Source organism: Aquimarina acroporae (genome assembly GCF_023195925.1).
Taxonomy (GTDB): Bacteria; Bacteroidota; Bacteroidia; order Flavobacteriales; family Flavobacteriaceae; genus Aquimarina; species Aquimarina acroporae.
Genome location: NZ_JALPRE010000007.1, coordinates 288,356 through 346,026, shown reverse-complemented (window position 1 = coordinate 346,026; position 57,671 = coordinate 288,356). Strand labels below are relative to the sequence as shown.

Annotated in this window: 50 protein-coding genes (2 of these 50 running past the window's edge); 30 read left to right on the top strand and 20 right to left on the bottom strand. The window is 34.7% G+C overall.

The genetic code is table 11. The features are described from left to right. The 10 genes from queG to M0D21_RS12700 form a co-directional block, all read left to right on the top strand. Positions 1–435, top strand: the 3' portion of a protein-coding gene (gene queG, locus M0D21_RS12745; protein ID WP_248330064.1) for a tRNA epoxyqueuosine(34) reductase QueG. It extends 492 nt beyond the left edge of the window; the window shows 435 of its 927 coding nt (coding positions 493–927); the start codon falls outside the window, past its left edge; the stop codon is at positions 433–435. A gap of 207 nt (positions 436–642) precedes the next feature. Beyond that, positions 643–2,361: a sodium:solute symporter gene (locus M0D21_RS12740; protein WP_248330062.1), complete on the top strand. Its 1,719-nt coding sequence runs from the start codon at positions 643–645 to the stop codon at positions 2,359–2,361. A 24-nt stretch (positions 2,362–2,385) separates the two neighbouring features. Then, positions 2,386–4,314, top strand: coding sequence for an alpha,alpha-trehalase (locus M0D21_RS12735; RefSeq protein ID WP_248330060.1), 1,929 nt, complete (start codon positions 2,386–2,388; stop codon positions 4,312–4,314). A 156-nt stretch (positions 4,315–4,470) separates the two neighbouring features. Continuing rightward, positions 4,471–6,798, top strand: a complete 2,328-nt coding sequence (locus M0D21_RS12730; protein WP_248330058.1) for an NADP-dependent malic enzyme — start codon at positions 4,471–4,473, stop codon at positions 6,796–6,798. A 123-nt stretch (positions 6,799–6,921) separates the two neighbouring features. After that, positions 6,922–7,503 carry a Holliday junction branch migration protein RuvA gene (ruvA, locus tag M0D21_RS12725; protein WP_248330056.1) on the top strand — a complete coding sequence of 194 codons (582 nt, stop codon included), beginning with the start codon at positions 6,922–6,924 and terminating at the stop codon, positions 7,501–7,503. 56 nt (positions 7,504–7,559) lie between these two features. Further along, complete coding sequence (gene sov, locus M0D21_RS12720) at positions 7,560–14,696, top strand: T9SS outer membrane translocon Sov/SprA (protein ID WP_248330054.1); 7,137 nt, start codon at positions 7,560–7,562, stop codon at positions 14,694–14,696. A 134-nt stretch (positions 14,697–14,830) separates the two neighbouring features. Beyond that, entirely contained in the window at positions 14,831–15,211 is a 381-nt protein-coding gene (gene gcvH, locus M0D21_RS12715) for a glycine cleavage system protein GcvH (protein WP_248330052.1), read from the top strand. Continuing rightward, a complete protein-coding gene (locus M0D21_RS12710) occupies positions 15,183–15,605 on the top strand; it encodes a VanZ family protein (protein ID WP_248330050.1) in 423 nt (140 codons plus the stop codon). Before gcvH ends, M0D21_RS12710 begins: the two co-directional genes overlap by 29 nt. A 145-nt stretch (positions 15,606–15,750) precedes the next feature. Further along, a complete protein-coding gene (locus tag M0D21_RS12705) occupies positions 15,751–16,476 on the top strand; it encodes an energy transducer TonB (protein ID WP_248330048.1) in 726 nt (241 codons plus the stop codon). Positions 16,477–16,585: 109 nt separating this feature from the next. Continuing rightward, on the top strand, positions 16,586–17,329 hold the full coding sequence (locus M0D21_RS12700; RefSeq protein WP_248330046.1) for an energy transducer TonB: 744 nt from the start codon (positions 16,586–16,588) through the stop codon (positions 17,327–17,329). Positions 17,330–17,377: 48 nt separating this feature from the next. Here M0D21_RS12700 and M0D21_RS12695 read toward each other — a convergent pair whose 3' ends face one another. After that, on the bottom strand, positions 17,378–18,247 hold the full coding sequence (locus tag M0D21_RS12695; protein WP_248330044.1) for an MBL fold metallo-hydrolase: 870 nt from the start codon (positions 18,245–18,247) through the stop codon (positions 17,378–17,380). Positions 18,248–18,454: 207 nt separating this feature from the next. On the opposite strand from M0D21_RS12695, the gene cyoE reads away from it, so the two are divergent. From cyoE to tsaB, 15 genes are all read left to right on the top strand, one after another. After that, on the top strand, positions 18,455–19,357 hold the full coding sequence (gene cyoE / locus M0D21_RS12690) for a heme o synthase (RefSeq protein WP_248330042.1): 903 nt from the start codon (positions 18,455–18,457) through the stop codon (positions 19,355–19,357). Beyond that, a complete protein-coding gene (locus M0D21_RS12685) occupies positions 19,348–19,929 on the top strand; it encodes a cytochrome c oxidase subunit 3 (RefSeq protein WP_248330040.1) in 582 nt (193 codons plus the stop codon). Before cyoE ends, M0D21_RS12685 begins: the two co-directional genes overlap by 10 nt. A gap of 140 nt (positions 19,930–20,069) precedes the next feature. Beyond that, entirely contained in the window at positions 20,070–21,053 is a 984-nt protein-coding gene (locus M0D21_RS12680) for a cytochrome c oxidase subunit 3 (protein WP_248330038.1), read from the top strand. Positions 21,054–21,076: 23 nt separating this feature from the next. Beyond that, positions 21,077–21,436: a cytochrome C oxidase subunit IV family protein gene (locus M0D21_RS12675; RefSeq protein ID WP_248330036.1), complete on the top strand. Its 360-nt coding sequence runs from the start codon at positions 21,077–21,079 to the stop codon at positions 21,434–21,436. 100 nt (positions 21,437–21,536) lie between these two features. Further along, positions 21,537–22,193 carry a hypothetical protein gene (locus M0D21_RS12670; protein ID WP_248330033.1) on the top strand — a complete coding sequence of 219 codons (657 nt, stop codon included), beginning with the start codon at positions 21,537–21,539 and terminating at the stop codon, positions 22,191–22,193. A 6-nt stretch (positions 22,194–22,199) separates the two neighbouring features. Next, complete coding sequence (locus M0D21_RS12665; RefSeq protein WP_248330031.1) at positions 22,200–22,934, top strand: SCO family protein; 735 nt, start codon at positions 22,200–22,202, stop codon at positions 22,932–22,934. Then, positions 22,927–23,472: a DUF420 domain-containing protein gene (locus M0D21_RS12660; protein ID WP_248330029.1), complete on the top strand. Its 546-nt coding sequence runs from the start codon at positions 22,927–22,929 to the stop codon at positions 23,470–23,472. Before M0D21_RS12665 ends, M0D21_RS12660 begins: the two co-directional genes overlap by 8 nt. A 24-nt stretch (positions 23,473–23,496) precedes the next feature. Further along, the gene (locus M0D21_RS12655; protein WP_248330027.1) at positions 23,497–23,727 is read left to right on the top strand and encodes a hypothetical protein; all 231 of its coding nucleotides are present in this window, start codon (positions 23,497–23,499) and stop codon (positions 23,725–23,727) included. 220 nt (positions 23,728–23,947) lie between these two features. Next, the gene (locus M0D21_RS12650) at positions 23,948–24,649 is read left to right on the top strand and encodes an ABC transporter ATP-binding protein (RefSeq protein ID WP_248330025.1); all 702 of its coding nucleotides are present in this window, start codon (positions 23,948–23,950) and stop codon (positions 24,647–24,649) included. Further along, positions 24,642–25,871, top strand: coding sequence for an ABC transporter permease (locus tag M0D21_RS12645; RefSeq protein WP_248330023.1), 1,230 nt, complete (start codon positions 24,642–24,644; stop codon positions 25,869–25,871). The genes M0D21_RS12650 and M0D21_RS12645 overlap by 8 nt, the downstream gene beginning before the upstream one ends. 15 nt (positions 25,872–25,886) lie before the next feature. Continuing rightward, entirely contained in the window at positions 25,887–27,149 is a 1,263-nt protein-coding gene (locus M0D21_RS12640) for an ABC transporter permease (protein WP_248330021.1), read from the top strand. A 46-nt stretch (positions 27,150–27,195) separates the two neighbouring features. After that, positions 27,196–28,317: an efflux RND transporter periplasmic adaptor subunit gene (locus M0D21_RS12635; protein WP_248330019.1), complete on the top strand. Its 1,122-nt coding sequence runs from the start codon at positions 27,196–27,198 to the stop codon at positions 28,315–28,317. A 114-nt stretch (positions 28,318–28,431) separates the two neighbouring features. Next, on the top strand, positions 28,432–29,766 hold the full coding sequence (locus M0D21_RS12630; protein ID WP_248330017.1) for a TolC family protein: 1,335 nt from the start codon (positions 28,432–28,434) through the stop codon (positions 29,764–29,766). 75 nt (positions 29,767–29,841) lie between these two features. Continuing rightward, entirely contained in the window at positions 29,842–31,131 is a 1,290-nt protein-coding gene (locus M0D21_RS12625) for an efflux RND transporter periplasmic adaptor subunit (protein WP_248330015.1), read from the top strand. A gap of 96 nt (positions 31,132–31,227) precedes the next feature. Further along, on the top strand, positions 31,228–31,890 hold the full coding sequence (gene tsaB, locus M0D21_RS12620) for a tRNA (adenosine(37)-N6)-threonylcarbamoyltransferase complex dimerization subunit type 1 TsaB (protein ID WP_248330013.1): 663 nt from the start codon (positions 31,228–31,230) through the stop codon (positions 31,888–31,890). Here the strand turns inward: tsaB and M0D21_RS12615 are convergent. The 5 genes from M0D21_RS12615 to M0D21_RS12595 all read right to left on the bottom strand — a co-directional run bounded on the left by M0D21_RS12615 (position 31,844) and on the right by M0D21_RS12595 (position 37,315). Continuing rightward, the gene (locus M0D21_RS12615; RefSeq protein ID WP_248330011.1) at positions 31,844–32,548 is read right to left on the bottom strand and encodes a hypothetical protein; all 705 of its coding nucleotides are present in this window, start codon (positions 32,546–32,548) and stop codon (positions 31,844–31,846) included. The genes tsaB and M0D21_RS12615 overlap by 47 nt on opposite strands. A 259-nt stretch (positions 32,549–32,807) precedes the next feature. Beyond that, positions 32,808–33,512, bottom strand: coding sequence for a hypothetical protein (locus M0D21_RS12610; RefSeq protein ID WP_248330009.1), 705 nt, complete (start codon positions 33,510–33,512; stop codon positions 32,808–32,810). Positions 33,513–33,824: 312 nt separating this feature from the next. Then, a complete protein-coding gene (locus tag M0D21_RS12605; RefSeq protein WP_248330008.1) occupies positions 33,825–35,927 on the bottom strand; it encodes a thioredoxin domain-containing protein in 2,103 nt (700 codons plus the stop codon). Between the two features lie 154 nt (positions 35,928–36,081). Next, positions 36,082–36,282 carry a dodecin family protein gene (locus tag M0D21_RS12600; RefSeq protein ID WP_248330006.1) on the bottom strand — a complete coding sequence of 67 codons (201 nt, stop codon included), beginning with the start codon at positions 36,280–36,282 and terminating at the stop codon, positions 36,082–36,084. Positions 36,283–36,409: 127 nt separating this feature from the next. Then, positions 36,410–37,315 (bottom strand): NifU family protein, encoded by a 906-nt coding sequence (locus M0D21_RS12595; protein WP_248330004.1) that lies wholly within the window; start codon positions 37,313–37,315, stop codon positions 36,410–36,412. Positions 37,316–37,566: 251 nt separating this feature from the next. Between M0D21_RS12595 and M0D21_RS12590 the strand changes: the two genes are divergently transcribed. Then, entirely contained in the window at positions 37,567–38,592 is a 1,026-nt protein-coding gene (locus M0D21_RS12590) for a PorP/SprF family type IX secretion system membrane protein (RefSeq protein WP_248330002.1), read from the top strand. A 27-nt stretch (positions 38,593–38,619) separates the two neighbouring features. Here M0D21_RS12590 and M0D21_RS12585 read toward each other — a convergent pair whose 3' ends face one another. Further along, the gene (locus tag M0D21_RS12585) at positions 38,620–39,705 is read right to left on the bottom strand and encodes a serine hydrolase domain-containing protein (RefSeq protein ID WP_248330000.1); all 1,086 of its coding nucleotides are present in this window, start codon (positions 39,703–39,705) and stop codon (positions 38,620–38,622) included. A 311-nt stretch (positions 39,706–40,016) separates the two neighbouring features. On the opposite strand from M0D21_RS12585, the gene katG reads away from it, so the two are divergent. After that, positions 40,017–42,266 carry a catalase/peroxidase HPI gene (katG, locus tag M0D21_RS12580; RefSeq protein WP_248329998.1) on the top strand — a complete coding sequence of 750 codons (2,250 nt, stop codon included), beginning with the start codon at positions 40,017–40,019 and terminating at the stop codon, positions 42,264–42,266. Positions 42,267–42,327: 61 nt separating this feature from the next. Here the strand turns inward: katG and M0D21_RS12575 are convergent, their stop codons facing one another. The 5 genes from M0D21_RS12575 to M0D21_RS12555 form a co-directional block, all read right to left on the bottom strand. After that, positions 42,328–42,969 carry an NAD(P)-dependent oxidoreductase gene (locus tag M0D21_RS12575; RefSeq protein WP_248329996.1) on the bottom strand — a complete coding sequence of 214 codons (642 nt, stop codon included), beginning with the start codon at positions 42,967–42,969 and terminating at the stop codon, positions 42,328–42,330. Positions 42,970–42,997: 28 nt separating this feature from the next. Beyond that, the gene (locus M0D21_RS12570; RefSeq protein WP_248329994.1) at positions 42,998–43,849 is read right to left on the bottom strand and encodes an alpha/beta fold hydrolase; all 852 of its coding nucleotides are present in this window, start codon (positions 43,847–43,849) and stop codon (positions 42,998–43,000) included. A 39-nt stretch (positions 43,850–43,888) separates the two neighbouring features. Beyond that, a complete protein-coding gene (locus M0D21_RS12565) occupies positions 43,889–44,299 on the bottom strand; it encodes an Rrf2 family transcriptional regulator (protein ID WP_248329992.1) in 411 nt (136 codons plus the stop codon). A 101-nt stretch (positions 44,300–44,400) separates the two neighbouring features. Then, on the bottom strand, positions 44,401–44,913 hold the full coding sequence (locus tag M0D21_RS12560; RefSeq protein ID WP_248329990.1) for a rhodanese-like domain-containing protein: 513 nt from the start codon (positions 44,911–44,913) through the stop codon (positions 44,401–44,403). Between the two features lie 71 nt (positions 44,914–44,984). Continuing rightward, positions 44,985–46,154: a vWA domain-containing protein gene (locus M0D21_RS12555; RefSeq protein WP_248329988.1), complete on the bottom strand. Its 1,170-nt coding sequence runs from the start codon at positions 46,152–46,154 to the stop codon at positions 44,985–44,987. Between the two features lie 219 nt (positions 46,155–46,373). On the opposite strand from M0D21_RS12555, the gene M0D21_RS12550 reads away from it, so the two are divergent. Both M0D21_RS12550 and M0D21_RS12545 read left to right on the top strand, forming a co-directional pair. Continuing rightward, positions 46,374–48,581, top strand: coding sequence for a histidine kinase (locus tag M0D21_RS12550; protein ID WP_248329986.1), 2,208 nt, complete (start codon positions 46,374–46,376; stop codon positions 48,579–48,581). Next, positions 48,578–49,309 (top strand): LytR/AlgR family response regulator transcription factor, encoded by a 732-nt coding sequence (locus M0D21_RS12545; protein WP_248329984.1) that lies wholly within the window; start codon positions 48,578–48,580, stop codon positions 49,307–49,309. Before M0D21_RS12550 ends, M0D21_RS12545 begins: the two co-directional genes overlap by 4 nt. 1 nt (position 49,310) lies before the next feature. Here the strand turns inward: M0D21_RS12545 and murI are convergent, their stop codons facing one another. From murI to M0D21_RS12505, 8 genes are all read right to left on the bottom strand, one after another. Then, the gene (murI, locus tag M0D21_RS12540) at positions 49,311–50,108 is read right to left on the bottom strand and encodes a glutamate racemase (RefSeq protein WP_248329982.1); all 798 of its coding nucleotides are present in this window, start codon (positions 50,106–50,108) and stop codon (positions 49,311–49,313) included. Positions 50,109–50,196: 88 nt separating this feature from the next. Next, positions 50,197–50,706: an OmpH family outer membrane protein gene (locus tag M0D21_RS12535; protein ID WP_248329980.1), complete on the bottom strand. Its 510-nt coding sequence runs from the start codon at positions 50,704–50,706 to the stop codon at positions 50,197–50,199. A 45-nt stretch (positions 50,707–50,751) separates the two neighbouring features. After that, positions 50,752–51,600, bottom strand: coding sequence for an OmpH family outer membrane protein (locus M0D21_RS12530; RefSeq protein ID WP_248329978.1), 849 nt, complete (start codon positions 51,598–51,600; stop codon positions 50,752–50,754). A 35-nt stretch (positions 51,601–51,635) separates the two neighbouring features. Beyond that, positions 51,636–54,272: a BamA/OMP85 family outer membrane protein gene (locus M0D21_RS12525; RefSeq protein ID WP_248329976.1), complete on the bottom strand. Its 2,637-nt coding sequence runs from the start codon at positions 54,270–54,272 to the stop codon at positions 51,636–51,638. Between the two features lie 4 nt (positions 54,273–54,276). Further along, positions 54,277–55,014, bottom strand: a complete 738-nt coding sequence (locus M0D21_RS12520; protein WP_248329974.1) for an isoprenyl transferase — start codon at positions 55,012–55,014, stop codon at positions 54,277–54,279. Positions 55,015–55,016: 2 nt separating this feature from the next. Then, a complete protein-coding gene (porG, locus tag M0D21_RS12515) occupies positions 55,017–55,694 on the bottom strand; it encodes a type IX secretion system protein PorG (protein WP_248329972.1) in 678 nt (225 codons plus the stop codon). Between the two features lie 100 nt (positions 55,695–55,794). Further along, complete coding sequence (locus M0D21_RS12510; RefSeq protein ID WP_248329970.1) at positions 55,795–56,679, bottom strand: NAD kinase; 885 nt, start codon at positions 56,677–56,679, stop codon at positions 55,795–55,797. Between the two features lie 37 nt (positions 56,680–56,716). Next, a complete protein-coding gene (locus M0D21_RS12505; protein ID WP_248329968.1) occupies positions 56,717–57,373 on the bottom strand; it encodes a CBS domain-containing protein in 657 nt (218 codons plus the stop codon). Between the two features lie 101 nt (positions 57,374–57,474). On the opposite strand from M0D21_RS12505, the gene M0D21_RS12500 reads away from it, so the two are divergent. Beyond that, positions 57,475–57,671, top strand: the start of a protein-coding gene (locus M0D21_RS12500) for a pyridoxine 5'-phosphate synthase (RefSeq protein WP_248329966.1). 517 nt of this gene lie beyond the right edge of the window; 197 of the gene's 714 nt are visible here — the first part of the coding sequence; its start codon is at positions 57,475–57,477; the stop codon falls past the right edge of the window.

The following is a 57,671-nucleotide window of genomic DNA, read 5'->3' as shown; positions in this document are numbered from 1 at the left end:
TATTTTATCGCAGAGCTTATTGTAGATTTAGATTTAGAATATGATACTCCTGTGACTGATCATTGTGGTACATGTACAGCATGTATCGATGCATGTCCTACACAAGCTATTGTTGAGCCTTATGTGGTAGATGGGAGTAAATGTATCTCATATTTTACTATAGAACTTAAAGAAGAAATACCAAGTTCCTTTAAAAACACATTCGATAATTGGATGTTCGGTTGCGATGTTTGTCAGGATGTTTGTCCATGGAACCGATTTTCAAAACCTCATAATGAACCCCTGTTTAATCCAAAACCAGAGTTGTTAGAGATGACAAAAAAGGATTGGGAAGAAATCACACAAGAAGTATTCTCAAAGGTATTTCAAAAATCTGCAGTTAAGCGAACTAAGTTTTCAGGATTACAACGTAATATTGACTTTTTAAAAGGTTAACCCATTCTTTTTTTTGAAAATTTCATAATACAAACGTTTGTATAGATTTTTTTACGGTATTTCATTAATAATATCACATTCTTTTTGTTATAAACTTGTATATTCAGCAAGCTTTTTCACAAAAAAGTAATTAATTTTAGCTTTAAGACTCTCCCAAATCTTATACTTAAAGAACTAGCATTTAATCCAGAATCAAACACTTCACACATGAATGAATTATCATATATCGACATTGGAGTTATAGTTATTTATTTAATAGGAATCATTATCTACGGAATATCAAAATCGAAAAGAGGGAATTCTGAGGATTATTTTTTGGGTGGTCGAACTATGACCTGGCCGATCGTGGGTATAGCCTTGTTTTCTGCTAATATTTCAAGTTCTACTTTGGTAGGTTTGGCCTCAGATGCTTACCAAACCAATATTAATGTATACAACTATGAATGGTTTGCGGTGGTCGTATTGATTTTCTTCTCCATCTTCTTTTTGCCATTCTATTTGAGATCTGGGGTATACACGATGCCAGAATTTTTGGAGCGAAGGTATGATAGTAGATCTAGGTATTACTTTTCTTTCATTACTGTGATAGGTAATATTTTGGTTGATACTGCTGCGGGATTGTATGTAGGAAAGATTGTGTTAACCTTATTGTTTCCGTCTTTAGATTCTACTCTAATCTTGATTATTCTGGCGGTAGCGGCAGCTGCATATACTATCCCCGGTGGGTTAAACTCTGTAATCCAAACGGAAGTAATTCAGGCGATACTTCTAATTTTAGGCTCTTGCTTACTTACCTATTTTGCGTTTGATCAATTAGGTGGAGGGTGGTCTGCTATGATGGCAAAGTTAGATGCCATGTTATCATCTGGAGATGTGAACTTTGGAGATCGGGCTGCAGAAGGTAAGTTTATTCCGGCAAATTCTGGAGAGGTATTTAGTTTGGTGAGACCAAGCAACGATGAGTTCATGCCCTGGTGGGGGTTATTAACAGGAGTGCCGCTGCTAGGATTCTATTTTTGGGCCAATAATCAGTTTATGGTACAGCGTGTGCTTGGTGCCAAGAATTTAAATCATGGTAGATGGGGAGCCTTATTTGCAGGGTTACTAAAACTTCCTGTAATATTTATTATGGTGGTGCCAGGAGTATTGGCGTTGCTGTTATTTAGTGAGCTTGATATTTCTTCTCTCAATTATGGTTTGACGAATGGTGAGATTTGTAAAGATTTATCAGATTGCCCAAATTTAACATACCCGGTGTTACTATTTCAATTGTTACCGGTTGGAGTTCTGGGACTTGTGGTAGCAGGACTTATGGCGGCCATGATGTCATCGGTATCGGCAACATTTAATTCGGCATCTACTCTGGTGACAATGGATTTTGTAAGACAAATTAGACCAGAAATGACTAGTAAACAATTGGTAAGAGTAGGGCAGATAACAACTGTTATACTTGTTGTACTGGCAATCTCTTGGGTGCCATTTATAGAAAGCGTGAGTGATTCGTTATGGACATATTTGCAATTAGTTATAGCATACACGTGTCCTCCTGCGGTTTCTACATTTATTCTTGGGTTATTTTGGAAGCGTGCCAATGGAACAGGTTCTATTGTGAGTTTATTAACTGGGTTTTCACTAGCGATTTTTATGATTCTATCACAAACGTTTAATTGGATTCCTGAAGTAAATGAGTTGCATTTTCTAGCGAAAGCCACATGGTTATTTGTGATATGTGTGGTGATTCATATAACAGTTAGTTTGTTAACCAAGCCGCAATCTGAACAACAAATTTTGGAGTATACTTATAAAAGAGAAATGTTTGCAGAAGAGTCTAAAGAATTGAAGATGTTACCATGGTACAGGAATTATAGAATATTATCTGTAATTTTATTATTTATTACAGCGCTAGTTGTTGGATTTTTTTGGTAACTGAAAATAAAGACTAATAATCAAATGAAAATATCATATCTTTTTTTGGGTTTAGGTACGATTGCCCTTTTTACAAGTAGTTGTAAGAATGATACTACGAAACCTAAGTCAACTACTTCGGTCCTTCAAAAGTTAATCGAACAAGAGGATACCGATGGAGATAAAAAAATAACCATTGAAGACCATGGTCCCAAAAAGTTTGTATACACCGATGCAGACCAAAATTCACATACCATAGAAGGGACCTATTATTTGTCAAACCTGCTTCAGGAATTGGCAATAGTAGAAAACTCCAAAATGGTTTCCATAGAAAAAGTAAAAGAAAGACCCTCTAGCAGAATTTCAAGATTAATAAAAACTCGGTTTTGGAATAATCTAACTAGATCTATAGATAAGAAAGGATTAGAAAAAGTTTTAGAAGACACAAAATCTAATGTTGATACTCTTAGATTGTACATACCTCATGAAGATGGAGAAGCTCTGCAATATTTTCAGACTATAGCACAGGAGAATTCAAAAGTTAAGGTGGTACAACTTGCAAAAGATTTAACTCCAGAATATGTAAAAACTTTAAATGATAAACCTGGGATTTTAAATCTTGCGTATACCATAAATGAAGGAGTATATACTGGGAAACCTTTTGTGGTACCTGGAGGTAGATTTAATGAAATGTATGGTTGGGATAGCTATTTTGAATCCATTGGGTTACTTATAGACGGTCGAGCAGACCTAGCTATGGCAATGGCCGATAACTTTGCATACCAAATTAAATACTATGGTAAAATTTTAAATGCCAATAGATCCTATTATCTCACTCGAACACAACCTCCATTTTTTACGTCTTTGTTAAAAGAAATATATCTCAATAACCCCAATGTTTCTAAAGATTGGTTGATAAAGAATTTGTCAATGGCAATCAAAGAATATGAAACTGTTTGGATGAAAAAAGGAGTACGTTTAACCGATACTGGATTAAATAGGTTTTATGGAGAAGGTATAGGAATACCTCCAGAAACCGAAGAAGGTCATTTTGATTTTGTGTTGAAGAAATTTGCGCAAAAACATAAGCTTTCACCAGAAGAATTTGCATCAAAATATAAGAGTGGCGAATTGATTGATGAAGACTTAGATCTATATTTTACACATGATAGATCAATGAGAGAAAGTGGTCATGATACTTCTAACCGTCTCGATGATATTTGTGCAAACCTAAATACAGTTGGAATTAATAGTTTATTGTATAAGTATGAGGTAGATATCGCATTTTTAATAAAAGAAGTTTATGGTGATGAATTTGAATATTTAGGAAAAAAATATACTTCCAAAGATTGGGTGTTAAAAAGTGAAAAAAGAAAAGATTTAATGAACAAATTCATGTGGAATGAAGAGGAAGGGGCTTATTATGATTATGACTTTGTTTCCAAAACCCAACAAAAAATTGAATCGGCAACCAATTATTATCCTTTGTGGGTGGGGTTATGTTCAGAAAATCAGCAAGTAAAAGTGGTAAAACATTTGACTTCTGGTAAATTATTGCAAAAGGGAGGTGTAGCAGGTACTGTAGATATTGCAGACAAAACAGATCCTAATGCACCACAACGACAATGGGATTACCCTAATGGTTGGGCTCCGCATCAAATGATTATATGGCGAGGTTTAATGGCTTCAGGAAATAATGATAAAGCTAAAGAACTTGCATATCGATGGCTTTGGATGATCACAAAAAATGCGGTGAACTATAATGGTACCATCCCCGAAAAATATGATGTAGTAAAATGCACACATAAGGTATATGCAGAATATGGGAATGTGGGTACCGAGTTCGACTATATTACCCCTAGTGGTTTTGGTTGGATGAATGCTTCCTATCAACTTGGTTTAACATTCTTAGATAAAGAGCTCAGAGCGCAATTAGATAATTTGGTTGATCCTGATGAAATATTCAATAAATAAATTTAAATGTTATTGAATTCTTAATTTAAATGTTAAAATACCGATCCATTTTTGCTATTCTTAATTTTTTTGAAGATTACTAGGTTTAAATTTCCGCATGTCAAACAGACTTGTACCTTTGTATACTTAGTATTCTCACATTTATCTTGATTTAGTATGAGTATCGAAAGTAAAAGAAGAGAGGCGTTAGTATATCATGCAAAGCCTACACCCGGTAAAATCAAAGTTGTTCCCACCAAAAAATATGCTACTCAAAGAGACTTATCTTTGGCATATTCTCCAGGAGTGGCAGAACCTTGTTTAGAGATAGAAAAAGAAAAATCGAATGTATATCGATATACAGCAAAAGGTAATCTGGTAGCGGTAATATCAAACGGTACCGCAGTATTAGGATTAGGAGATATTGGGCCAGAGGCATCAAAGCCGGTAATGGAAGGAAAGGGTCTGTTATTCAAAATTTTTGCAGGAATTGATGTTTTTGATATTGAAGTAGATACCAAAGATGTAGATGCGTTTATTGAAACAGTAAAAAATATAGCTCCAACTTTTGGGGGGATTAATCTGGAAGATATCAAGGCTCCTGAGGCTTTTGAAATAGAAAGACGGCTTAAGGAAGAATTGGATATTCCTGTTATGCACGATGACCAACATGGTACCGCAATTATTTCTGCAGCAGCATTATTAAATGCTCTTGAAATTGCCAACAAAAACATAGAAGAAGTTAAAATTGTAGTAAGTGGTGCGGGAGCCGCCGCAGTTTCCTGTACAAGGCTTTACAAGGCTTTTGGGGCTAAGGCAGAAAATATAGTGATGACTGATAGTAAGGGTGTTATTCGAAAAGATCGTGATAATCTTACTAAAGAAAAAGCTGAATTTGCCACAGATCGAGATGTACATGAATTGGCAGATGCTATGAAAGATGCCGATGTATTTATAGGTTTGTCAATGGCAAATTTGGTGACACCAGAGATGTTGTTGACCATGGCTGATGATCCTATTGTATTTGCTATGGCAAATCCTGATCCTGAGATAAGCTATGATCTGGCAATTAAAACCAGAGAAGATGCGATCATGGCTACCGGAAGAAGCGACCATCCTAACCAGGTGAATAATGTACTTGGGTTTCCATTTATCTTTAGAGGAGCATTAGATGTAAAAGCTACAGGGATTAACGAGGAAATGAAAATGGCTGCTGTAAAAGCGCTGGCAGATTTGGCAAAAGAACCGGTGCCAGAACAGGTAAATATAGCCTACGGTGAGACTCGTCTTAATTTTGGTAAGGATTATATTATTCCAAAACCTTTTGATCCTAGACTTATCGCAAAAGTACCACCAGCTGTAGCAAAAGCAGCAATAGAAAGCGGAATTGCAACAGAACCTATTACCGATTGGCAAAAATATGAAGATGAATTGCTGGAAAGAATGGGTAATGATAATAAGCTAGTAAGATTGCTCTTAGAAAGAGCGCGCACCAATCCTAAGCGAGTAGTGTTTGCAGAAGCAGATCATTTAGATGTTTTGAAAGCAGCACAAACTGTAAAAGAAGATGGTATCGCATTCCCAATCTTACTTGGTCGAAAAGATGTTATTCTTGAATTGATGAATGAAATAGATTTCGATCCTTCAGGAATAGATATTATAGATCCTAAGGCCGATTCAGAAATAGATAGAAAGAATCACTATGCAAAAAAATACTGGGAGGCCAATAAAAGAAAAGGAATTACTTTGTATGATGCACAACGATTGTTGAGAGAGCGTAACTATTTTGCAGCAATGATGGTTAACGAAGGAGATGCAGATGCGTTACTTTCTGGTTATTCACGCAGTTATCCTACCGTTGTAAAACCTATGATGGATCTTATTGGATTAGCAAAAGGAGCGACCAGAATTGCCACAGTAAATGTTATGATGACCGATAAAGGACCATTATTTATTAGTGATACTTCTATAAATATTGAGCCATCATCAAAAGACCTAGCTAAAATTGCTCAAATGACAGCAAGAACTGTCGAAATGTTTGGGGTTAAGCCAGTTATTGCAATGGTTTCTTATTCGAATTTTGGATCTTCCAACCATCCAAACGCAGAGAAAGTACAGGACGCAGTGGCATATCTTCATAGATATTACCCAAATCTAATTGTTGATGGTGGATTGCAAATGAATTTTGCCTTAAATAGGAAAATGAGAAAAGATAAATTTCCATTCTCAAAACTTAACGGGCAAAAAGTGAATACCCTGGTGTTTCCAAACTTAGATTCTGCGAATAGTAATTACAAGTTGTTAAGTGAATTGAATAATGTAGAGTCTATTGGTCCTATAATGATGGGTATGAACAAACCGGTACATATTCTTCAGTTAGGATCCAGTGTAGAAGAGATTGTGAATATGGCTGCAGTTGCCGTTATTGATGCGCAGGAAAAGGAAAAACGGGGAAGAGATTTGTCGACAATTGCAAAACAGGCAGTTTTGGAAGATATTAAATAAGACATTTACCAAATAATTATCAATTTTAACAAGCTTTAAAAATCATTTTTTAAAGCTTGTTTTTTTAACCTTTTTATCTAGTATAATTTTATTACATTTGGTTGCTTAACATCAACTTAACATATGATCACACATATCAAGGGGAGGCTTGTAGAAAAAAATCCTACTGATGTAGTTATAGACTGTGGTGGAGTAGGGTACTTTATTCATATTTCATTACATACTTTTTCTTTATTGCCAGAAGGAGAACTACTTCAGTTATATACGCATTTACAGGTCAAGGAAGATTCTCATACCCTTTTTGGCTTCGTCGAAAAATCTGAAAGAGAAATTTTTAGACTACTAATTTCTGTTTCTGGTATAGGTTCTAGCACAGCAAGAACTATGTTGTCATCTTTGCACCCAGATCAAATTAAGGAGGCAATTGCTTCCAATGATGTTGCAACTATTCAATCTATCAAAGGTATTGGAGCAAAAACTGCTCAAAGAGTGATTATCGATCTTAAAGATAAAATACTTAAAGTTTACAATATTGATGAAGTTTCAGTGTCCCAAAGCAATACGAATAAAGATGAAGCGTTATCAGCATTAGAAACCCTTGGATTTAATCGAAAACTTGCAGAAAAAGTTATTGATAAGGTTCTTAAAAATACCCCAAACGAAACAGTAGAAAATATTATTAAACAAGCACTAAAAAATTTATAAAAACATTGAGCTCTTCACATTATTTACGCTTTAATTTTTTTAAAATACTAGTATGTTTGATAACACTTTATAGTGGGGTGTTGTATGGTCAGGAAAACGAAACAGTTCGTGATTCTACCAGTACTACATATTCATTAGGTGAAATCGCACTACCCGATCCTAATAGTATAGTTACCAAATATGAGTATGACCCTATCACCAATAGATACATTTATCGTGAAATGTTGGGTGATTTTAATGTGAGATACCCTTTGTTTTTAACACCAAAGGAATATGAGGATTTGGTAGCAGAAGAGCAACGAAGAGCATATTTTAAGGAAAAAATAGAGGCTTTTAGTGGTAAAAAAGATGGTAGCGAGGAAAAGAGAAAAAACTTGTTGCCTATTTTTTATGTAAAGTCTGGTTTTTTTGAATCGGTTTTTGGAGGTAATGAAATAGAAATTATTCCTCAAGGATCTGTGGAAATGGATTTAGGGTTGTTGTATACTAAACAGGATAATCCGGCCTTTTCACCAAGGAACCGAAGTAATTTTACTTTCGATTTCGATCAAAGAATTAGTCTTAGTTTATTGGGTAAGATAGGAACTAGACTTCAGATTACTGCCAATTACGATACAGAGTCTACCTTTGATTTTCAGAATCAATTAAAGCTGGAATATACTCCCAACGAAGACGATATTATTCAGAGTATAGAAGTGGGTAATGTGAGTATGCCTCTAAATAGCTCTCTAATACAAGGTGCGCAAAGTCTTTTTGGTGTTAAAATGGGACTGCAGTTTGGAAGAACAACAATAACCGGTGTGTTCTCTGAACAAAGATCAGAAACCAGATCGGTGAACGTTCAAGGTGGAGGAACAGTAGAAGACTTTGAGTTATTTGCCTTAGATTATGATGAAAATCGACACTTTTTCCTAGCGCATTATTTCAGGGATAATTATGATACGGCGTTGGCTAGTTACCCTTTTATTAATAACAATATTCAAATTACCAGAATTGAAGTGTGGGTTACAAACCGTGCTACTAGCGCGCAAACACTTACCAATGCTCGTAATATTGTTGCGCTTCAGGATTTAGGAGAAGGGCCAGATGCAGGTAATTCTACAATACCTGGAGGTTTGTTTAATACAGGGCCAGGTGCGTTTCCTGATAATGAAAATAATGACTTAGATCCTGCTGCAATCGGTCCAGGAGGACCTATAACAGATGCGGTTCGTCAAATTCCTACTATCCAGCAAGGATTTATAGGTCCTATTGCTAATTTCAATGAAGGTTTTGATTACGCAATATTGGAAAACGCGAGAAAACTAAATACTACAGAGTATACCCTAAATACACAGCTAGGGTATATTTCTTTAAATCAACGTTTAAATAACGATGAGGTTTTGGCTGTTGCATTTCAGTACACCGTTGGCGGACAAGTATTTCAGGTGGGTGAATTCGCAAATGACGGTGTTGATGCAACCGTAGGAGATACGGGAGATACGACTGGGGGAACAGAGATTGGGTCCAGTCAAAGTTTGATAGTAAAAATGCTTAAAAGTCCGATTACCAATGTAAATCTGCCGATTTGGGATCTGATGATGAAGAACATCTATAGTACTGGTGCATTTAGACTTGAGCAAAATGATTTTAGGCTGAATATTTTATATACAAATCCGTCTCCGTTAAACTATATTACAGCTGCAGAAGGATCAACAGTGCCATTGCCGGATGATGTTGAGCAAACTACACTTTTAAAAGTATTTAATCTCGATCGACTTAATCCTAACAATGACCCTGTTTCTGGAGGTGATGGTTTTTTTGATTACGTGCCAGGGATTACAGTAGATACCGAAAATGGTCGAATCATATTTACAACGATCGAGCCATTTGGGGAACACTTATTTGACAAGTTAGATAATGGTCCGGCAGGAGCAAATTATAATGATCCCAATACATATAACCCTAACCAGGCAGAATATGTATTTAGAGATTTATATACCCAAACAAAGGTAGTGGCAGAGCAGCAATCTGCAAACAAAAACTATTTTCAATTAAAGGGTAGGTATAAATCATCTGGTCAGGACGGGATTCCTCTCGGGGCGTTTAATGTGCCTCAAGGATCAGTAACTGTTACAGCTGGAGGAAGAGTATTGCAAGAAGGGGTTGATTATACCGTAAATTACCAATTAGGAAGAGTTAATATTCTTGATGAATCTCTGTTGGCTTCTAATACTCCAATTCAGGTTTCAACAGAAAATAATGCAGTATTTGGACAGCAAACCAAACGATTTACCGGTTTAAATGTTGAGCATAAATTCAGTGATGATTTTGTTATTGGAGGTACTTTCTTGAATTTAAATGAAAGGCCAATCACACAAAAATCAAGCTATGATTTTGAGCCAATTAACAACACTATTTTAGGATTTAATTTAAACTATGCTACCGAAGTACCTTTCTTAACAAGAATGGTAAATAAATTACCCAATATCGATACCGACGTACCTTCTAATGTTTCTGTAAGGGCGGAAGGAGCTTATCTTATCGCTGGTGCTCCCAAAGGAGCTGATTTTGATGGTAAGGTTACTACATATATAGATGATTTTGAGGGAGCGCAAACCAGAATTGATGTGTCTTCTCCTTTATCATGGGAGCTGTCTAGTATCCCTATTGGTTTTGGTGATCCAAGTAATATAAATAGTCAGACTATTGTAGATGGTTTAGAATCTGGATATCGAAGAGCTAAAATGTCATGGTACTCTATCGATCCTATTTTTTATAGTGGAAATAGACCTAGCGGTATAAGTGAAGAAAGTTTAGCTTCTAACAGAACACGTAGGGTGTTTATAGATGAAATATTTCCTGAAACCGATATTGCTCAAGGGCAGTCATTGGCATTGTTTACGCTGGATTTAAATTATGAACCAGGTACTAGAGGACAGTATAATTTTAATCCTGCTTATGCCCCAGGAAGTACATTACCCACTCCCGATCCCGAACAAAACTTTGCGGGAGTTACTCGACAGTTGACATCAACAAATTTTGAACAGGCCAATGTAGAGTTTATTGAGTTTTGGGTGATGGATCCGTTTTTTAGAGGAACTAATGGAAATCAAGAGCCACTTACCGAAGCTACTAGTGGTACTATTGTATTCAACTTGGGTAATATTAGTGAAGATGTTTTAAAGGATGGAAGAAAGCAATACGAGAACGGATTGCCAACTCAAGGAAATACTGGTGGGACGGTTGATACTGAATATGCTAGAGTGCCAGTAAACCAGTCCTTGATTTATGCATTCGATTCAGAAGGGCAGGCAAGAACAGATCAGGATGCTGGTTTCGACGGACTTAGTGATGCAGAAGAAAAGTCAAAGCCAGAGTTTGCTGCTTTCCAATCTTTAGATGACCCTTCTGGTGATAATTATACTTACTTCCTGCAAGCACCTGGGAGTGATATTGTAGAGCGATATAGAAATTATAACGGAACACAAGGTAACTCTCCTACAGATGTGACCAATGATGATAGAGGTAATACCACTTTTCCTACAGCAGAAGATGTAAATAGAGATAATACCATGAATACTATTAATAGTTACTTCGAATATGAGGTGCCTATTTTTGCAGGTATGGATATTGGTAATGATGGAGGTACAGGTTTTATTTCTGATGCTCCGCCTCCGCAGGAAACTAATGTAGGTGGTCGATTAATCGAAACAAGATGGGTGCGTTTTAAGGTGCCTATTTATGAGCCTACTGCCTCATTTAACATTAGTGATTTTAGATCGATACGTTTCATGAGAATGTATCTAACAGATTTTGATGTGCCTGTTTTACTACGTTTTGGTACAATGGATTTGGTTAGAGGAGATTATAGGAGATATATATTATTAGGAAACCAAACTAATGATCCAACAAGTGGTTTAAACGTGTTTGGAGATAACGAAGTAGTAGTTACTTCGGTAAGTACAGAGGAGACCGATAATTATACAACTCCTCCAGGAGTTGTTCGAGAACAACTTAATAACAACAATAATATCATACGAGAAGATGAACGATCTTTAGCACTTTCTGTAAGTAATCTTCAGTCTGAAGATTCAAGAGGGGTGTATAAGAACTTCAATGTAGATATGAGGCAGTATGAGAATCTTGAGTTGTTTTTACATGCCGAAGAGTTGCCGACAGGAGTGCCTTTGGCAGATGGAGATCTTACCGCCTTTGTGAGAATGGGTAATGATTTCACCAATAACTTTTACCAAATAGAACTTCCATTAGAGGTTACCGATAGATTAATTCTAAATCCAACTCCAGAGCAAGCTTGGCCTGCTGCAAATAGGTTGAGTTTACCTCTTGAATTTCTTCAGGAAATCAAATCGAATGTCTTGGGAAATCAAGCTCTTAGTGCAACCGATCTTAATTTCTTTGATGGACCCAATAATTTAAGAGTAGGGATTAAAGGAAATCCTAATTTTGGTGATGTACGTGTTATGATGGTAGGTATCAAAAATAATAGTGGAGCCGACCAATCGGGTACTGTGTGGTTTAATGAAATGCGCCTTACCGACCTTAAAAATAGAGGGGGTTGGGCTGCTGTGGCTAATATGGATGCCAACGTTGCAGACTTTGCTAATGTAAGTGCTTCTGGTAGAATAAGTACTATTGGGTTTGGAGGAATAGAACAAGGGCCAAATGAAAGAAGTCGTGAAGATTTTAGGCAGTATGATCTTACCACCAATGTCAATCTAGGGCAATTATTACCTAAAAAATGGGGCGTACAGATTCCGTTTAATTATAGTAGAGGAGAAGAATTAATAACTCCACAATTTGATCCAGAGTTTCAGGATTTAGAGCTTCAGGATAGGTTAGATAATATTACAGATCCAGAAGAAAAAGAAAGAATAGAAAGACAATCTACAGATTATACAAAAAGACAAAGTTTTAATGTTATAGGATTACGTAAGGAAAGGACGGGTGATAGTAAGCCTATGCCTTATGATGTAGAAAACTTTACGTTTTCAGGAACATATAATCAAACAGATCACCGTGATTTTGAAATCGAGAAATCTTTAGATCAAAATGTACGAGTTGGAGCAACATATGACTTTAGCTTTCAGCCTAAAGAAGTTAATCCTTTTAAGAAAGTTAAATTCCTTGGGAAGAGCAAATATTTTGATCTTATCAAAGATTTTAATTTCAATTTATTGCCTACCAGTATTTCTGTAAACTCAAACATAAATAGGCAATACAACGAACAAATTTTTAGGGATATTACTTTGGGGCCAGATGATATTAGGTTGCCAACATTATACCAACGAAATTTCCTTTTCGATTGGCAATTCGGAATTAATTATAACCTAACAAAATCTCTTAACTTTAATTTTACTTCTGCAAATAATCGCATCGTTAAGAACTTCATAGATGAAAATAATGAAGTTGATAATACAATAGATGTATGGAGTGGTTTCTTTGATATTGGAGATCCGAATACCCATAGTCAACAACTTCAGGTGAATTATGAAGTGCCTTTAAACAAAATACCTTTGTTTAAGTTCATGAGAGCTACCTACTCTTATAATGCAGATTTTCAGTGGGTAAAAGGAAGTGAAGCGTTGAAGACTTTAGAAGGGATTCCTGACTTAGGAAATACCGTTCAAAACGCAAATGTGCATACGGTAAATGGTTCTTTAGATATGAATACTTTATATAAGTATGTAGGACTTACCAAGAAAAAGCCTGGAAGAAAGAAACCAAAACCAAAAGTTGGAGCAAAAGGTACTGCTGAAGATGGGAAAGAAGCTGCAAAAGGTAAAAAGAAACCTAAGCGAGTAAAGAGTAAATTGAGTGTTGGTGATAAAGCATATAATACCCTTATAGGGCTGGTAACAGCGGTAAAAAAGGTAAATGTAAATTATCAACAGGATAATGGAATATTCTTGCCTGGTTATGTTAGAGAGCCTGGGTTTGTAGGAACCTTAAAACCTACAGTAGGATTTACATTTGGTAGTCAATCAGAGATACGAGATATAGCTGCACGTAATGGTTGGCTTACCTTATATCAAGATTTTAATCAGCAGTATCAGGAAGTAGAAGGAAGACAGCTTAATGTTCAGGCTTCTATCGGATTGCTAAAAGATCTTAAGATTGATATTAGTGCTAATCGAAATTATTCAGAAACGTTTACCGAAAACTTCAGGGTGAATTTAGAAGGTGATGGTGTTTCTATAGATCAGGATGATCCATATACTTCTCTTACTCCAAATGTATTCGGAAACTTTACAATTTCTACGTTATTAATCAAAACGGCTTTCCAGAAGAGTGATGCGTTTTCTTCAGAAGCTTTTGAAAAATTCAAAGAAAACAGATTAATTATTGCAAGACGTTTGGCTCTTGATCGAGGTAATGATCCTAATGATGTTGGGGAAGATGGTTTTCCTAGAGGATTTGGTAGGACTAATCAGGCGGTATTATTACCAGCGTTTTTAGCGGCCTATACAGGAGGTAGTGCAGAGAGTGTGCAAAAAGGAGCTTTCAGAGATGTTCCGCTACCAAACTGGGATATTAAGTATACTGGTTTAATGAATTTGAAGTGGTTCAAGAAACGTTTTAAACGTTTTTCAGTAGCACATGGTTATAGAGCAAATTATACCATTAATCAGTTTAGAACAAACCTCGAATTCAATAATAGTGAATTAGATGAAGCTGATAATTTTCGAAATCCAATATTGTATTCAAATATTAACTTAACAGAGCAGTTTAGTCCCTTGGTGCGATTGGATATGGAAATGAAAAATTCTATCAAAATTCTTGCAGAATGGAAGAAAGACCGTGCATTGTCTTTGAGTTTTGATAATAATCTGCTCACCGAGATTCAAGGTAATGAATATATTCTTGGGTTAGGGTATCGTTTACAAGATCTTACTTTTGCTACCCGAATTTCAGGTAGAAAAAAAGTGATTAAGAGCGATCTTAACCTAAGGGCAGATGTATCGTTACGCCAAAATGAAACATTAATACGATATTTAGATCTTGACAATACTCAGGTTACGGCAGGGCAAGACATTTATGGGCTTAAGCTTACTGCAGATTATGCATTAAGTAAAAATCTAACGGCTTTGTTCTTCTATGATCACACGTTTTCAGAATATTCGATATCAACAGCGTTTCCTCAAACAACTATTCGAGGAGGATTTACATTGAGATATAACTTCGGTAATTAAGAAATTTTAATTCTTATGAGATAAATGTTATCGACAATCATTTTTTGATAATTTTTAGATGGGTTTTTCAAAAATCTAATAAATAAGAGCTATTTTCGTCGCAAATAGTAACAACGTATAAATATTTTTTTCGGATGAATATTCCTTCAGAATTAAAGTACACCAAGGATCACGAGTGGGTAAAAATTGATGGCGACATTGCTACTGTAGGTATTACAGATTTTGCACAAGGCGAACTTGGAGACATAGTATATGTCGAAGTTGAAACAGTAGGAGAAGAATTAGACCAGGAAGAGGTTTTTGGTACTGTTGAAGCAGTAAAAACAGTTTCAGATTTGTTTATTCCTGTATCAGGAGAGATTATCGAGTTTAATGAAACTCTAGAAAGTGACCCAGAACTTGTAAATTCTGATCCGTATGGAGAAGGGTGGATGGTAAAGATCAAAATATCTGATACCTCTCAAATCGATAGTTTATTATCTGCAGATGGGTATAAAGAAGTTATTGGGGCATAACTATCTTTTTGCACAAGCAATTTTATATACCTGTGTGATCACTTGGGCTTCTCTGGCAAAATTTATTCTACCAGTTAATATCAGGGTTGATGGAAGTGATAAAATAGCACATTGTATTGCATATTTTGTCTTTGCTATTGTATGGTTTTTATTCTTGTTTTTTTCGGAAAAAAGAAAAGAAAACTTTACACAGAGTATGGTAAAAGCATCAATTTTTGGTTTTTTTTACGGTGGTTTGATGGAAATATTACAAATGCTCCTAACCACTTACCGAAGTTCAGATTGGTACGATGTGATCGCTAATACTAGTGGTATAATTTTTGCAGTTATTTTATTGAAAGTATTTGAAAATAAAATAATTAAGTTAAGCAAAAGAAAAAGCTCTGCAGAGTAAACACTTGATTGATTTCATGTGTTTGATATAATTTCCTCGACAAGATAAAAGTTAAAAAACCTATTTTTTGTTTTACATTTTTGTCTTTACTTGGAATTTACAAAAGAATTTAGCTATTTTAGCAATCCTATAACGTAATATAATTATGGAACCGAAGAAAAATCCTAAAGCAGATTTAAGCAAAAGAAGTACCTTGTTCCTTCAATTGGGACTTATTTTAGTACTTTTTATCACATGGCGAGGAATTGAATGGAAGACTTATGATAGAAGTAATATTGATATTGGTCAGGTAAATCTTGATGAACTAGAAGAAGAAGATGTGCCAATTACTCAAAACTTAAACACTCCACCACCGCCACCACCGCCACCGCCTGCTCCAGAGGTTATCGATGTCGTTGAAGATGAAGAAGAGGTAGAAGAAACAATTATTGAGTCTACAGAAACTAACCAAGAAGAAGAAATAGTAGAAGTAGAAGAGGTAGAAGATGTTGAAGAAGAAGAAGAGATTGCAGATGTACCTTTCGCAGTGATCGAGAATGTGCCAATCTTCCCTGGTTGTGAAAATGCTGGAGGAAATGCTGCTAAAAAGAAATGTATGAGTGATAAGGTTAAGAAATTTGTTAACCGTAAATTTAATACAGAACTTGGTAGTGAATTAGGATTATCAGGAGTAAATAGAATCTATGTGAGATTTAAAATTGATAGAGCTGGTAATATCGTTGGTGTTCAGGCTAGAGGGCCGCACCCAAGATTAGAAAAAGAAGCACAAAGAGTTGTAAAGTTATTACCTAAAATGACTCCAGGAAAACAAAGAGGAAAAGCAGTTGGTGTACTGTATTCTTTACCAATCGTTTTCCAAGTGCAGGACTAAGAAAACATAACATTTAGTTAATATACAAACCCCGTTACAGCTGTAACGGGGTTCTTTTTTGGTATGCTTGTTGATTTAGTAATTAATTGTAACGTTAAAACTAAATAATATGAGTAACAAGCATGACGCTAATGTACGAAAAAGTCCATTGGTGAACTTTCAGATTGGACTTATTGCAAGTCTTTTATTTACTTATGTAATGTTCGAGGTGTATACCGCTGCACCCATTGTTAAACCACCACAACAAACTGTTTTTGAACCCGAACAAAATGTTTGGGATGGAGTGTATAAAATGTACGAGCCTCCAAAAGAAAAAGTGGTTGCAGTAAAACAATCGAAACCGATTGTTGAACCCAATAAGTTTAAGGTGATAGATGATGATACTGAACTTACAAATGCAAAAGAAGAATTTAAAAATGATCCTTCTACAAAAAAAGCACCTATTTCTCCAGGGGACATTGACGATGTGGAGCCAATCGATAAACCGGTAGAAAAGGTTCCTTTTATTGCTGTTGAAGACGTTCCGGTTTTTCCTGGTTGTGAAACTTTGGCTACAAACAAAGAAAAAGCAAAATGTTTTTCTGAGAAAATAGCCAGAATTATCTCAAAGAAGTTTAATACCGACCTGGGAGAGCGGTATGGTTTAACAGGAGTACAAAGGATTTATGCTCTGTTTGAGGTAGGTACAGATGGACTTATTAGTAACATTCAGGTAAGAGCGCCACATCCAAAGTTGGAGAAAGAAGCAAAGCGAGTAATAGGTTTGTTCCCGCAAATGACACCAGGGAAACAAAGGGGAACTCCCGTAATTGTAAAATATCAATTACCTATTGTGTTTAAAATACAAAGTTAGAAAATAAAAGGCCTGCTATAAGCGGGCCTTTTTAAATAAAATAATGTCCTATTTGGTTAAGCTTAGATATATTGTTTTACGCATTCTTTCGGGATTAATAAACCCACTTCCGAAACCTTTGCTGTCATAGCTTGAAGTTAAGGATTCGTTGTTGGTAACCTCTTCTTCAGATTTACCAGCATCAATTTCCTTTTGAATTTTAGATGTAATTTCTTTTAGCATACTCAGAAAAATCTCTAAGTCTTTCTTGGTTGCTAAAGGGCCATGGCCAGGAATAATTTTGGTGTCTTTATTAATGAGTAAGAGCGCTTTTTCTGAAGCTTTAATATACCCTTGAATACTTCCTCCAGAATTTAAGTCTATGTATGGGTATCTGCCATTAAAAAAAGTGTCTCCCATATGGAGTACATTTCCTGTGGCAAAATAGATTAAAGCATCTCCGTCTGTATGGGCATTATGCACATGAAAGGCTTGAATGTTTTCGTTGTCAAAATATAGTTGTAAGCCTTCGTCGAATGTAATAACCGGTAATGATGCTGTACTAATGTTGCCCTTTTCTCTTTGACGATTTTGCATGCGGGTTCTCACATTTTTTTGCGCAAAGATAGTGGCTCCTTGGTTAGACATATTTTCATTGCCTCCAGTATGATCTCCATGAAAATGTGTGTTAATTACCATGGTTACAGGTTGGTCGCTTATTGTTTTTAAGTTGGTAAGAATTTTTTCTGATAATCTTGCAAATTGATCATCTATAATAAACAATCCCTTTTCATTTTTGAAAATACCGATGTTTCCTCCTTGTCCGGTTAACATGTAAATATTTTCAGCAATTGGATCGATGGTGATAGTGACCTCTTTTTGTTGGGCAAAAGAAAGTAGATGAATGAATAGTGTGCCTAAAAAGAACAATTGTTTCATAGTAAGAATGATGATTTTAGCCGTTTTCGTCGAGAGTAAAGTACAAAAATTACAGGGAGTTTAGTTTTTTGAAGATTAGAATGTTGTATGGTTAAAGGTGTAACACTTGTTAAAAGGTGAATTATAACGTATTATAAGTTGTCTAAAAGGCTTTTAAGATATATCTTTGCACCACTTTTAAAAAAGCTTTTAAAAAACGTGCAAAATTTGAGCGTAACCCAAGTTGATACTGCAAAAATCTCTGTTGTACAGGATTTCAAAGAAATTACCAAAATGCGTTTGGCGCTTAGTGTAGTTTTTTCTTCGGTTGCAGGATACCTACTTGGTGTAGAAACTATTTCTTGGACAACCCTTTTTCTTTTAGCTGTGGGTGGATATTTTATGGTTGGAGCTTCAAATGCTTTTAACCAAGTTATAGAGCGAGATCTTGATAAGCTAATGGATCGTACAAAAAACCGTCCAGTTCCTTCTGGGCGAATGTCGGTAAATACAGCATTGGCTATAGCAACACTATTTACGATAGCAGGAATTACCGTGTTGTATGTTATCAATCCGCAAACAGCCATGTTCGGTGCAATATCCATTTTTATATATGTGAGTTTATATACTCCATTAAAAACTAAAACACCACTATCGGTATTTGTAGGAGCTATACCGGGAGCGATTCCTTTTATGCTCGGTTGGGTAGCAGCAACCAATGATTTTGGAATTGAACCAGGAACATTATTTATGGTTCAGTTTTTTTGGCAATTTCCCCATTTTTGGGCAATCGGCTGGTTTTTGTTCGACGACTATAAAAAGGGAGGATTTTTTATGTTGCCAACAGGAAAAAGAGACCAAGGAACCGCAACACAGGTGATTATATATACCATTTGGACAGTAGTAACATCATTAATACCAGTATTTGGTGTAACCGGAAACCTATATCTTACTCCGGTTTCAGGTGTTATAATTTTAATTCTGGGATTGGTATTACTAAAGTCAGCAATTCAATTATATCGTAAAAGAGATAGTAAAACGGCAAAACAATTAATGCTCATGAGTGTTTTGTATATTACACTTTTACAAATTATCTATGTAGCAGATAAATTTATTAGAATATGGATTTAACGCAAGGAACGACGCAAGAAAAGATTAATAGATCCAAAAAAACCATGATGTGGTTTGCTATGGTGAGTATGGCAATGGTATTTGCAGGTCTTACCAGTGCATATGTAGTAAGTAAATCAAGAAAAGACTGGGCAACAGATTTAGAGTTTCCTCAGGCTTTTATTTATAGCATACTTGTTATGTTGTTGAGTAGTGTAACCTTCTTCTTTGTAAAAAAGGCTATAGAGAAAGGGAGTAGAAGTTTAGCAACTGGGTTGTTGTTATTAACTTTGGCCTTAGGTGCGCTATTTGTTTTTCTTCAATTTGAAGGTTTCAATGATATCATGAATCAGGGGTATCATTTTACAGGACCAACGTCAAATATTGTTTCTACTTTTATGTTTATTATCGTAGTAACCCACTTGGCGCATATTGTAGGAGGACTTCTTGTTCTTTTAGTAGTAATTTATAATCATTTTAAACAAAAATATAAACCAGGACAAACCTTAGGTCTTGAATTAGGTGCAATGTATTGGCACTTTGTTGATTTTCTGTGGGTTTATCTGTTCTTGTTTTTATATTTTGTAAAATAAGCTGTAATCAACGAATCTTTGTTCAAAAAATAGATCGAAGGATTCATTATAATTCAACCGAATTAAAAAATAAATTTAAGGAGGTGAAATGATAAAATTGATTATTTTTGTGGAAAATTTAACAATACCAAATTCTATATATGGAAACAACTGTTACTAAAACAGGTACAGAGGACAAAATCTGGGGAGGTGGTAACCAACCGTTAAAGGTGAGTTACGGTAAGATGATGATGTGGTTTTTTATCCTTTCTGATGCACTTACATTTTCAGGTTTTCTTGCTGCTTACGGTTTTTCAAGATTTAAGTTTATTGATTCATGGCCTATAGCCGATGAAGTATTTAATCACTTTCCATTTTTACATGGAGTAGATGCTCCTATGTACTATGTGGCACTGATGACCTTTATACTTATATTTTCTTCTGTAACTATGGTGCTTGCGGTGGATGCAGGGCATCATATGAAACAGAAAAAAGTAATCCTTTACATGTTCCTAACTATTATAGGAGGTTTGATTTTTGTTGGTTCTCAGGCTTGGGAATGGAAGAATTTCATTAAAGGAGAATATGGTGCAGTAGAAACCAAGGGAGGACAAATTTTACAATTTGTAGATGCCGAAGGGCATAGGGTAGCGCTGCATGATATAGCAATCGTTGATACCCACAAAGAAAGGGCTCAACATGAGAGTAAAGTAGGGGTTTGGTATGACAAAGAACCTACGCTTCCTACATATACTATTGATGAAATAAGAGCTGGTTTTTCTAGTAAAAAAGATCTTCTTATAAGAACACAAATTCTGAATGAGAAGGGTGAAAAAACTATTTTGTCTAGAGAGGAGTCTTTAAAGAGATTAAATACAGATGCTATTGGTATTGTAGAAGGAGCTAATCTTGTTCACAACGAATATGGAACACCATTGTTTGCAAACTTCTTTTTCTTTATTACCGGTTTCCATGGTTTTCACGTATTCTCAGGAGTAATTATCAATATAATTATTTTCATAAATGTGATTCTTGGGACCTATGAGAGAAGAAAGAACTATGAGATGGTAGAAAAAGTAGGTCTGTACTGGCACTTTGTAGATTTAGTATGGGTATTTGTATTTACATTCTTTTACCTGGTTTAATAAAAAAATAGAAGATAGATAACATGGCACACGATACAGCGCACCACGAATCAAATACAGGGAGAATCTGGAAAGTATTTTTCCTCCTTTCTGTAATTACTATAGTCGAAGTAATTTTAGGTATTATTAAACCAGCATTTTTGGTAGAAACTACCGTAATAAGTATGAAATTACTGAACTGGATCTTTATCATTCTTACCATCTGGAAAGCATATTACATTACTTGGGCTTTTATGCACATGGAAGGAGAAACAAAAGGATTAAGAAGATCTGTGGTTTGGACAGGGATATTCCTAATTTGTTACCTAATATTTATATTGTTAACCGAAGGAGATTATGTGTTTGAGGTTTTCAAAGCAGGGTACAAAAGCTGGGATTTTTAATCCAACACTTTTATAGTTAAAAGCATTGTAAAAAGACGGTTTTTAGACCGTCTTTTTTTATTTTTGCAAAGTTAATTACATGTAGAAATAAAAGTTATACATGAAAAAATTTCTTGTTTTAGGAATACTGTTTGTGCTACCACTTGTAGCCTATCTATTCTTTGCTTCTGGGGTGCATAATTTTGCTAAACTCCCTGTACTACATTCTGGTGTTGGTACCATTGAAAATTTTGAATCCCTTACTTCTGAACAAATTACGCTTAAAGATAAAATCACAGTTTTAGGTTTTCTGGGTAAGGATATTCATAATAAGCAAGGGAACGCTTTTAATCTGAACCAGAAAATTTATAAAAAAAATCATGGTTTTAGAGACTTCCAGTTTGTAATGATTTTACCTTTTGGTAGTGAAGAAGCTTCAGAAAAAATACTTGAAGAATTAAGTGTGATTACTGATGTATCTCAATGGAAGTTCGTTTTTTCTACTCCAGAAAGTATAAAGACCTTTTATAAGACGCTAAAAGCGCCTCATCAGCTAGATGATTATTATGGAACTAATTTCGTATATATTATCGATAAAGATGGTAATCTTAGAGGCAGAGATGGGAGTGTAAAGAAGGATGAGAAGGAAAAAGTATATGGGTATGATGCTAGTTCGGTTGCAGATCTCTCTAATGTAATGGTAGATGATGTAAAGGTAATCTTAGCAGAGTATCGTTTGGCATTGAAAAAATATAAGGCAGATCGTAAAAGTAAATAATTGGCGATGAAAAAATATTCATACGTTGGAATATCGTTTATAGTATTGGTTTTTGGGATATTATTTATTCCAAAAATTGTAAACCGAATCAAGAACACTTCTGTGGTTAAAAACGATCGCATGAGTGCTAATAATCCAGTGGCTAATGAGAAGCTTGCATATATTAAGATAAACGGTGAGCCAAGAAAAGTTCCAGAATTTGCTTTTTTAAATCAGGATAGTATAGTAATTACTAATCATGATTATATAGGAAAGGTATATTTGGCAGAATTTTTCTTTACTAGTTGTCCTACTATCTGTCCTAAGATGAGTCAAAATCTAGTGTATCTCCAGAACAAATTGAAGGATTATCCTGATTTTGGTGTCGCTTCCTTTACGATTAACCCTAGATTTGATACACCAGGTAGGCTCAAAAAGTATGCAGAGAATTATAAGGTAACCGATCCAGATTGGCATTTTTTAACAGGAGATCGAGAAAATATTTATGAACTTGCCAATGCTGGGTTTAATATATATGCTGCAGAAAACCCTGATGTTCCTGGTGGTTTTGAGCACAATGGATACTTTGCTCTTATTGATCAGGAAGGATACATAAGGTCACGATATGACGCCTCTGGAAATCCAATAATTTACTATAGAGGAACTATTGGGGTGGAAGAAAAAATGGATGAAAATGGCGAAGAGGAGCAAATCACAGTTTTACTTGAAGATATCAAAAAATTATTGAAGAAGGATGAGTAATAGCGCAACACAGGTAGAGAAAAAATATAATAAATGGATTGTGGTTTTGTCTATTGTAATTCCTGTTGCGGTAGCAATGCTGTTTAGGGTTAATTTAAGGAAGATGGGTTTCGATGTAGAACCCTTAACCTTTTTGCCCCCCATTTACGCAACTATAAATGGAATAACGGCAATACTATTGGTTACTGCTTTTTGGGCTGTGAAAAATAAGAAAATCACACTTCATGAACGGTTAATGAAAATGGCAATTGGGTGTTCTGTATTATTTTTGTTAATGTATATTGCATATCACATGACAAGTGATTCTACTGCCTTTGGAGGAGAAGGGGTAATTAGATATGTGTACTATTTTATTTTAGTTACTCATATTATATTGTCTATAGTGATCATACCATTTGTGTTGGTAACCTATGTTCGTGCACTGGCAAAACGTTTCGATAAGCATAAGAAAATAGCTAGAATTACATTTCCAATATGGTTATATGTTGCTGTAACCGGAGTAATTGTTTATATTATGATTTCACCTTATTATGCTTAACATCAACCTTGCAAAGCCTTATCTATGCAAATAAAGACCATATATATAATACTTTTGCTTTTGTTTTTTGCACTACCGGTAGATGCACAATGCTCGATGTGCCGTGCAGTTTTGGAGAGTGAAGAAGGTCAGGAAACTGCAAAAGGCATTAATAATGGGATTGTATACCTGATGATTATTCCTTATGTGTTAATTGGTACGGTGGGATATTTCATCTATAAAAACAAAAAGAAATCTACTGCTCTGAAACAGTAGGAATTACATTACTTAAATTTTTAACATTTTCATAACAGGTTAGTGTGTAACAAAACTTGCATCTTGTTAGTCTTATGTTACAAGGCGCACTAACCAATCAACCAATCTCTAGGTGGGAAAACTAGACGATTGTTTACAACTAGGTATTTTATATCGATGTAGTGAGTCTTAAATAGATAAGGGTATACCTTATTCATTCATCTTAATCAAACGAATAGTAATGATTGAAATCAAAGACTTGCATAAATCCTACCAAATGGGAAGCAATTCGCTTCACGTTCTTAAAGGTATAGATTTCAGTGTAAAAGAAGGCGAGTTAGTAGCCATAATGGGATCTTCAGGATCCGGAAAATCAACACTTCTAAATATTTTAGGAATGCTCGATGAGGCCGATAATGGAAGTTATTTTTTAGATAATGTACCCATTAAAGGTTTAAATGAAACCAAAGCGGCACATTATCGGAACCAGTTTCTTGGTTTTATCTTTCAGTCGTTTAATCTTATTAATTATAAGACCGCACTAGAAAACGTAGCATTACCGCTATACTATCAGAGGAAAAAAAGAAAAGAAAGAACAGAAAAAGCACTTGACTATCTTGGCAAAGTAGGACTATCTAAATGGGCGACGCATCTACCCAGTGAATTGTCTGGAGGACAAAAACAAAGGGTGGCAATAGCAAGAGCCCTAGCGGCAGATCCTAAGGTGTTGTTAGCCGATGAGCCTACAGGAGCACTAGATAGTACCACTTCTTATGAAGTAATGGATATCATTCAAAAAATTAATGATGAAGGTAAAACCATTTTGGTAGTAACTCACGAAGAGGATATTGCTAATATGTGTAAACGTATCGTTCACCTTAAAGATGGTGTAATTGTAGAGGATAAGAAAGTAGAACAAGTAAGAGCTTCGCAATATGTTTGATAGAGATCGGTGGAGAGAAATATTCGAGGCTATAAGTAAGAATAAACTTCGAACATTTCTTTCTGGATTTACAGTTGCATTGGGAATTCTCATTTTTACAATTCTTTTGGGAATGGGGAATGGTTTACTCAATAGTTTTTTGAGCAGTTTTGTAGATGATGCCCAAAATGTAATCTTCATAAGAAGTGGTAATACTTCAAAAGCCTATAAAGGTTTTCAGGAAAACAGAAGAATCCAATTTAAGAATGAGGATTTCGAATTCATTAAAACAAATTACTTAGGCAAGGTCGAGTTTGCTACTCCCAGAATTTATCGCAATGGACTCGCAAAATACGATAAAGAATCAGGTAGTTATAGTATAAGAGCGGTTCATCCCGATCACCAGTATTTGGAGAAAACGATCATGATGAAAGGACGATATCTTAATGAAGAGGATATTAATGATAGAACCAAAAATATCGTAATAGGTAGATTGGTAGAAAAAGATTTGTTTAAAAATGAAAGTGCTCTGGGGAAAATACTTAATGTAGATGGTATTGCATATAAAGTAGTGGGTGTATTTCAGGATAGTGGAGGAGATAATGAGGAACGCATTATATATATGTCTTACAAAACTGTACAGCTCCTTTTTGGAAATAATGATCACCTCGATCAAATCAATATATCCTACAACATAGGAATGGGAACAGAACAGGCTATAAGTTTTTCGAAACAAATAGAGAAAGATTTAAAGGAAAAATTTAAGGTAGCTCCAGACGATCAGAGTGCTATTAGGGTAAGTAGTTTTGCCGAAGATATTAAAGAAACTATGGTAATCCTGGGAGGTATCTACTTGGTTATCTTTATTGTTGGTATAGGTACTCTTATTTCTGGTATTATTGGTATTGGAAATATAATGACTTTTAGCATTAAAGAAAGAACCAAAGAATTAGGAATTAGAAAAGCATTGGGCGCTACACCCAGATCTATTATTGGGATGGTACTTCAAGAATCTATATTAATTACCTCTGTGGCGGGGTATTTAGGATTGGTACTGGGTATTTTGGCGTTAAAATTGATTGGCAACAACCTTGAGGAGTTTTTTATACTCAACCCAAGAGTTGATACAACAGTAATTGTTATTGCTACAATTACTTTGATACTTGCCGGACTTCTAGCGGGATATATACCAGCCAGAAGAGCGGCCAAAATAAAACCTATTGTCGCTTTAAGAGACGAATAGCAAAAAATAAGAATTATGAAATTCATATTTGAAAGAGATACATGGCAAGAAATTTACGGAGCCATTCGTAAAAATAAAATAAGAACCATTATTACGGTAATTGGTGTAACCTGGGGAGTTTTTCTATTCGTTTTCCTCTTAGGTATGGCAAAAGGATTAGATAATAGCTTTAGAAGTCAGTTTAACGATTTTGCAACCAATACCATGTTTGTATGGGGACAGCAAACAAGTATTCCTCATGACGGTTTTAAGCGTGGGAGAAGGATGCAGCTTACGTTAGACGATGTTGATGCTTTACGATCTCAGGTAGATGATATAGAGTATATCACCCCGCGTAATGTAACGGGGCAATGGGGTACGCCTCCTGGCCAATTTGTTAGAGGTTCTAAATCTGGAGCGTTTAAAGTGTTTGGGGATTATTCTACCATAGATAAAGTAGCGAAGAAGAAAATTTTTGATGGCGGAAGGTTTATCAATGATGAAGACACCAAATACGAAAGAAAAGTATGTGTCATAGGAGAAGATATCTACAAACAGTTTTATGAAAAGGACGAAGATCCTATAGGAGATTTTGTAAGGATTAATGGAATTTACTTCAAAGTAGTAGGAGTATACAAGCCTACAAACAATGGGTTTGAAGGAGATGATTCTATTTATTTACCTTTTACCACATTTCAAACCATCTTTAATCAAGGAAAGAATATATCCTGGATGGTGATTACTGCAAAACAAGATAAGAATATTGTAAATACCGAAACAAACATTAAAGAAATGCTGAAGAGGATGCATAATGTACATCCTGACGACACGCAAGCTTTTGGTAGTTTTAATTTGGGAGAAGAAGTAGCAAAGGTAAATGGCTTTTTAACAGGGATGCGTTTAATTACCTATATCGTAGGAATAGCAACTCTTATCGCGGGTGTTATTGCTATTGGTAATGTGCTTCTAATTACCGTGAAAGAGCGTACTCGAGAAATTGGAGTAAGAAGAGCTCTAGGGGCAACCCCTTCAGAAGTAAGAGGGCAAATAATGTTGGAGTCTATTATACTTACTTTTGTAGCAGGATTATTAGGATTTATTTTTGGAACACTCCTGCTATGGGGAATTAATACCGCAATTGGAAATAATGACGACATTCCTATTTTAAACCCAACCGTCGACTTTTTTGCTGTCATAGGAGCAATGATGTCTATAGTGCTGTTGGGAACCTTAATTGGTCTTATTCCTGCTCAAAAAGCAGTAAGTATTCGACCTATTGAAGCATTAAGAGAAGAATAATAAATAATCAGAATAACATACAGTAAAATAATCAATCAGAAATCACATGAAAAAGTTTATCAAAATTCTATTGGTAGTCATTTTAATAGTTACTCTCTTTTTTTCGGGTAAATATATAATTGATTCTAATAGTAAATCACCTATAGTTTTCACCACCGAGAAGCCTTTCAGAACTTCTATTGAAGAAAAAACGGTTGCTACAGGTAAGGTGATCCCAGAAGATGAGGTAGAAATTAAACCTCAGGTATCAGGTATTATAGAAAAAATATATGTCGAAGAGGGAGCTGTTGTTAAAACAGATGACCTTATTGCCAAAGTAAAGGTAGTGCCTAATGAGCAATCATTAAATAGTGCCAGAGGTAGGGTTAAAAATGCTGAGATTAGTCTTTCAAATGCAAAACAAGACTTTGATCGTAACAAGGCTCTTTTTGATAAAGGAGTAATAGCAACACAAGATTTTCAGAATGTACAATTACGTTATGATCAGGCGAAGCAAGAAGTTCAAAATGCTAGAAACGACCTTCAAATTATTCGTCAAGGATCAACTGGTGGTGCACAGGCAATTACTAATATAAGGGCTTCAGTTTCTGGAACTGTTTTAGAGATTCCTGTAGAAAAAGGAGATCAGGTAATTCAAAGTAATAATTTTAATGACGGAACCACAATAGCCACTATTGCCGATTTGAATAAAATGATTTTTGAAGGTAAGGTAGATGAAGCTGAAGTGAACAAACTAAAAATTGATATGCCTCTAAAAGTAAGCCTTGGTGCTATTAGAGATAAAGAATTTGATGCAAAACTAAAGTTTATTGCTCCAAAAGGAAGTGAAGAGCAGGGGGCGGTTCAGTTTAAAATTGAAGGGGAAGTATTTTTAGATAAATCTTATTTTATTCGAGCGGGTTACAGTGCAAATGCATCAATAGTTTTAGATACCAAGGATGATGTTTTGGTGATCAAAGAAGCATTGTTGCAATTTGATAGAGAAACAGAAGATCCATATGTAGAGGTAAAAACAGGGGAGCAAGAGTTTGAAAGACGTGATATCGAAATAGGGCTATCAGACGGGATAAATGTCGAGATATTATCTGGGGTTACCGAAAGTGATGAGATAAAGGTGTGGAGTAAAACCGAACCGATGAAGAAAGAAGGTGAAGAAAATCAAAACTAAAAAACAAAAAAATAATAGTGTAACTTGTTGTTGCTGAGTTATAAAGAGTGGGAATGAAAATGTTTTTGGATTTTTTTTGTAACAACAGGAGTCAATTATATACATATAGACATTATGAGAATTAAAATTTCACTTTTATTACTATTACTTTTAGGAGTCTTCACGACTCAGGGGCAAGCAAAGAAATGGAGCTTACAAGAATGTGTAGAGTACGCTTTAGAAAATAATATATCTATAAAACAATCTGCATTAGATTTAGAAAATGCAGAAATAGATAAATTAGGAGCTTTGGGTAATTTTGTTCCAACAGTAAGTGGATCAGGTACCTTGTCTTCTAACACTGGTGCCAATATTAACCCGGTTACAAATGCTTTTGAAACCAATACCTTTTCATCTTTTACCACACAGGTTAATGTGGGATTAACTTTGTTCGATGGATTGCGTAACCTTCGTCAATTACAAAGAGCAAAAATGAATAGGCTTCTAAGTCAATATAACTTAGGTAAGTCTAAGGATGATATTGCGTTATTTGTGGCCAATAGTTATTTACAGGTATTATTAAATAAAGAATCCCTTAAGGTAATCCAAAAACAACATGAGATTACTTTAGAGCAATTACAAAGAACCAAAGACCTTGTAGAGGCAGGTGTACTTCCGCAGGGAGATCTTTTAGAAATAGAAGCAACATCTGCAGATGAGTTAACCCGTATCGTGCAGGCAGAGAATTCAGTTCAAATTTCACTTATTAGTTTAGCACAAACGTTGTTGATTAAAGACTATGAAAGTTTCGATATTGTAGAGCGAGAGTATTTAGTACCTGGTTCAGAAATGGTTAATAAACCAATAGACCAAATTATAGGTAGAGCAAGAGAAGCTAGATATGAAGTGCAAATTGCAGAACAAAATAAATTGTTAGCAGAAAAAGATGTTCAATTAGCTAGAGGAGGTTATTATCCTACGCTAAGTGCATTTTTTGGATACAATACCAGATGGGCAGATAATGATTTTTTAGATAGAGATTTTACCACTCAATTATATGAGAATGATGGGTTTTCTTATGGGTTACAACTCAATGTTCCAATCTTAAATAGATTTACTGCCAGAACAAATGTAAAGAGAAACCTTATTAATGTTAAGCGTACAGAATTTCAATTAGAGCAGGCAGAATTAGATTTAGATAGTAATGTATATCAAGCCTATCTTGACGCGAAAGGTGCGGCCGAGGCTTTTGAAGCAGCTCAGGTTGCCGTAAAAGCGCAAGAAAGAGCTTATGCATATGCTAAAGATAGATATGATGTTGGATTAACTAATGCTTTTGATTTTAGTCAATCTAAGTTTAGATTAGAAAATGCTCAAAGCCAGGAAGTACAAAACAAATTTGATTATATATTCAAGCTTAAAGTTTTAGAACTTTACTTCGGGATTAAAATAGCAGATATCAAATTATAATATGCAGGCCTCTATTTTTGACTGCTTCATAAAAATATTATAATTTCATATATTGAATTAACTTTAAAGTGAGTCATGAGTAGAAAAACATTACTTTTTATTTTAGTAGCATTATTGATCTTAATCGGCCTTTTGATTTTTGGAAAAAAAGCAGGATGGTTTGGTAAAGAGGGTAACTTTAAAGAAGTAGCCATCTCCAAAATAGAAAAGATCAATATCATAGAAACTGTTTCTGCTACTGGTAAAATCCAGCCAGAAGTAGAGGTTAAGCTCTCTTCGGAAGTTTCTGGTGAGATAATTGACTTACCTATAAAAGAAGGACAGCAAGTAGAAAAAGGAGATCTGTTGGTTCGCATAAATCCAGATATTATTCAGGCAGGATTAAATCGTTCTCAGGCTTCTTTAGAAAATGTTAGAGCTGGTCTACAGCAAGCCGAAGCTAGCCTTAAAGAAGCGAAGCTTAATTATGATAGAAATAAAGAATTATTCGAGAAAGGAGTAATTTCAAAGTCTGAGTGGGATAGAGTAGTTTCGGCATTTGAAGTAGCCGAAGCTTCTAAACAATCTGCTTTTTATAGTGTTCGAAGTGCTCAGGCAACTGTAAATGAAGCAAAGGATAATTTAAGTAGAACAACGATATACGCTCCAATGAGTGGAACAATATCTAAATTGTCTGTAGAGTTGGGAGAAAGAGTTGTAGGAACACAACAAATGGCCGGAACAGAAATTGTAAGAGTGGCTAATCTCAACAATATGGAGGTCGAAGTAGATGTGAATGAAAATGATATTGTAAAAGTTTCTATTGGAGATTCTACTATTGTTGAGGTTGATGCATATCTTAAAAAAGAATTCAAAGGTTTGGTTACCGAAATTGCCAATTCTGCAGAAAGTTCAATAAGTGCAGATCAGGTAACCAATTTCAAGGTTAAGGTTAGAATTCTTGAAGAATCCTACAAGGATTTGATTGAAGGTAAACCAGAAAGTTATTCTCCTTTTAGACCTGGTATGACGGCTACGGTCGATGTTATTACCGATACCCGAAATGATGTAATAGGAGTGCCTATAAGCTCTATCGTGATAAAGAATGATACCACGGCTGTAAAGAAAAAAAAGAGCTCTAAAATTGATACCGATACAAAATCTGAAGAGAAGTTTGAATGTGTTTTTCTTAGAAAGGGAGAAACTGCCAAACTCAAAGTGATCAAAACAGGGATTCAGGACGATACTAACATCGAAATTTTAGAAGGACTTTCTGAAGGCGACGAAGTAATCACCGGACCTTATAATGTGGTAACTAAGACACTAAAAACAGGTGATAAAGTAGTTTCTAAAGAAGAAAAAGAAAAGGAAAATGCTTCAGAATAAATACAGAAGTTTGTTTTTTCAAATTAAGAAATCTTCAAAATCAAAGAATTTTAGTTTACCTATTTAGATTGATTATCTTTGCCTAAATTTTTATAAATGGCATACATTCTCTGTATAGAAACGTCGACTACAAATTGTTCAGTAGCCTTAGCTCTTCATGGAAAAGTAATTGCATCTCTAGAAGATTATGATACCAAATATTCTCATGCAGAGCGATTACATGTGTACATTGATAGGGTTATAAAAGAAGGCGGAATAAGAATAGATCAACTTTCTGCTGTTGCCGTGAGTAAAGGTCCTGGATCCTATACGGGACTTAGAATTGGTGTTTCTACTGCAAAAGGACTATGTTATGCACTTGATATTCCTTTAATCTCGGTTTCTACCTTAAAATCCCTTGCATTGCAAGTAGACGCAGAAGAAAAAGAATTTATTGTGCCAATGCTTGATGCCAGAAGAATGGAGGTATATGCTGCAGTATTTTCAAGCACTAATCAGGAAGTAAGAGAAATTAAAGCAGAAATTCTTGATGAGCTTTCTTTTTCTGAATACCTCGAAAAAGCAAAGGTGTATTTTGTTGGTAATGGAGTAGATAAATTTTCTGCTATTTGTGATGTAAAGAATGCAGTTTTTGTTAAAAATAAACTGCCATCTTCGTTAGAGATGGCAGAATTAAGTTATGCGAAATTCGTTAAAAAAGAATTTGAGGATACTAGTTATTTCGAACCGTACTACTTAAAAGACTTCGTGACGGGTTAGTTTCCATGTTTTTTAAGGCATTATACTTGGCAACTAATCGTAAAAGATCTTCTTCTTTTCTTAGCTTGATTTTTTCCTTTTTCATATAATCTTTCAATTCTTCTCCTTTGTCTTCAAAGGTTAGTAGTAACTCTTTTTTACTAGTTGGAATTTCTACTATTACCTGGTTCTCTTCTAAATAGAATTTGGTAATCATCTTAATCTTACCCATAGTAAGACTACCTGGCATATTTTCTTTTTCTTCAGGATCTGTAATTTCTACTTTAAACCTTTTGTATATTCTATATGTGTCGTTAAGTTCCATTAAGACATAATACCCGTTTCTCTTTGCTCCTCTTCGGGTTTTGAAATTACAGTAATAATAGTAATCGTTATTTATTCTTGCATAGGTTGTAGGGTTTTTACTTAACTCGAATAAATCGGTTCTTGTTTCATATTCTATCGCGTCGGTAAAAATATTGTAGTTTAGTTTGGCCTCGTAAGTTTTTGAGCTTTCATCGATAATAGTAGACTGTTCAAATTTGTTGTTTATATAAATCGAACCTGCGTACTTATCATATTTGGTAATTTTTTCTGAAGACTTAAGAATGTGTTGTGGGATTTGAGCAAAACCTATTTGGGTAATTAAAAGCAAAAGTATTTGTAGTATTTTTCTCATGGTATAGATATTTTGGGAAGACTAATATAGGAATTAAATCGACAAAATGCAAAAAAAACAGGATAAAATGTATGGTTTAAATGTAGTACAGTTCTGTGTTATTGTAAATAAAGCTTCCATTTTATGCCATAGTCCCACTATAGTGGGGTGTTTGTGTAATTTGTTGAAAAAGAAGTTTTTATAATTTGGCAAACAAAAAAACATCTGCCAAGCAGATGTTTTTTTGTTTGTTTAGTCCTAAATTAAGAAAAATATACTTTTAATCTCTTCCACCTCTATTACTTAATAAACTTTGCGAGGGATCAGTATGACTTTTAAGAGCATTATATCGTGCAACGAATCGAATTAAATCTTCCTCTTTCTTAAGTCGAATCTTTTCTTTTTTAAGGTATTCAGATAATTCGGTCTTTTTATCACTAAAAACGGCTAACATTTCCTTTTTATTCATAGGTAATTCTACAATGATACCTTCCTCTTCTACATAGTAGGTAGTAATCATTCTAAGTTCTCCTGGCTCAGGCAATCCAGAGTTTACTTGGGCAGTTCTTTCAGGATCTTTAATCTTCAGTGTTAACCTTTTATAAATTCGATATTTGTCGTTGAGTTCTACCAAAATGTAGTACCCTTCTCTTCCTAGTCCTCTTGGGGTTTTGAAATCGCAATAATAAAAGTAATCTCCATCAATTCTTGCATGTATTGTGGGGCTTTTAACTACTTCAAATAAATTCGAACCCTGAGTATATTCCAAAGCATCGGTGTAGATATTATATTTCAGCTTAGCATCATAGGTGCCTGCTTTTTCATTAATCACGCTCGACTCTTTATATCTAGCTTTCATATACATAGATCCATCATATTCATCGAAGGTAGTAACTTTTTCGGCTGAGGTCAATAAGCTTCTTGGTAATTGAGCAAATAATGATGAAGAAATCATCAAAAGGATTAGGAGTATAGATTGTTTCATATTTTATCGATTTAGGTGTAATAAATGTAAAAAAAGGAGTAATTAAATGCAATTAGAAGGGTTTTTTAGTGAAATTTTTGAGAATTTCTCAATGAATTATTGGAAAACATTTCATTATTCCAAACAAAATCAGCGTTTTACAATAAAATCCACATACTTTTTGTAGGGTAAAACCGTAAAATATGTAAGATTTTAACTACGAAAACGTTGTAATTAACTCGATGTATGTCAATTTTAAACTTTTAAAAGACAAAAAATGAGCGCTTACTTCACAATTCATAAGGTAAAATTCTGAAGTTTCTTAGGGGAAAATTAATGCAGTAATTGATGTGCTTTTTCTGCCTCGTTTACAGGAAATTTACAGGCATTATTGACACAAACATAAAATAGAGTGTCATCTTCAACAAATCTGTTTTTCAATAGTGAACTTTGAGAATCAAAGGTGCTACCTGCTAGTAGTTTATTAGGGACATAGAGGTTGTTGAATTCATGTAGTTTTTCTTTTGCGTCTTTACCTACAATAACTACCTCATAAAAGTCGAAGGTATAGTTCAGCATAAGATCTAGCCAATTTGAATATCCGGAAGGATATGATGCTATTTGGGGTTTTAAATTGTGTAGCATGCTTATACTTATGTCTCTAAAGTTGGTGTTGTCAAAATAATGGGATAGTAAGAATAAGTTTTTGGCCATAACTGAATTTGATGCTGGGATTACATTATCTGCATATTCTATTGTTCTTGCTATGAGTTTAGGATCTTTATCTGAAGTAAAATAAAATATATTCTTGTCCTTATCTAAAAAGTGAGCTGTAGAATAATCGGCTAGTTTTTTAGAGGTATTTAACCATTTTTCATCGAATGTGGTTTGATATAATTCTAGAAAAGCATTAATTACGAGTGCGTAATCTTCTAAATAGCCATTTATAGTGCTTTTGCCATTTTTATAATTATGTAATAAAGAATAATCTTTCTTTAATTGTTTAGATGCAATAAACTCAGCATTCTTTTCGGCTGCAGTTAAAAACTTTTTTTCACCAAATACTCTGTACGCGTCTAAATACCCTTTCAACATCAACGCATTCCATGAAGTTAGTGTTTTGTCATCTAACCTCGGTCTTGATCTTTTCTGTCGAGCATCTAACAAAATTTGTTTCCATTTTTTAACCTTATTAGAGAGCTTGGTCTGATCAATATTTTGGTTTTCTACAAACTCTTTATCGTTATCTTTTCGAATAAGAACATAGTTTCCTTTTTCCCATAGACCATACGCGTTTATATTATAGTATGCTGAAAAAAGATCGTAATCATTGCCAATAAGGTTCTTGATTTCTTCCTTGGTCCAAACATAAAATGCTCCTTCTTCGAGCTCATCACTTTCTGTTGTGCTATCTGCGTCTAAAGAAGAATAAAAAGCACCTTCTTCATTGGTTAGTTCGCGATCTACAAATTCTAAGGTCTCGTAAACGACATCTTTGAACCAAGGGTCTTTGGTCACCAAATAAGCATCAGCATATAAACTTACCAATTGAGCATTATCGTAGAGCATTTTTTCGAAATGGGGGACATGCCATTTCCCATCTGTCGAGTATCTCGCAAATCCTCCACCCACATGATCATAAACACCTCCGAAAGAAATTTTAGTCAAAGTGCCTTTTACAAAATCTAATAATTCTTTGTTTTGAGTCTGGTGAGCATATCGAAGTAAAAATTGGTAATTATTGGGCATCATAAATTTTGGAACTCGCTTGGTTCCTCCTTTTTGATGATCAAAGTTTTTGCTCCATTGGTCTACGGCCGAAGAAATAAACTCCTCTTCAAATACTACCTCATCGGTATTAATCTCAATAAGATCTACTTCTTTAATCCCTTGTTCTAATTTTTCGGCATACTCCAGGAGTTTGTCGGGTTGTTTTTCATACAAGCCTGATATTTGGTTTAACGCATCTACCCAATTCCCTTTAGGAAAATAAGTTCCACCCCATACTGGTCTTCCATCGGGTAAAGTGATAACATTCAATGGCCAACCACCACTCCCAGTCATAAGTTGTACTGCGCTCATGTATACTTGATCTACATCTGGTCTTTCTTCACGATCTACTTTTATGTTAATATACTTATCATTCATTAATTTTGCCACCTCGGGATCTTCAAAACTCTCGTGTTCCATAACATGGCACCAGTGACAGGCTGCATACCCAATACTAATTACGACAAGCTTATTTTCCTTTTTGGCTAAATTAAGTGCTTCTTCTCCCCAAGGTTTCCAATTTACAGGGTTATGAGCATGCTGTAGTAGGTAGGGGCTGCTTTCATTAATAAGGTCATTGGTGAAGGCATGTTGCATAGAGGTGGTTTTATTTTGGCTTGTGCAGGAGAAGGTTATGATGAATATGCTAATTATCCAATATTTCATAGGTGCTAATATTTTTAAAGTATCAGAAAACGCGAACATATCCTTACAGGATGTAATACATTTGAACTGACACCTTTTGCAAAGTTCTAAAAATATAAAAAGCATCTTAATTAGTGTAATTAAGATGCTTTTAAAAAGAAGTTTTATGCTTTTTTTAGTCTATTTCAAAAGAAATTTTAAGATTTACTCTAAATTCAGCAACCTCATTATCTTTTACGATAACCTTTTGATCAGATACCCAAGCAGACTTAATATTTTTTACTGTTTTACCAGCTTGTTTTATTGCGCTTCTTGTCGCGTCGTCCCAACCTTTTTCAGAACTAGCTATTACTTCGATAGTTTTAACAATTGCCATTTAAATAATTTTTTAATTAATATTTTGTGAAATCTTCTCTAAGATACGCGATCCTTTGGGTTTTTTGAAATAAAACTCACTAATATTAAGGCAATGTTTTCGATATAATGAAACAATATTCGTTAAACTACCCATTCAGGGCTTCTACAGAAGCAACTTTGTCCTTGAGCATTTCTTTAAGCATATTTTCGATTCCATTTTTTAAGGTAAAAGTAGACGATGGACAACCGCTACATGCACCTTGTAAAATTACCTTTACGGCTTTGCTTTCAGGATCATAGGAATCAAAAAGAATATTACCTCCGTCACTTGCTACAGCGGGTTTGATATATTCTTCTATAATATTTACAATATCTTTTGAAATGTCATCCAATTTATCGAAATCAACATCGGCTTGCTTTTCGACTTCACTTTTGGCAACAGTTGCATTGGCAGAAAGAACTTCGTTGCCTTGTTCTAAGTATGTTTTTAAGAATTCTCTTAATTCGAGGGTAATGTCATTCCAATCTGCCATATCATATTTCTGTATTGAAATATAATTTTCATCAATGTATACCTCTTTCACAAACGGGAAATGAAACAATTTTTGTGCAAGAGGGGCTTCATTGGCATCATCGATGTTTTTAAACTCGTGTCCCGCTGTTACCAATTTTTTGTTAGCCACAAATTTGATTACTGCTGGGTTAGGGGTACTCTCGGCATAGATAGTTACCGGTACTTTTTTGTTTGTCTCTTCTTCAGTGATTACGGGTTCTCCACTATTTAAGTAGTTTTTAATCTGTTCTGCTACTTCATCCTGTACATCTGCCCACTCTACAATATCATATTTATCAATTGCAACAAAGTTTTGTGCAATAAATACTCTTTTTACAAAAGGTAGGTAAAACAATTGTTGCGCAAGGGGTGAACTTTTAGCCTGATCTATATTTTCAAACTCATAACTTGTATGTTGGGTAAGAAAGTAATTGGCTTCAAACTTTACAATACCAGGGTTTGAAGTAGGCTCTATCTTTATCTCAAAATTCTTTTCCATATTCAAAATTTTGGCAAATTTACTAAAAAGCAGTACGATAACATGAAGATTTTCTTGTCCTAACATATTTTAACTTTATGTTACTTAAAACTCTAAAATCATGGTTTCTGACAAAAATTTATATCTTTGGAGCTATTGACAAAATAGTAAGTGATATAAAAATAATAGTGAAGCCCCACAATATAAACTGTTTTTGATAGTTTACATTTAATTCACAAATTCTATTTAGCCCCATAAAAGATAGAGCCCAGATGAACTTAAAAACACGTTATGTATTTCTCTTAGTGTTACTCTCTAAATTTGCATTTTCGCAAGAAGGAATACCCGTATTCGCTGATTACCTTTCTGATAATCTTTATTTAGTACATCCATCAATGGCTGGAGCTGCAAACGCAAATAAAATACGTCTTACCGCTAGAAAACAATGGTTTGATGTCGATAATGCACCAAATTTGCAAACTGCCAATGTTAACTTTAGGATGGGAGAAAAAACGGGCCTAGGAGGTATTGTTTACCGAGATGAAAATGGTCGATTTTCACAAACAGGTTTCTACGTTACTTTTGCGTATCATTTGTTGTTTTCAAGAGATAGAACAGATTTAAATATGCTGTCTTTTGGTGTTAATACTGGTTTTATTCAATCGAATGTCGATTTAAGAGGGTTAGATGATATCTTCGATCCAGACCCGGTCATTTTAGATAGGGTACAAAAGGATTTTTATTACAATGTCGATGTTGGTGTGTCCTATAACTACTTAGAGTGGTATGCACATTTTACGGTAAAGAACCTTTTGCCTACTGTGCGTGATATTTTTGATAATGATACACCGATTAGAGAGTCTAACAACCAACGACGATACATATTTTCTTTAGGATACTTATTCAATCTTGGTGGTGAAGATGGTTTTGATCTTGAACCTTCTATAATGTACCAAGCTACAGATCAAACTCAAGAGAGTACTATAGATGCCAACATGAAAGTATATAAGGATTTAGGAGAGGTAACAACACTTTGGGGAGGTCTGTCATACCGTCGGAGCCTAGACGGAGCAGAATTTTCTCAAGATGGAACTTCGGTAGAAAATCAGCAACTACAGTATATCACGCCATTCTTAGGAGTGAATTATAAACAATGGTTAGTCGGATATACTTATAGTTATCAATCAAATTCTATTGTGCTTAGTGATGGAGGATTTCACCAACTTACCCTTGGGTATGATTTCGGAAAACGAAAAGAACGTTGGAACTGTAAGTGCCCTGCTGTAAATTCGAAATAATAGTTGAATACCTGTGAGCTTTTTACCTCAGTTTATAAACGCAGGTAGAAATGCTTTTTGCATGAGTACAAAGGGGAGCTTATCTTCTTGCGAGTTATATGCTCCACCTGTAAATACTGCTATTACATCTATTTCAGGAAAAATCATTAAATATTGACCTCCATTTCCGGTTGCTGCAATTGTAGGTACCTTTTTTTCATTTACTTTTAAGGGAATTTCCCACCAAAGATACCCATAAGGTAATCCTGTTATTTTAGTTTTGGGGGAAGTAGATTTTTGAATCCACTCCTTAGAAACTATTTGTTGATAATTCCATTTTCCATCTTGTAGAATTAATTTCCCAATTTTAGCTAAATCTCGAGAAATCATGTAAAGTCTCTTAGCCGAAGGAATAATATTGCCTTTTGAAGTATGGCCCCAAGATATGTTTTGTATCCTTAAATGATCAAATACATATTTTTTTGCAAATAAATCAATACTCATTCCCGAAGCTTGACTTATGATTTCTGCAGCTAGAACAACGCCCATCGTGCAATAATTTGAAACTGTACCAGGCTCATTTATCATGGGTAAATTTAGAGTGTATTTAATCCAGTCTTTTTTCTTGTATACTTTGTCTTCTTGCCCCTTTGATTTCTTGTCCCAGTCGTTACAATCTAATCCTGTAGACATGCTTAATAATTGGGCGATGGTAATTTTTTCTTTTCTGTGATCCCAATTTTTGGTGGGAACAAAGTTTTTTAGATATTTAGAGATGGGATCATCTACACTATCTACATATCCTTTGTCTATGGCGATTCCCATTAAAATAGAAATGATACTTTTAGTAACCGATCTCATGTCATGCGGTTTGTCATAAGAATTAGTATCAAAATATTTTTCGATCAGAATGGTGTTATTTTTTATAAGTACAATACTGTGCACATCATGTTTTTTATGTTGAAGTTGGTTAAATAATTTATCTATTCGTGCTTTATGTTCTTTTGAAGTTGAAAAGACCTCAGTTTTCCAACCGTCATTTAGATGTTTAGGTTGGGAATAAGTGAATGTATCCTGTGAAAGAGAGGAAATACTATAACTTAATAGAAAAAGTAATATATAGTGATGCTTCATGATTTTTAAAGTTTTCAATGCTAATTGCCACAACTTTTATACCGTAACTTGTTTCTGTTTTATTAAGGAGTAGAAATGTATAGTGTTCTAATTTTTATACTATTAACGGTTTTTTAAGGTTGTTCATTCTTGTATTTGTGTCAGAAAACGGTAAATTAAGAGATATTTTATTTATCCATAGAATATAAGTGTCGCAAATAGTTTAATAGTTTTTATATATGGTTTTTTTAAAAAACATAAATAAAAATTATTGTAGATTTATATCAGCATAAAATCAAAAATATATTAGCAAATTATTTAATCTATTCGCAATGGAAAATGACAAACAAACAGGAACCCTATCCCATGGTTCTGCCTATAACTTAAATGGTGATGCAAGTATGTGTCCTTTTTTAAATGGTTCATTAAAAGAAGGTGCAGGAGGAGGTACTTCAAATCGTGACTGGTGGCCTAATCAATTAAAATTAAATATCCTTCGTCAACACTCTACTTTATCTAATCCTATGGAAGAAGAGTTTGATTACACCGAAGAATTTAAATCATTAGACTTAGAGGCACTAAAGAAAGATCTTTACGAGCTTATGACCGATTCTCAAGACTGGTGGCCTGCCGATTATGGTCATTATGGTCCATTGTTTATAAGAATGGCTTGGCATAGTGCAGGTACCTATCGTATAGCAGATGGTAGAGGAGGAGCTGGATCAGGAACACAACGTTTCGCTCCTTTAAATAGTTGGCCAGATAATGGAAACTTGGATAAAGCTAGGCTATTATTATGGCCTATTAAACAAAAATATGGTAAGAAAATTTCTTGGGCAGATTTAATGATTTTGGCGGGAAATTGTGCTCTTGAGTCTATGGGATTCAAAACTTTTGGTTTTGCTGGAGGTAGAGAAGATGTTTGGGAGCCAGAAGAAGATATTTATTGGGGTTCTGAGACCGAATGGTTAGGAGATAAACGATATGAAGGAGATCGCGAACTTGAAAATCCTTTAGGAGCTGTACAAATGGGATTGATTTATGTGAATCCTGAAGGCCCTAATGGTAATCCTGATCCTGTAGCTTCGGGTAAAGATATTCGAGAAACTTTTGGCCGTATGGCTATGAACGATTATGAAACGGTGGCTTTGGTTGCTGGAGGGCATACGTTTGGTAAAGCTCATGGAGCTGCAGACCCAGATAAGTATGTAGGAAGAGAACCTGCGGGAGCTGGTATTGAGGAGCAGAGTTTAGGATGGAAAAATACATACGAGTCTGGTTTTGGAGATCATACAATTACTAGTGGTATTGAAGGGGCATGGACTCCTAACCCGACTAAATGGGATCATGATTATTTTGATGTACTTTTTGGATATGAGTGGGAACTAACTAAAAGTCCAGCTGGAGCACACCAATGGAAGCCAACTGCAGCTTCTGCCGCAAGAATGGCTCCTATGGCCCATGATGCGTCTAAGCAACAAGATTTAATGATGACCACAGCAGATATGGCCATGAGAATGGATCCTGCATACGAGAAAATTTCTAGACATTTTCAAGAAAACCCTAAAGAGTTTGAAGACGCTTTTGCTCGTGCTTGGTTTAAGTTGACACACCGTGATATGGGACCAATTCAACGTTACTTAGGTCCAGAGGTACCAACTGAAGAATTGATCTGGCAAGATCCAGTTCCTCAGCACAAAGGAGATACAGTTACTGATCAAGATATAGCAGCTTTAAAAAATAATATTTTGGCTTCAGGATTATCAATTTCAGAATTGGTATCTACAGCATGGGCTTCGGCTTCTACTTTTAGAGGATCAGATAAGCGAGGAGGAGCCAATGGTGCTCGAATTCGTTTGGAACCTCAAAAAGATTGGGATGTAAATAATCCTGCACAGCTGGCAAAAGTATTGGATGTGTTAGAACGAATTCAAAATGAATTCAATGCGCAATCTGGTAACAAACAAGTATCTCTGGCAGATGTAATCGTATTGGCAGGAAATGCTGGAGTAGAAAAAGCAGCAAAAAATGCGGGGCATGATATCAATGTTCCTTTTTCACCTGGTAGAGGAGACTCATCCATAGAGCAAACCGATGTTGCTTCTTTCTCTATTCTGGAACCAGCTGCAGATGGTTTCCGTAACTATGTGAAATCGAAGTATACTATATCTACAGAAGAAATGTTGGTTGATCGTGCTCAGTTATTAACTTTAACAGCACCAGAAATGACAGTCTTAGTTGGTGGATTGCGTGTGCTGAATACGAATTTTGATCATTCGCAACATGGTGTGTTTACAGATCGTCCAGAAACTTTAAGTAATGATTTCTTTGTAAATCTTCTTGATCTAGGAACCACCTGGAAAGCTGTTTCTGATGCAGATGAGGTGTTTGAAGGCCGTGACCGTAGAACAGGAGAACTGAAATGGACAGGAACCAGAGTAGATCTTATTTTTGGATCAAATACAGAACTTCGTGCAATTGCTGAAGTATTTGGTAGTAAAGATGCCGAAAAACGATTCATAGATCATTTTGTGTCTGCCTGGTCCAAAGTGATGAATTTAGACCGTTTCGATTTGGCGTAATCGGTGTATAGATAAATAAAAAGGGTGACTTATTTAAGTCACCCTTTTTTTGTTTTTAATATTAGTATCCTATAGTGAAACGTTTTTTGGAATATGCAGGAGTTTCTACTTCATTCAAGACCCCAACGGCAAAATCTTCCATAGATATAGAACTATCTCCGTTTTCATTTGAAATTAATTGATCTTCACCTATTCTGAAATTTCCTGTTCTTTCACCTTCAAAAATATAGGCAGATGGAGATACATTGGTCCAATTTAGGTTTTTCTCTGGTTTATAAACAGTTTCTAACACCGTTAAATGTGATTGAGCAATTGCCTTATATTCTTCAGGGAAATTTGGAGCATCGATCAATAGCAAATCATCACTTACCTTTAAACTACCTGCACCACCAACCGCTATTAATCTGGTTCCAGCTTCTTTTGCTGCAGTTACCAAAGATTTTGATGCATCAATAAGAATATCTGTATCGTCATGAGGAGGAGCATATGAACTAATTACTACATCACTGTTTTTAAAAACTGAAGCTAACTGTTCGGTATTAAAAATATCTACTTTTTCTGTACTTACCTTGTCTGTATTTTCAAGTTGAAATTCAGATACTTCTTTTGAAGTAATAAGGTGCAATTCATGATTTCTATATGCTGCTTCTGCTGTAATTCTTTTGCCAATGTTACCACCAGCTCCTACAATTGTAATTTTCATTGTTTTAAATTTTTAAATGTTATATATGTTATTTGGTAAATTCTATGATTAATTCTGATACTTCTTTGCTAAACTCTTCAAGCATAAAATGTCCGGAGTTAAAAAAGTGTATAGAAGGGTTTTTAAGATCATTGAGGTAAGCTTCTCCACCAGATTTGCTAAAAAACTTGTCGTTTTCTCCCCATACAATCAATGTGGGAGGTTGGTGTTTTTGTAAGTAATCTTGCCATTCTGGGTACTTCGAAAAATTAACTCCGTAGTTGTAGAACAATTCTGTTTGAATCTCATTGTTGCCTTCTCTAGTGATAAAAGCAGTATCTGTAAGGTAGGAAATGGGATCTATATTGTTCGGATTATTGGTTCCAGATAAATATTGTTCTTTAATACCATCGGCAGACATTAGGTAGTTTTTGTATTGATGCAACCCTTCTGGATCATTATTTTTTTGATAGGAACCAATTTTCATTGCCCATTCTCCTAAACCTTCTAAATAAGTATTGGCATTTTGAATTATTAATCCTTTGATGCGTTCAGGGTATTTACTTGTTATTCTGAAACCGATTGGCCCTCCATAGTCCTGCATAAATACATAGAACGAAGAAAGCTGTAAGGTATTAATAAAGCCTTCTATCGTTTGGGTAACAGTATCGAAGCTGTATTGATAATCATCTTTGCTTGGGGTGTCACTTAATCCAAAACCAGGATAATCTGGTGCAATGAGATGATAATGGTTTGCTAATAATTCTATGAGTTCTCTGTACATGTGAGAAGAAGAAGGGAAACCGTGTAAAAGCAATATCGTTGGTAGGTGTTTCTCTCCTGCTTCTCGGTAGAAAATATTAATACCGTCTATGTTAATTGTTTTATGTTTTGTTTTCATTATTGTAATAATTTTTGTTACAGTTTTGAGTAAAAAAAATCAAAATTGATTTTTAAAATTTTCAAGAGTTTGTTTTTCTAGTGCATCGCTTACGGCTTTGTCAATAGTATTAAGCAATGACTTTAGATTTTGGTTTATTTGCTTTCCAACAATGCAATCAGGATTTGGAGTGTTTTTCAGTAAGGATAAAACGTTATCCTCTCCTTTTACGCTATTAAAAATATCTGACAACTTAATGTTCTTGGCATCCTTAAGAATGCGTACCCCTCCATTTTTTCCTTCTTTGCTATCAATAAGACCATTTTCTTTGAGTATAGCAATTTCTTTTCTCACCAAAACGGGGTTCATATTTAAACTTGCTGCAATCCAGGCAGAAGTTAACCACTCATCCTTATAAATAGATAATAAGGTCATGATATGAAGCGCTATAGAGAATTTGGTTTTTACCATTTTTATAATGTAATATTTTTTATTACAGTACAAAGATAGATAAAAATTTAAAAAGAACAAATTTTATTACAGTTTGAGTAGAAGACTATAGTACTATTTGCCTATTTGATAGTAGTTCCCTCGAAAATTAACCTTTTGTCCTCCACCAAGACCAAAGATGATAATTCGTACACATTTTCATAACCATAGCCATATAGATTAATAAATGTTGGAATATTTAAAGCCAACGGAGCCATTTTGGTAGCAAAGTTGATCGTATCACCAATAATATTATTATTGCAGTAAATAAGGATTCTTGTATTTTTTGAGGGAATTATTTTCGCCAGTTTCTTTTCGGTGAAATCAGAAAAATTAATATGCACTGCACCCTTAATATGCTTTTGTTTATAGCCTGATTTTGAACGAGTGTCTAAAATAATCGTATTCTCATCTTTTGCAAATTCAAGAAATTGATCCAAAGGAAGTAATCGGGTTTCTCTATATTCCATTACTTCTTGAGTTAGTTTTTCAAAGCCTTCAATGTCTACAAGAGATTTCGTTTGCGGTTGTTTTTTTTGAGCGATTATGGTTAATGGTAAAAATAATAGTACGATGGTTTTTATAGTTGATTTCATATTCTTACGTTTTAAAAATTAAAAGAAAGTTCCTTTCCGTTTGAGAAAGGAACTTAAAGTATCAGGTTTTCCTATTCTTCCCAGCTAAAGGATTTTTTCTTTCCTTGTTTCTTTATGGCATTTAACAATGCTGCTTCAAGATTGCTATCTTCTTTTTTTCGGTTTTCCTTTATGTATGTGGTTCTTTTTTTATTTAGTTCTTGAATTTTTTGTTGTATTTCTTTACGTTTTGCACTTTTTTCTTCGATATGCTTTTTTAGTTCACCTTTAGATTTTCCTTTTAATTCTTGTGGTAATTGTTCTTCTGCAATTTCTTCAAGTTCAAAGTCATCTTCTTTGGCTGCATCAATTAGATCCCAGCTTTCATTTTTATAGAACCCAGAGCTTTTACTCACTGCACGACTTACTGAATTGGCCTCACTATAAGACTTGGCATTACGGTCTTGTTCCATCTGCATACTTCGTTTTTGAGCTCCCCGACTACCATAATAAATGTAAGTGTCGTTTAATTGATGATTAAGTTGAAGGATTACGTCATCATAAGGTGTTGCAATGTGAACTGTTTGATGGTTGTGATCGATAGCACTATATTCTCCATAAGTTAAATCTGCTCCATGTTTCCACTTGGTATCTATACCTTGTCTAAAGTTTCCACAGAAAATAGTGTTGATAGTGATTCCTTTTTCTAAGGCATCGGTAGCTGCATCTCTATAATTGGTTGGTCCTTGGGTAAAAGGTTCATTTCCGGCGATAAAGATAAGTTTAAGATCATCGTTACTTTTTTTCCAATCTAGTTGATTTATAGAGGTATTGATCACCTTTCCGCAGAATTCGTTACCACCATTGGTTGTTAAAGCAAATAGCTCCTTAGAAATTTCGTCGAGGTCTTCAGAAAAAGGTAATACTTGCCGAATAAATCCTTCTGTAGAAGGTAACCCATCATTACCATATTCATATAATGCGATTTGAAGTTTAATTTTATTTCGACCACAACGAGCATAAGATAATTCATTTACAATTTCCCAAAGTTGCGCCTTAGCTTGTTCTATAAGTCCATCCATACTATTACTTGTATCTAATAATAGAGCAACCTGTATGTTACTGGTGTTAGGGTCTGTTTTGGTAGTCGATATTTTATGTGTCTGATTTTGTAACGCCAACTCAGAATTTTGTTGATGATTTGCGTTACAAGAAAAATGAATGCATATGCATAATGTGGTCCAAACAAAAAAAGTTTTCATGGCATTGTTTTTAAAATTATAGGGTAAAACTATGTCTAACTTTTTTGCATAAAAATCTATAATGAGTAATACACGATTATAAATGAGGGAATTGTGTTTTTGGATGAGGGAAACAATCTTTTCATGTTTAAAATGCTACAGAAACCACTGTTATTGGGTTGTGGGTATTTTATTATCCGAGTTAAATAGGTTAAGTTTATCCTGTTGAAAAATGATATAATGTATAAAATAGGATACATATTGGTTTTTTTGTTGTTGCCATTTTTTGTCTTTGGACAAGTTAATGAAGCAGCTCGACGAACTGCACCTATGACAATAAAGGGTTCAGTCAAAGAAAAAAATACCAAAGAACCCATAAAAAATGTGGAGATTACCGTTTTGGGAAAAGGAACGGTAACTACCAATGTTTTTGGAGATTTTAAAATACAAGCTCATATCGGAGATGAGATTATTATCGCGCACGATAGCTTTGAAACGATTCGATATACGATTAGAGATGGGCAACGTATAGATGTTGAGGTGCATGAAAACCCCAGAGAGTCTGAATCGAATACACTATCCAAATCAAAAAGAGGAGCGGCTGTTTATCAGGAAAATTTAAAGTTGGCAAAAGAGTCCTTAAAAAAAGATGCAGGAACAAGTATTGAATTCATCACAAAAGCCTTAGAAGCAGTTGGGAAAAATGATCCGTCTGGAGATGATAAAAAAGCTGAGCTATATGAGACTCTGGCAGATATTTACAGACATTGGAAACAGCCTGATCTTGCTGAGAGTAACTATCTTATTAGTCTTTCAAATAAATATAATGCCGACGTTAAAATAAAACTTGGTCAGGCGCAATTGGCGAATAAAAATTATCAAAAAGCTTTTAAAACGTTTGATCAATTACAAAAATCCAGGTTAAGTGCGGCTCAGCGAATACTGGTTTTTGAAGGATTGGGGGATAGTAACAAAGGTCTTGAGAATTATGAGGAGGCCGAAAAAAACTATAACAAAGCCTTAGCAATAAGTAGTAGGAAAAACCAGGATGATAAGGTTATCTCTTTAAATTCAAAAATAGCTGGGGTGCTCCAAAATCAAGGGAATATTAGTGTTGCCGAAGAGTATTTGGATAACTCGGTTCAGTTGGCAGACAGAAAAGATAAAAAAACTGCGGCGAGACAGCGAAGTGTAGCGGCAGATTTTTACAATAAGAGTAATAGTTATGATAAAGAGATTCAACTCCGAAAAGAGGCTCTAGAAGATATCGAAGAAATTGATGATGTTGAGAGTGAAGCCCCTCAAGAAGAAGACAAAGCTATTACGACGCAGGTGCAGAACTACAAAATTGCCAATGCCTTTGCTGCTCAAGAGAAGTATGACGAAGCGATTAGTTATTTTGAAGAAAGTAAAAAAGAGGCCGCCTCAAAAAACGATCTAATAGTTCAAAAAGACGCTACCAGGAAATTGGGAGAAGTATATCGCGAAAAGGGCGAACTAAAAAAGGCGTCTGAAGCTTTCGAAGAGTATGAAGTTATTGTAGATAAACTTTATATACAGAAAGAACAGGAAATTTCTCAAGCTGCTCGTTTTAGTCGCGAACTAGCTCAAAGCGCAAACCGTATAACAACCTTAGAAAAGGATCGAGAGCTTAATGAAACTCGATATAAATTGGCTTTTGCCTCGCAAGAATTGGCCGATCAGCAAAGTTTGAGGCAACAGATCATTATTTACTTTCTAATAGGCCTAACGACCTTGCTATTGTTAGCGGCGTATTTAATGTTTCGAAATATGAAACAACAACGCTATGCCAACAATTTACTTGCACTAAAGTCTTTGCGATCGCAAATGAACCCGCACTTTATTTTTAATGCGTTGAATTCTGTAAATACCTTTATAGCTACTAGTGATGAGCGAACCGCAAATCGATACTTAACCGATTTTTCACTATTGATGAGAGCGGTTTTAGAGAATAGCGAAGAAGATTTCATTCCATTAGAAAAAGAAATAGAATTGTTGAAATTGTATGTGCAGTTAGAACACTTTAGATTTCAGGACAAATTTGAATATAGTATAGAAGTTGATCCCGATATTGATGTTCAGGAGTATATGATACCTCCTATGTTGCTTCAACCTTATGTAGAGAATGCTGTTTGGCACGGATTGAGATATAAAAATGAAAAAGGGTTGCTGTCTATTCATTTTAAGAAAAAAAATGTTGATAGTATTGAAATCATAATTGCCGATGACGGTATCGGGCGTACAAAATCTAAAGAGCTAAAAACACAAAACCAGAAACTGCAAAAATCGAAGGGAATGGGCAATATCAAAAAGCGAATTGCTATCCTTAACGAAATGTATAAGGACAAGGTAGATGTGTTTATTTCAGACTTAAATACAAATGCAGAGGGGACTCAGGTAACATTAATACTTAAAAAAGACACATGAATTTATCAGCAATCATTGTAGATGATGAAGCAAACAGTAGGACGATTCTTAGAAATTATCTTGGTAAATATTGCACTTCGGTAAACATTCTGGGAGAAGCAGCTAGTGTGCAAGAAACATTAACGTTGCTTGAAACCCATACACCAGATGTTATATTTCTTGATGTTGAAATGCCTTATGGGAATGCTTTTGATTTTTTGGAACAGGTTCCAGATCGTACCTTTGAGATTGTTTTTGTAACGGCCTATGATCATTACGCTGTAGATGCATTAAATGCTCAAGCTACCTATTACCTGTTAAAGCCGATAGCGATAGATAATCTAATAAAAGCAGTAGACCATGTTACTCAAATAAAACAGAAAGAAGCAGTGCTTCAGGATGCTGTTTTGGTACCTAAAATCACCTCTGTTGAAGGGAAAATTACCATACCACAACAGGATGGGTTCGAGGTTCTTGAGATTTCGAATATCATGTATTGTGAGGCAGATGATAACTATACCAAAATTTATTTAGAGAAAGGGCAGAAACTGGTAAGTAAAACATTAAAGTATTTTGAAGAATCTTTACATGATCATGGGTTTGCCAGAATACATAAAAGTTACTTGGTCAATGTGGTTAAGATTGTAAAATATCGAAAAGGGAAGGGTGGGAGTATTGTACTTTCTTCTGGCAAGGAGTTGGCAGTGTCTTCTTCGAAAAAAGCTGCACTTCTAGATTATTTTAAATAGATCAGAAGTCTAATTTTTCTGCAGAATAGTTAGAAAGTGTAGGTTTAATAATTTCTTTTAAAGTATCGATAGTTGCATTGCTATAAAGTCTATGATAACTACTACGGTCTGATACTGGATTTAAGAGTTGATGTTGTGTTAGTATAGCTTTTGTTTGTCTTGCAACAGCTTCTCCTGAATCTATAATAGTAACATTGTCGGGGAGAATATTTTTTAAAATAGGAATAAGGTAGGGGTAATGTGTGCATCCCAGAACAAGGTAATCTATGTTTTTTTCGATCAAAGGCTGTATGTAGGAATGTAATAGATCATACATCTCTGTCGATTCAATTTTACCATCTTCAATAAGTTCTACCAACCCTGTGCCGATCACTTCGATTACTTCTATGTTTTGCGCGTATAAATCAGAGGTTTTGGCAAATAATTCGCTCGATAACGTTCCTTTGGTAGCCAGTACTCCTACTTTGTTGGTTTTGGTATGAATTGCAGCAGGTTTGATCGCAGGTTCTATACCTATAAAAGGAATATTATAGGATGATCTTAATTCTTTTATAGCATTAGTAGTGGCTGTGTTACAGGCTACAACAATAATTTTACAATCGAACTCCAGTAATTTTTCTGTATTCTTAATGCTAAGCTCCAGAATTTCTTTTTTACTACGTTTACCATAAGGTGCATACTTACTATCGGCCAAGAAAACAGTATCTTCAGATGGAAGAAGTGTTATAATTTCTTTCCAAATCGATGAGCCACCTACTCCCGAATCGAATATGCCTATAGGTTTGTTTTGTTCTTTCATCTACGGTAACACAGAATTTGTTTCAAAAATAAAAAAGACGATGAGATTTGCTCACCGTCTTTGCTTTTTTTGTTGTAAAGTAATTGTATTAAATACCTAAATCTTTCTTTACATCGGCCATAAGATCTTTACCATCAGCCATGATTACTCCTGTACCAGTGGTAGAATCTAATACATATTGAAACCCTTGTGCTCTTGCTACTTTTTGAATAGAAGTACGAGCTTTTTCATATATAGGCTTCATTAATTCGATTTCTTTCTTCTGAAGATCTTTTAGTGCATTTTGTCTGTATTCACTAATTGTTTTCTCTGAAGATTGTATCTCTTGCTGTCTTTTTAAGTTTTCCTCATCAGTTTTCGTCTCAGCTTCCTGTGAGTATCTTTTGATAGTGCTTTGCAATTCTAGAACCATATTTCTAATCTCAGCGTCATAAGTCTTGTTAAGCTTTTCAATCTCACTTTTAGCAGCTTTGAAATCTGGCATAGATTCAACCAATGCTTGCGATGCAATATGTGCTACTTTAGATTGAGCATTTACAAAACCTGAAGTTCCCATAGTAATTGCAATAGCTACTAGTAATGTTCTAAATTGTTTCATTTTCAATTAATTATTAAAGGGTGTTATAAATTTAATATTAGTTTTTTAATTATTATCTCCGTTATTGGATTGATCGTCTTCTTGTTTTAACTTATCTTTTTGAGTTTTTAGAGCTTCAATAGAATCTTTTTTCTTCTTTTGCAATTCTAATAACTTCGCTCTTCTTTCTTCAAATTCTTTTCTTTTTGCCGCTCTTATCGAGTCTCTTTCGGCTTTACGTTCTGCAAGTAACTTTTCTCTTTCAGATTGTCTTTGTAAAGTCGCTTTTTCTCTATCTGTAACTTCTTTCTCTTGTGCAGCTGTTCTTTTTTCTGCTCTTTCAAGAGATTTCTTTTCTCTTTTGCTATTAAGCTGCTTTCTTTTTGATGCTCTGTTTATTCGTAATAACACCTGATCGCTGATGTCATATCGATCTGCAGAATACAGCATTACAAGATCTGCCGATTTATCAAAAACAAAGTCATATCTTTTGTTTTTTGCGATTTCCTGAACTGCAACAAAAACTTGATCTTGTACAGGTTGAACCAATCTTTTTTTCTGAAGGAACAAATCTCCATTAGGTCCAAACCGTTTTTGTTGGTATTCTAGAATCTCTTTTTCCTTATAGAGTATATCTTCTTCTCTTTCTTCAATTAATTCTTTTGTTAATAAAACTCTTTCATTATTAAGATCCTTCCTCATTTCATCTACCTCCTTCAGTTCTGCTTCGATCTCTACCTTCCATTTTTGTACTTTAGACTCCAATTCGGCAGAGGCTTCGTTATAATCGGGTACATTTTCAAGAATATACTCCATATCGATGTAACCAATTCTGATACCTTTTTGAGCGTTTACCGATTGTGTGAATGATAAAAAGCTTATCACGGCAAACATTAAAAGAACCTTTGTTTTCATAATTTTGTTTATTTATTGAAATAATCGTGCCAAAACTAAAACTGTTGTCCTATAATGAAGTGGGTTTCCCACCCATTAGCCCCAGAATCGTTTCCTGGTATAGGGTCAAACCCATACCCGAAATCGATACCTAATAATCCGAAGGCTGGCATAAAGATACGTAAACCTGCTCCAGCAGAACGGTTTAATTGAAAAGGATTGAACCCTTTAAAACTATCATAAGATGCTCCACCTTCTAAAAACGCCAACATATATATCGATGCAGCTGGTTTTAGAGTAATAGGATAACGAAGTTCTAACGAATATTTATTATAAATTGTTGCACCGTCTCCATCAAATTCCTGATTATTTGGTCTACTTAATGGAATCAATGACTGGTTAGGATATCCTCTAAGCGCAACTACTTCTCGACCATCAAGAGCTGTTGCCCCTAATCCGTCTCCTCCTAAGAAAAAGCGCTCAAAAGGAATATTTCCTCTATCATTATTATAGGCCCCTAAGAAACCATACTCTGCTCTTGTTCTTAAAACCAATGGTTTTTTACCAAGATTAACAAGTCTGGTATACCAGGTTCCATCAAATTTAATCTTATAGTATTCTAGCCATTTAAAACGTTCCTGATCGATTTCACCAATTTCTTCATTGATTTCTGTTCTTCGAACAGCGTCCATAGTATCACTAGGATCTAAATCATCCAGTTCATCTTCTAGAGTATCCCTTTGCTCTGCTAGGGCACTATAATCATTACCATCCCATAAAGAGTAGGGTAATGATAGTTTGGCTAAAATATTAAATTCAGATCCACCTATCGGGAAAATCGGGTTTACAGTAGTGTTGTTTCGACTTAAACCGATGGTGTATGATAAATCATTTGATGATCCGTTACCAAAGGTAAATAATCTTGTGTTATAATTCTTTAAATTGTAGTGTCTTATACTAGCAGACTGCGATAATGTAAAGTAGTTATCTGGCCAGTTTAATCTTTTTGCGATACCAATAGAACCTCCAGTAATTAAAAATTTACTATCTCGATCTACATCTCTGTTGATATTGTTAAATAAAAACTGAATGGTATGTGAAAATGATGTAGAAAGTTGATATGGTCGTTTTCCTCCTAACCATGGTTCGATGAATGATAAACTATAGGTTTGGAAAAATCTACTAGCTTGAGCTCTTAATCTTAAGGTTTGCCCGTCTCCCATAGGTAGTGGAGTATATGCTTCACCATTAAAAATGTTTTTTATGGAGAAGTTGTTAAAGGCAAGACCAAGAGTACCTACAAATCCTCCACCTCCAAATCCTCCCTGGAGCTCGATCTGGCTAGATCCTTTTTCAACTACAGGATAATTGATGTCAATCGTTCCAGCTTGCGGATTAGCATTTTGGAATTGTGGTTCAAGTTGTTCTGGATCAAAAAATCCTAATTGACCTATTTCTCTTACTGTTCTTACTACTAAATCTTTACTATATCTTTGACCTGGTCTCGTTCTAAGAATTCTATAGATTACGTGATCATTTGTTTTGTCGTTTCCTGTAACAGTAATATGATCAAAGTACGTCAATTTTCCTTCACGAATTCTTATTTCAAAATCAATAGTATCGTTGTAAACCTTAGTTTCTACCGCATCGATACTAGAAAAAAGGTATCCGTTGTTTTGATATAAGTTGGTAAGATCATCTGCATCTGGTTTGGTGTTGTCTGCAATTTGTTTCTCTAGCAATACACCATTGTATACATCTCCTTTTTTAATTACCAATTGTCTGGCTAGTTGTTGATCTGTATACACACTATTTCCTAAGAAATTTATATTTCCGAAGTAGTATTTATTACCTTCTTCTATATTTAGATTAAGAGTTACAGAGTTTTCGTCTTCTACAATTAGGGTATCAGATGTAATTCGGGCATCTCTAAATCCTTTTTCTTTGTATTTAGTGATTATACTCTCTTTATCTTCTTCGTAATCTGCTTTAATATATTTTGATCTTTTCCAGAACCTGTAGGCTTTCTTTTGTTTGGTGTTCTTCATGGCACCGCGCACTTTTCCATCAGCCAACTGAGTATTCCCAGAGATATTAATCTTATCGATCTTTACTCGATCTCCCTTATCAATACGTACCAACATATTTACCTTATTGCTGGCTACGGTATCTTTCACTTCAGTAGTGTTAATCGCCACTTTGGTATTAAGAAAACCTTCTTTTTTGTACTTGTTAGAAATGAAGTTACGAGTAGTTGTAACAAGGTTCTCGGTAACTTTGGCACCTTTGGTTAAACTGTTATCTTTTATCAGTTCTTCGGCTTTTCGGTTTTTAACACCTTCTATGCGAACTTCATTAAGTTCGGGAACTTCCTGAATGTTGATTTCTATATCTGCAACATCGCCTTCTACATTGGTGATATAAAAGTTAATATCACTAAACAATTCAAGATCCCAAAGCTTTTTGATCACTTTACTTATACGGTCTCCCGGAAGAAAAATACGTTCCCCTTTTCTTAAGCCAGTAAATGTAATTACGGTATTCTCATTATAACTAGTGGTTCCTGTAACTTTAATTTCGCCAAGGGTATATTGCTTTCCATTAGCACCTGGTATATTTTGTGCAGAAATCGATAATGTATTTAAGAACAATGCAAGTAACGTAAAATACGTAAAAGGTAATTTTTTTGTCATTTCTTTAACTGAGCTGCTCACTAGTTTTTCCAAATCTTCTTTCTCTTTTTTGATAATTGTATATGGCTTCGAATAAGTCTCCTTTTTTAAAATCGGGCCATAAAATCTCTGTAAAATATAATTCTGCATATGCAATTTGCCACAATAGGAAATTACTGATACGTTGTTCCCCGCTGGTACGTATCAACAAATCCACATCGGGCAGATTTTTAGTATACAAATGCTCATTAATGACTGTTTCATTTATAAGATGTGGCGAAATTACACCATTTTTAACTTTAATACTTATTTCTTCGATAGTTTTTATGAGCTCTTCTCGGCTTCCGTAGCTTAAGGCAAGTGTTAAGGTCATACGGTCATTACCTTTGGTTTTTTCAATAACTTCTAATAACTCTACTCTTGCTTTTTCTGGTAAAGATTGCAAATTACCTATTGCATTAAGTTTGATGTTGTTTTCTTGAAGTGTTTTGATTTCTTTTTTCAAAGAAGTGACCAGAAGTTTCATAAGAGTGTCTACTTCTAATTTTGGTCGGTTCCAATTTTCTGTTGAAAAAGCATAAAGGGTGAGGAATTTCACACCTATTTCGGCAGAAGCTTCTACTACCTCTCGTACTGCTTTTGTTCCATTTTCGTGGCCTACGGCTCTAAAAAAGCCCTTCTTTTTGGCCCATCTTCCGTTACCATCCATAATTATGGCAACGTGTTTTGGTATATTAGAAGTTAGTTGTTTTTTATCAATCATTTTTAGAATGCACAATAACAAGGTATTCTACCCCAGGTATACGATAATGTAATACCTGTAAATACATACCAGTCATTGTTGTTTAAATTACCAAATCCTGCGCCAAATCTACTGTCAGGATCACTACCGTCCAAATTATCAGTAAATGTATATCTAGCACCAATTTCTGCACCTATTACAAAGTCTCTACCAAGGGTTTTTTTGATTCCTAAGACCATAGGAATGGCAAAACTCCAGGTATCCTTATATGCACTTATTTGATTGGTGTTGTCAATCGCTTGTGCACCGTAGTTAAATGCAGTTATTCCGCTATAAAGGTAAGGCGTGAATTGGGGTTTCCCATCGTATAAAAACCAATCCCAGAAATTAAATTCCATTCCAACAGATAGTTCTTTTACAGAATTATTAAAATCCAGCCCTCTTTCTTTTCTTCGATCATCTCCGTCAGCATCATCAGCATTAAGTCCAGCATATAAAAATGAGGCTCTAAATGCATGACGTTTACTTCTGTTCCATTTTGCTATCGCTCCAAAGGCAAAATCGTTTGGGGCAATATAATATGTAGATCCTACATCACCTACATAATTAGATCCACCTGCGATAAGCCCTACTTCATAGGTTTGTGCTGCCACAGACTGTATAAAAAACGTTACAATTATAAATGATGCTAAGTATCTCATAGATTTTCAAAAGTTTGCAAATATAACAATTAACTTTAGTACACAAGAATTTGAGTAAAATAGTATGAATTAAAAAACACTTTTTAGTAGATTTTATTGTTTAATTGCGTTTATCTTCTCCCCATAACATTTTTTTACGTAACGTTTTTAAAAAACTATTATCCTGCAAAACAACCATATTTATTTTAAAAGGTGCTTTTTTAATAATTACAGTGGTCTCGTTGGGTAATGTGTGAATTCTAGAGTCTAAAGAAACCAAATAACTATCTTCTCTACTAGATATTTGTAACTTAATTTCTGTATCATCTGGAATTACTAAGGGCCTAGCATTTAGATTATGAGGGGCAATAGGGGTAAGTAGCATACTTTCGGCATCTGGCATAACTACCGGTCCTCCACAGCTTAAGGAATAGCCGGTTGAACCTGTAGGGGTAGAGACGATTAATCCATCTGCCCAATAAGAGGTTAAAAACTCATTGTTAAGTGAAGTGTTTACCGTGATCATCGAAGTAGTATTTCTTCTACTCACGGCAATTTCATTCATGGCGAAATTTAATACGCCAAACTCTTCAGAGGCAGGAAGAGTTTCTACTGTCACCAAACTTCTTGGCGACAAATAATATTTTTTGTCAAGTATTAAAGATATACTGTCTTTAATTTCTTCTTTTTGTATTGTGGCAAGAAAACCGAGTCTTCCAGTATTTATTCCGGCAATAGGAATACCTAAGTCTCTAACATAGGTGATTGTTTTAAGAATAGTTCCATCACCACCAATGCTAAAAAACAAATCATAAGAAGTGTCTAGTTCTTCAAACGTGCTAAAGTGCGAATATGATTTATCTATTTCATCATGAAGATTGATGAGTTCTAAAAAATTCTTTTCAATTACCACTTCTACATCGTTCTCGTCTAGAGTTTCGAGTAGTTGCTGTATATAAATTCCAGAATTTTTGTGATAGAACTGTCCGTAAATACCTATCTTCATTGGGTTGTGATTTGTGTTAGCTGGTTATACAATAAAGTTAAATGTTAAGGTATTTTTCTAGGTATTGAGATCTTTCTTTTAAATTGGTAAGAAAGGTGTCTTCATGGTGCTTTGAGACAATGTTGTAGCTATATCGTCTAAAGGTTTGAACTATATTATTGATATCACTGTCATTAATTTTTACAGTAATTTGAGCGACATCATTTTCCATATTAGAAATGAATAAACCTAAAAGTTTGGCATTGTTAGATTCAACAATTTGTGATATCTCACTGAACGAATAATCCAAAATTCCCTTTTCAACAATTAAAATATTTCCAGGTTCGCTAAGAAATGGCGTTTCATTAAAAAGGTTCATAATATCCCTGAGTTCAAAAAGACCTAGGTATTGATTATTGTCATCCAGTACAGGTATAATATTTGAATTGTTTTGCGCAAATGCTTCAAGAATATCCAACCAATTATCATCTTTTCTGGCAAAAAAACCTTCTAAGGCATATTGATAAGTGTCTAATGTTTTGTCGGTATCGAAACATCTAATATCGGCTTCAGAAATGCAGCCTAGGTATGTTTTGTCTTTCAAAACAGGGAAATGAGTATAGGTAAGCTCATTAAATAATACCTGGGCATCTTTTACTTTTAGATTGATATCTAAAGGTTCAATTTCATTTACTATGTACAAGTTCGTCTTCATATTTTTCGGGGTACTATATTATGCAAAATAATCAAAAAATATACAATCAAGGCGTTCTCAAGTTTGTATTTTTGTTTTTTTAGATAAAGACATCAAAAACCATGACAAAGTTAAGTGTTAACGTAAATAAAATAGCAACGCTTCGTAATTCCAGAGGAGGAGATACACCAAATTTATTAAAAATGTCTACCGATATTCAGGAGTTTGGAGGGCAAGGTATAACGATTCATCCAAGGCCAGATGAAAGACATATACGATATCAAGATGCTTATGATTTAAAACCTATTGTATATACCGA

Coding starts and splice junctions, on each gene's coding strand:
- M0D21_RS12685 (WP_248330040.1), top strand. CDS start 19,348: ATGGATTTAACGCAAGGAACGACGCAAGAAAAGATTAATAGATCCAAA.
- M0D21_RS12645 (WP_248330023.1), top strand. CDS start 24,642: ATGTTTGATAGAGATCGGTGGAGAGAAATATTCGAGGCTATAAGTAAG.
- M0D21_RS12650 (WP_248330025.1), top strand. CDS start 23,948: ATGATTGAAATCAAAGACTTGCATAAATCCTACCAAATGGGAAGCAAT.
- M0D21_RS12610 (WP_248330009.1), bottom strand. CDS start 33,512: ATGAAACAATCTATACTCCTAATCCTTTTGATGATTTCTTCATCATTA.
- M0D21_RS12595 (WP_248330004.1), bottom strand. CDS start 37,315: ATGGAAAAGAATTTTGAGATAAAGATAGAGCCTACTTCAAACCCTGGT.
- M0D21_RS12525 (WP_248329976.1), bottom strand. CDS start 54,272: ATGACAAAAAAATTACCTTTTACGTATTTTACGTTACTTGCATTGTTC.
- ruvA (WP_248330056.1), top strand. CDS start 6,922: ATGATCACACATATCAAGGGGAGGCTTGTAGAAAAAAATCCTACTGAT.
- M0D21_RS12550 (WP_248329986.1), top strand. CDS start 46,374: ATGTATAAAATAGGATACATATTGGTTTTTTTGTTGTTGCCATTTTTT.
- M0D21_RS12530 (WP_248329978.1), bottom strand. CDS start 51,600: ATGAAAACAAAGGTTCTTTTAATGTTTGCCGTGATAAGCTTTTTATCA.
- M0D21_RS12705 (WP_248330048.1), top strand. CDS start 15,751: ATGGAACCGAAGAAAAATCCTAAAGCAGATTTAAGCAAAAGAAGTACC.
- M0D21_RS12640 (WP_248330021.1), top strand. CDS start 25,887: ATGAAATTCATATTTGAAAGAGATACATGGCAAGAAATTTACGGAGCC.
- gcvH (WP_248330052.1), top strand. CDS start 14,831: ATGAATATTCCTTCAGAATTAAAGTACACCAAGGATCACGAGTGGGTA.
- porG (WP_248329972.1), bottom strand. CDS start 55,694: ATGAGATACTTAGCATCATTTATAATTGTAACGTTTTTTATACAGTCT.
- M0D21_RS12695 (WP_248330044.1), bottom strand. CDS start 18,247: ATGAAACAATTGTTCTTTTTAGGCACACTATTCATTCATCTACTTTCT.
- M0D21_RS12655 (WP_248330027.1), top strand. CDS start 23,497: ATGCAAATAAAGACCATATATATAATACTTTTGCTTTTGTTTTTTGCA.
- M0D21_RS12665 (WP_248330031.1), top strand. CDS start 22,200: ATGAAAAAATATTCATACGTTGGAATATCGTTTATAGTATTGGTTTTT.
- M0D21_RS12740 (WP_248330062.1), top strand. CDS start 643: ATGAATGAATTATCATATATCGACATTGGAGTTATAGTTATTTATTTA.
- M0D21_RS12615 (WP_248330011.1), bottom strand. CDS start 32,548: ATGAGAAAAATACTACAAATACTTTTGCTTTTAATTACCCAAATAGGT.
- M0D21_RS12545 (WP_248329984.1), top strand. CDS start 48,578: ATGAATTTATCAGCAATCATTGTAGATGATGAAGCAAACAGTAGGACG.
- M0D21_RS12510 (WP_248329970.1), bottom strand. CDS start 56,679: ATGAAGATAGGTATTTACGGACAGTTCTATCACAAAAATTCTGGAATT.
- M0D21_RS12735 (WP_248330060.1), top strand. CDS start 2,386: ATGAAAATATCATATCTTTTTTTGGGTTTAGGTACGATTGCCCTTTTT.
- M0D21_RS12630 (WP_248330017.1), top strand. CDS start 28,432: ATGAGAATTAAAATTTCACTTTTATTACTATTACTTTTAGGAGTCTTC.
- M0D21_RS12605 (WP_248330008.1), bottom strand. CDS start 35,927: ATGAAATATTGGATAATTAGCATATTCATCATAACCTTCTCCTGCACA.
- M0D21_RS12700 (WP_248330046.1), top strand. CDS start 16,586: ATGAGTAACAAGCATGACGCTAATGTACGAAAAAGTCCATTGGTGAAC.
- M0D21_RS12675 (WP_248330036.1), top strand. CDS start 21,077: ATGGCACACGATACAGCGCACCACGAATCAAATACAGGGAGAATCTGG.
- M0D21_RS12730 (WP_248330058.1), top strand. CDS start 4,471: ATGAGTATCGAAAGTAAAAGAAGAGAGGCGTTAGTATATCATGCAAAG.
- M0D21_RS12505 (WP_248329968.1), bottom strand. CDS start 57,373: ATGAAGACGAACTTGTACATAGTAAATGAAATTGAACCTTTAGATATC.
- tsaB (WP_248330013.1), top strand. CDS start 31,228: ATGGCATACATTCTCTGTATAGAAACGTCGACTACAAATTGTTCAGTA.
- M0D21_RS12555 (WP_248329988.1), bottom strand. CDS start 46,154: ATGAAAACTTTTTTTGTTTGGACCACATTATGCATATGCATTCATTTT.
- M0D21_RS12520 (WP_248329974.1), bottom strand. CDS start 55,014: ATGATTGATAAAAAACAACTAACTTCTAATATACCAAAACACGTTGCC.
- M0D21_RS12585 (WP_248330000.1), bottom strand. CDS start 39,705: ATGAAGCATCACTATATATTACTTTTTCTATTAAGTTATAGTATTTCC.
- M0D21_RS12625 (WP_248330015.1), top strand. CDS start 29,842: ATGAGTAGAAAAACATTACTTTTTATTTTAGTAGCATTATTGATCTTA.
- katG (WP_248329998.1), top strand. CDS start 40,017: ATGGAAAATGACAAACAAACAGGAACCCTATCCCATGGTTCTGCCTAT.
- M0D21_RS12660 (WP_248330029.1), top strand. CDS start 22,927: ATGAGTAATAGCGCAACACAGGTAGAGAAAAAATATAATAAATGGATT.
- M0D21_RS12635 (WP_248330019.1), top strand. CDS start 27,196: ATGAAAAAGTTTATCAAAATTCTATTGGTAGTCATTTTAATAGTTACT.
- M0D21_RS12570 (WP_248329994.1), bottom strand. CDS start 43,849: ATGAAAACAAAACATAAAACAATTAACATAGACGGTATTAATATTTTC.
- M0D21_RS12565 (WP_248329992.1), bottom strand. CDS start 44,299: ATGGTAAAAACCAAATTCTCTATAGCGCTTCATATCATGACCTTATTA.
- M0D21_RS12680 (WP_248330038.1), top strand. CDS start 20,070: ATGGAAACAACTGTTACTAAAACAGGTACAGAGGACAAAATCTGGGGA.
- M0D21_RS12560 (WP_248329990.1), bottom strand. CDS start 44,913: ATGAAATCAACTATAAAAACCATCGTACTATTATTTTTACCATTAACC.
- murI (WP_248329982.1), bottom strand. CDS start 50,108: ATGAAAGAACAAAACAAACCTATAGGCATATTCGATTCGGGAGTAGGT.
- M0D21_RS12600 (WP_248330006.1), bottom strand. CDS start 36,282: ATGGCAATTGTTAAAACTATCGAAGTAATAGCTAGTTCTGAAAAAGGT.
- M0D21_RS12590 (WP_248330002.1), top strand. CDS start 37,567: ATGAACTTAAAAACACGTTATGTATTTCTCTTAGTGTTACTCTCTAAA.
- M0D21_RS12535 (WP_248329980.1), bottom strand. CDS start 50,706: ATGAAACAATTTAGAACATTACTAGTAGCTATTGCAATTACTATGGGA.
- M0D21_RS12710 (WP_248330050.1), top strand. CDS start 15,183: ATGGGTATAAAGAAGTTATTGGGGCATAACTATCTTTTTGCACAAGCA.
- M0D21_RS12575 (WP_248329996.1), bottom strand. CDS start 42,969: ATGAAAATTACAATTGTAGGAGCTGGTGGTAACATTGGCAAAAGAATT.
- M0D21_RS12670 (WP_248330033.1), top strand. CDS start 21,537: ATGAAAAAATTTCTTGTTTTAGGAATACTGTTTGTGCTACCACTTGTA.